A 57139-nucleotide genomic window follows, 5' to 3' on the forward strand; every position below is an offset into this window, starting at 1 on the left:
ACAGCCCTGATGTACAACCCGAAGGAAGTTGCGGATAACCTCAAGCGCTCTGGAGCGTTTATTCCGGGCATTCGTCCTGGTGATCAGACTGCCAAGTATATCGATGGTGTTCTGACCCGTCTGACGCTGTTCGGTGCAATGTACATTGCAGCAGTTTCCCTGTTCCCTCAGTTCCTGATGGTGGCCGGGAATGTACCGTTCTATCTGGGTGGTACCTCTCTGCTGATTGTTGTAGTCGTGGTGATGGATTTCATGGCGCAGGTTCAGTCGCACCTGATGTCCCATCAGTATGAATCACTGATGAAGAAGTCCAATCTCAAGGGCTATGGTCGGAACGGTTAATCCCGTTCCCCTTGAAAACTGGAGTCGACAATGAAAGTACGCGCTTCGGTAAAGAAAATTTGCCGTAACTGCAAAGTAATTCGTCGCAATGGCTCGGTACGAGTCATTTGCTCGGAGCCTCGTCACAAGCAACGCCAGGGTTGATTCCGAGAGGAATCGTTCCTGACATTGTAGGGTTTCGGAATGATGGCGCTTGACTCCATGCGGGGTCAGGCGCTATTATTTCGCGCCCTTTTTGTGGCGGAAAATTCACACAGCAAAGCTTTGAACGCGGAGTAATTTGGATGGCACGTATAGCCGGTGTCAATATACCCGATCACAAACATGCTGTTGTCTCGCTGACCTACATCTTTGGTGTTGGCAAGACCACAGCCCAGAAGCTTTGCGATGCAACCGGCGTCAAGCCGGACGTCAAGGTCAAAGACCTTAGCGACGAGCAGCTTGAAGCACTTCGTACTGAAGTGGGCAAGGTGTCTGTCGAAGGCGATCTGCGTCGTGAAGTACAGATGAACATCAAGCGTTTGAAGGATCTCGGATGCCACCGTGGTCTGCGTCATCGTCATGGCCTTCCGGTCCGTGGCCAGCGCACCAAGACCAACGCACGCACCCGTAAAGGTCCACGCAAACCTATTCGTAAGTAACAGGTAGGCAAACATGGCAAAGCCAGGTACACGTACCCGTAAAAAGGTGAAAAAGACGGTTGTTGATGGCGTCGCGCACATTCACGCGTCCTTCAACAACACTATCGTGACCATTTCTGACCGTCAGGGCAACGTCCTGTCCTGGGCCACTTCTGGTGGTTCCGGTTTCCGTGGGTCACGCAAGAGTACACCTTTTGCTGCGCAGGTAGCAGCTGAAAGAGCCGGTAATGCGGCTGCTGAATACGGCCTTAAAAACCTGGACGTAGAGGTTAAGGGTCCTGGGCCCGGACGTGAGTCTGCAGTTCGCGCGCTGAATGCGTGTGGCTACAAGATCACCAACATCACAGATGTGACGCCGATTCCCCACAACGGCTGTCGTCCGCCCAAGAAGCGCCGCGTCTAACACAGGAGACAGTGAATTATGGCTCGTTATATAGGCCCGAAGTGCAAGCTGTCTCGTCGTGAAGGGACAGATCTTTTTCTGAAGAGCGGTGTTCGCGCGCTCGATTCCAAGTGCAACATCGAGACTCCGCCGGGTATGCACGGCGCGCGTCGCGGTCGTCTGTCCGAGTACGGCGTACAGCTTCGTGAGAAACAGAAAGTTCGTCGTATCTACGGCGTTCTCGAGAAGCAGTTCCGCAACTATTACAAAGAGGCCGCCCGAGGCAAAGGTGCAACTGGTGAAAACCTGCTGCAACTGCTGGAAGGTCGTCTCGATAACGTTGTATACCGCATGGGCTTTGGTTCTACCCGTGCAGAAGCCCGTCAGCTCGTCTCTCACAAGGCGATCCTGGTCAACGACAAGACGGTTAATATTCCGTCCTACCAGGTCCGGCCGGGTGATGTTGTGAGCGTGCGTGAAAAGGCGAAGAACCAGCTGCGTGTTAGAGGCGCACTGGATCTGTCTGCAAGCCGTGCACCGGTGAGCTGGGTAGAGGTCGACGCCAACAAGATGTCCGGCGTTTACAAGTCAGTACCCGAGCGTACTGAACTGCCGGCCGACATCAACGAGAACCTCATCGTCGAGCTTTACTCCAAGTAAAGCCCAGTTAGCAACGATAGCAGATAGGGGCGTCTATGCAGCGTTCAGTACATGAGTTATTGACACCTCGTACCATTGACGTGAAGGAATCAAGCGCCACACGTGCCAAGGTTACGCTTGAGCCTCTGGAAAGGGGCTTTGGCCATACTCTGGGCAGTGCACTGCGCCGGATTCTCTTGTCTTCGATGCCGGGCTGCGCCGTGACTGAAGCGCAGATTGACGGTGTCCTGCACGAGTACAGCGCCATTGAGGGTGTCCAGGAAGACGTCATTGAGATTCTTCTGAATCTCAAAGGCGTAGCCGTAAAAATGAACGGTCGGGACGATGCCGAGCTCACGCTCAGCAAGAAAGGCCCGGGCGTTGTGACAGCCGGTGATATCAAGCTGGATCATGACGTCGAGATTGCCAACCCGGAGCACGTGATCTGTCACCTTAGCGAGAATGGTGAAGTGAACATGCGTCTCCGTGTTGCACGCGGTCGCGGCTATGAGCCGGCGGACCAGCGCGGTCTTGACGAGGACGAAACTCGCGCCATCGGACGCCTGCAGCTGGATGCAACATTCAGCCCGGTTCGTCGTGTGGCTTACGCCGTGGAAAGTGCACGGGTAGAGCAGCGGACCGATCTGGACAAGCTGGTTATCGACCTGGAGACCAATGGCACGATCGACCCGGAAGAAGCAATTCGCCGGGCGGCCACCATCCTCCAGCAGCAACTGGCGGTGTTTGTCGATTTCGATCATGAGAAAGAGCCCGAGCGCGTTGAGGAAGAGGAAGAAATTGATCCGATCCTGTTGCGTCCGGTTGATGATCTGGAATTGACAGTGCGTTCAGCTAACTGCTTGAAGGCTGAGAACATTTACTACATCGGCGATCTTATCCAGCGCACAGAAGTTGAGCTGTTGAAGACGCCTAACCTTGGTAAAAAGTCGCTGACCGAGATCAAGGACGTTCTGGCGTCCCGTGGTCTGTCACTGGGCATGCGTCTTGATAACTGGCCGCCGGCTAGCCTTCGTGGCGACGACCGGGTTCTGGGCGGTTAATCGCCGATTAGTTTAAGGTAAGGAATCAGAGCAATGCGTCATCGTAAGAGTGGTCGTAAGTTCAGCAGGACCAGTGCGCATCGCAAGGCCATGTTCCGTAACATGACTGCGTCACTGGTTGAACACGAGCTGATCAAAACAACGCTGCCGAAAGCCAAAGAGCTTCGTCGGGTAGCTGAGCCTTTGATCACGCTTTCCAAGAATGATTCGGTCGCGAATCGTCGTCTGGCGTTCTCACGCCTGCGTGACGATGCAGCGGTTGCCAAGCTGTTTGACGAGCTTGGTCCTCGCTACAATGAGCGTCCGGGTGGATACCTTCGTATCCTGAAGTGTGGCTTCCGTGCTGGCGACAATGCCCCTATGGCATTCGTTGAGCTGGTCGGTCGTCCGCTGGATATCGAAGCGGAAGAGGTGGACGAAGACGAGGATTAATTCCTTCGGCTTTGGCCAACCACAAAAAACCGGGTTCCGTAAGGTTCCCGGTTTTTTGTGTCTGGGTTTTAGGAAGTTCTTAGTCTTGGAGGTTAGGTGGCTGGCCAGGGGGTGGGGGTTTATTTTCTTTGGAAAAATAACTCGCTTCGCTCAGACATCTTTTTCCGGCAGAAAATAAACCCCCACCCCCTTGCCGACAGAGCTATTTCTTGCCCGCCAATGACTTCGTCAGCATTGGCTTCAGATAGCGGCCTGTATGAGAAGCGGGGTTCTCGGCGACTTCCTCCGGCGTTCCCTCGGCAATGATCTGGCCGCCGCCAGAGCCGCCTTCGGGGCCCAGGTCGACAATCCAGTCGGCTGTCTTGATCACGTCCAGATTGTGTTCGATGACCACGATGGTGTTGCCATGGTCACGGAGCCTTTCCAGGACATTCAGCAGTTGCTGGATGTCGTAGAAGTGCAGGCCGGTGGTTGGCTCGTCGAGAATGTAGAGTGTCTTGCCGGTATCCCGCTTGGAGAGCTCCTTGGCCAGTTTAACCCGCTGGGCTTCGCCGCCCGAGAGCGTCACTGCGCTCTGCCCCAGTCGGATGTAGGAGAGGCCCACATCCATCAGGGTCTGGAGCTTGCGGGCCAGGAAAGGCACGGCATCGAAGAACTCGCGCCCTTCCTCAACGGTCATTTCCAGTACTTCGTTGATGTTTTTGCCCTTGTAGCGCACTTCCAGGGTTTCCCGGTTGTAGCGCTTTCCCTTGCAGACGTCGCAGGGCACGTAGATATCCGGCAGGAAATGCATCTCTACCTTGATCACGCCGTCGCCCTGGCATGCCTCGCATCGTCCACCTTTGACGTTGAAAGAGAATCGGCCAGGTTTGTAACCCCGGGAACGTGCCTCCTGTGTTCCGGCAAAGAGTTCACGGATGGGAGTGAACAGGCCGGTGTAGGTGGCCGGATTCGAGCGGGGGGTACGGCCGATGGGGCTCTGGTCAATGTCGATGACCTTGTCCAGGTGGTCCAGTCCTTTGAGTGACTGGTAGGGGGCATGGTTGAGGCTGGTGGCCTTGTTGAGTTTGGCGGCAGCCACCGGATAAAGGGTGCTGTTGATCAGCGTGGACTTGCCAGACCCGGATACACCGGTGACGCAGGTCATGATGCCCAGGGGCAAATCGAGCGTAACGTCTTTCAGGTTGTTGCCAGTAGCACCTGACAGTGTCAGAGTTTTTCCGCTGCCTTTGTTGCGCTGTTTGGGAATGGCGATTTCCCGGGTGCCGTTGAGGTATTGCCCGGTAAGCGAATCGGGGTTGTCGATGATCTGTTGCGGTGTGCCCTGGCCGATAACCTTGCCGCCATGAACGCCAGCACCCGGTCCGATATCAATGACATGATCTGCAGCGCGGATCGCATCCTCATCGTGTTCGACAACAATCACGGTATTGCCCAGATCCCGGAGATGGGTGAGGGTGGCCAAAAGCCGGTCATTGTCCCGTTGATGCAAGCCGATGGAGGGTTCGTCAAGAATGTACATGACGCCTACCAGCCCGGCGCCGATCTGGCTTGCCAGGCGAATACGCTGCGCCTCACCCCCTGAGAGTGTATCGGCACTTCGTTCAAGCGTGAGGTATTCCAGCCCGACGTTCACCAGGAACTGAAGGCGCTGCCGCACTTCCTTCAGAATTTTTTCGGCTATCTCACCTTTTCGACCCGGTAGCGCGAGGGTTTCGAAGTAATCATGTGCGTCACCCACCGGGAGATGGGTGACATCGGAAATATTGTGCTCTTCGATAAAAACGTGGCGGGCGCTGCGGCGCAGTCGTGAGCCGCCGCATTCTTTGCACGGCTGGGTGCTCAGATTGCGGGCGAGCTCCTCCCGCATGCTCTGTGAATCGGTCTCGCGGTAGCGCCGTTCAAGGTTTGGCAGAATGCCCTCGAATGGATGTGCCTTCTCCATGATATGGCCACGGGAATTCACATAACGGAATGGGATATCCTCATCGCCCGAGCCGAACAGCAGCACGTTGCGAAAATCCTCGGGGAGATCCGCCCAGGGCGTTTCCAGATCGATGCCGTAGTGATCTGCCACGCTGCCCAGCATCTGGAAGTAATAGACGGCCCGGCGATCCCAGCCCTTGATGGCGCCGGATGCCAGAGTGGCTTCCGGGTGCTGGACAATTTTTTCGGGATCAAAGAACTGTTTAACACCCAGTCCGTCGCAGGTAGGGCAGGCACCCGCAGGGTTGTTAAAGGAAAACAGTTTCGGCTCGAGCTCGCTCAGGGCATAGCCGCACTGGGTGCAGGCATAACGGGCGGAGAAGGTCTGTTCTTCCCCCTCACCACTCATGGGCGCCACAAGGGCAATCCCGTCCGCCAGGTCCAGGGCGGTTTCGAAACTCTCGGCAAGCCGCTGCTCCAGGCCTGGCTTGACCTTGAACCGATCGACGACCACATCAATCTGATGTTTGCGTTTTTTGTCCAGGGCCGGCACATCGTCGATGTCATAAACCGTGCCGTCCACCCGAACGCGGATAAAGCCCTGGCTGCGCATGGTTTCGATAACCTGCAGATGTTCGCCTTTCCGATCCCGTATTACCGGTGCCAGAATCATCAGTTTGCTGTCCGCTGGCATGGCCACCACCTGGTCTACCATCTGGCTGATGGTCTGCGCTTCCAGGGGTTGGCCGTGGTCGGGGCACCGGGGCTCCCCGGCGCGGGCGAAGAGCAGGCGCAGGTAATCGTAGATTTCCGTGATGGTGCCAACGGTGGAGCGAGGGTTGTGGGAAGTGGACTTCTGCTCAATGGATATCGCTGGCGACAGCCCTTCGATATGGTCCACATCCGGCTTCTCCATCATCGAGAGAAACTGGCGGGCATAGGTAGACAGCGACTCCACATAACGTCGCTGCCCTTCAGCATAGAGCGTATCGAACGCAAGGGACGATTTACCGGAACCGGAGAGGCCGGTAATCACGATCAGTTTGTCCCTTGGCATATCCAGGTCGATGTTCTTCAGGTTGTGGGTTCGTGCCCCTTTGATCTGGATATGGTCCATAACACCTCGCTCGGATAAAAACGAAAATTATACCGCGTTGGGCCCGCTGCGGCGAAAATGATACCGGGGCCAGCATCACGCGGGTTGTCCCCCGTCAGCGCCCCTTCTGTTACAATGCGCCGCCTGCGATGGGTATCTGCCCTCAATCTGACCGCTTTCAACCCCGGCTGAGGTACGTAATTGCCATGAATGCGCTGGAAAAACGCTCCGTATTCGCCCTGGCGTCTGTTTACGCCATGCGCATGCTCGGGCTGTTCATGGTGCTGCCGGTATTCATGTTGCTGGGCGAAGATCTCAAGGATGCAACGCCCGCACTGCTGGGTCTCGCTATAGGCGCCTATGGACTCAGTCAGGCCCTGTTGCAGATTCCCTTCGGCATGCTGTCTGATCGGGTTGGCCGAAAGCGCATGATCTATATCGGGCTGGTACTTTTTGCCGCAGGCAGTTTGCTGGCCGGAGCCACGGACTCCATATACGTTGTAATTGCCGGTCGGATTCTTCAGGGCGCCGGTGCGATCGCCAGTGTGCTGATGGCGCTGCTCAGTGACCTGACCCGCGAAGAAGAGCGGACCAAGGCCATGGCAACGGTAGGGATTACCATCGGCCTGTCGTTTTCGGTATCGCTGGTTCTTGGGCCCCTTCTCGGAGCCTGGTGGGGACTGTCCGGGATCTTCTACACCACGGCAGCACTGGCCGTGGTGGCGCTGGTGATCGTCAACCGCGTGGTTCCGACGCCCCATCAGCACAAGACCAGCCCCGACACGCATCCTGCCCGGGAGATGCTGGGGCGCGTGCTTTCAGACGGTCGTCTTCTCCGGTTGGATTTCGGTATCTTCGCACTGCATCTAGTGCTGACCGCCCTGTTTCTGGTGTTTCCCTCCATGCTTCAGGAGCAGTTTGGCCTTGCCAGCAGTTCACACTGGTGGTTTTACCTGAGCGTGATGGTCACGTCTTTCTTCGCCATGGTGCCGTTCATCATCATTGGCGAGAAAAAACGCAGGATGAAACCCGTGCTTTGTGGGGCAATTGCCTTGCTGACGTTGGCTACTGCCGGGTTTACCGGTGTTTCGAGCAGCCTGGTTGCGGCCTGGGCTGTGCTGTTTTTCTTCTTCATGGCCTTCAACTTGCTCGAGGCCAGCCTGCCGTCATTGATCAGTAAGGAGGCGCCGGCTGCAAGCAAAGGCACGGCAATGGGGGTTTACTCCACCTCCCAGTTCATGGGTGCGTTTCTGGGGGGCGCATTCGGCGGCTACCTCCTGGAGGTAGCCGGGCTGCAGGGCGTGCTCTGGTTCATGGTGGTAGTGCTGGGCCTCTGGCTGCTGATAGCGCTCACCATGCCCGCGCCCGGTCACACCACAAGTTTCGTGGTACAGTTGCAGCAGGTAATGAACGACCAGTACGACGACATCGATAACAATCTCCGCCGCCTTCCGGGTGTTCAGGATGTGGTGATTGTGGAAGACGCTGCCACCGCCTATCTTAAGGTGGATCGTCAGCAATTTGATGAAGCGTTACTTGCGGACTTTTCCTTTGTCCGGCAGGCTAACCATTCTTGAAATCCGGAGGCTCGCACGGAACGCGGGCGTCCCTGAAAACAGAGTCAGGAGCAGAACATGGCACGAGGCGTAAACAAGGTAATCCTAATCGGTAATCTGGGGCAGGACCCGGATACCCGCTACACCCCCAACGGCAATGCCGTAGTAAACCTGAACCTTGCAACAGACGAAAGCTACAAGGATCGTCAGACCGGTCAGCTGGTGCCGAAAACCGAATGGCACCGGGTTGTCATGTTCGGTAAGATCGCCGAAGTTGCGGGACAGTACCTGCGAAAGGGCTCGAAGGTTTATATTGAGGGCAAGCTTCAGACCCGCAAATGGCAGAACAAGGAAGGGCAGGATGTCTATACCACCGAGGTTGTGGTGGATATCAATGGCCAGATGCAGATGCTGGACAGCCGTGGCGGCGAAGGCGGAATGAGCCAGGGCGCGCCGGCAGGGCGGCCTCAGCAGTCCGGCTACAACGCGCCGGCTGGACAGCAGAACAATCCGCCACCGCAATCCGGTGGCTACAGTAACCAGCCCTCGCAGGGCAGCATGCCCGAACCGGTTGACGACTTTGATGATGACATTCCGTTCTGACTCTCCCCACGAGACAAACGGGATTTGAGCATCCGAACTCTATAAAGCCTCCGCATCGCGGGGGCTTTATTGTTACTGACTTGCAAAAACGGTGTGAAATCAGCCAAAAAAACGTGGAGTTACGTTCGCTTTCTCATCTATTATGTAATCCATTGCGAAAAATGCCGGTTTTTTGGGCAATACAATAGTCACGCGAGGCTGGCGAGTGGCCTTCGGATCCTTTTTGCGGACCCCATGACAAAGACACCGATATTACGAAAATTGACCGGCCTATTCAGGCACTCCGGGGCACGTCTGCGGGTATGTCTTGAGATTCGTCCGGACGGCATTGCCTGGGCGGAATCAGCCGGGTCTGAAGCAGGGCGATCGGGCTTCAGTGATTGTCTGCCTGCGAGGCGTCTGGAAACCCTCGCCGCCTTGGTGGAAAGTGAAGGTTGGTCCGGCGCAGCGACGACGCTTGTGCTCCCTCTGGACCAGTATCAGGTGTTCCAGATGGATCGCCCGGAAGGCATCGAGGAATCGGAACTGGGCGATGCTCTCAAGTGGAAGTTGAAAGATTTTCTGGACTTCAGTCCGTCCGAAGCCGTTTCCGATGTGTTTCCCTTTCCCCGGGACGCATCCCGTGGGCGAGGTGAGCTGGTTAATGTAGTCGCGGCCAGGAAAGTTCTGGTCTCGGAACTGGTTCGGCTGGTTCAGGAGGCGGGCCTGGAGCTTGAGCGCATTGATATCGCCGAGCTGGCATTGCGAAACCTGGTGTGCCGGCTGGATGAGAATCGACGCGGGGCAGCACTGGTTCATCTGAAAGACAATTACGGCCAGATGGTGATCTGCAGAGACAATACCCTGTATCTGTCGCGCAAACTGGATGTGACCTCCGAAGACCTGCGTGATGCGGCCCGTCAGGAATCGGCCGTTCAGTCGTTGGCTCTGGAAATGCAGCGTTCCCTCGACTACTACGAAAGCCAGCTGGGCCAGGTTCCGCCGGCGATGATCCGTCTTGTCGCCCGCGACAGTGTCCTGCCACTTGCCTCCATGTTGTCCTCCTATGTAGCCGCTGGTATCGAAACCCTCGACTGGAACGCCCTGGGCCTTCAGGCCGATCTGGACAGTCGTTGCCTGCCTGCCTGGAGCGCATGCTTGCCAATGCCGGAGGACGGTCGCCCATGATCCAGCAGGTCAATCTGTATACAGACGAGCTTCGCCCGCATAAGGAGAGGCTACAGGCGGGGACGGCGGTTGGTGTTCTGCTAGTGGGGTTGCTGCTGGTGGCGTTCGTGGCCGGTTTCCTGATTTACGAGAACTCCGTGATGGCCAACAAGGCCTCGCGCCTGGACCGGCAGAATCAGCAGCTTGAGCAAGCCGTGGCGGAGCTTTCAGCGGCGGTTCAAGCTCGCCAGCCGGATGCGGAAGTGGAGGAGGCTCTGAACCGTGTAACCCAGACCCTCGCTCGTCGCCAGCGTTTGCTGGAACGGGTAGAGAGTCTCGTGCTCTCGGAAGGCCGCAATTTTTCGCCGCAATTGTCAGCTCTGGCCCGGCAGATCCCGAAAGACGTCTGGCTAACTGACGTTATTCTCGAGTCGGCCCCGGACAAAGTCACCATTGAGGGGCGTAGCCGTGATGGCGCTCTGGTGCCTCGATACCTTGAAAATCTGGGCGACGAGGCGGCTTTTGCCGGAAAAACTTTTGGTGCGTTCCGGTTGTCACGGTCGGACGAGGGCCGGTGGATTGATTTTCATGTGTCCAGTAAACGCGACGGGGAGACCAACTGATGGCGGATGCGTCCAACACCTCCCTGGCACGAGCGGCGCAGTGGTATAACCTGCGCCCGATTCGCGAGCGGGCACTGATTCTGCTGACGGCGCTGGTGCTTGTCCTGGTTGTCGTCTGGGAGCTTGCGGTTACGCCGTTGCAGCAACGGCATCAGAACCTGGAGAATCGCCTCCAGATGCTGTCCAGCAGTCGGGATGACCTGCTTGCGCAGCAACAGACGCTTAACGCACAGCTCGCGACCGATCCCTCCCGGGAGTTGCGCAATCAGCTAAACGCCCGGCAACAGAGACTGGAACGGCTCAATCAGCAGATCGCGGATACCACGGGGCAACTGATCGCGCCCACAGCGATGGTGGCACTGCTCAGGAATATTCTGGCGGCCCAGGAATCGCTGGAGTTGCAGGCACTCGAGTTACAGACTCCAACCCCGGTTTTCGCACCGGATGCACCGGAGCAGTCGTCTCAGGAGTCGCAGGCTGCGCCTGAGCCACTGCTGTATGCCCACGATGTCGAGCTCCGGATCAAAGGGAGCTACCTCGATGTACTGAATTACCTGCAGCGGCTGGAGGCAATGGATGAGCGCCTCGGCTGGATCAGGCTGGAATACAGCGCGGGAGACTGGCCCTCGGGAGAGGCGGTCATCAGGGTGCAAACACTGAGCCTGGATCAGGCCTGGCTGGGGGTATGAGATGAGCAGACGCCTGAATAAGAAAGCAAGTTGGTGGTTTGGCATGGCGCTCGGCTCTGTGTTTTTTTGTGCGGGCCCGGCCCATGCACTGCAGGATCCGACCCGGCCGCCGCCCGGCCCGCAGGCCACAGCTGCCAAGCCGGCGCCAGAGCGGTCACTGGCTCTGGATTCCATTCTTTTCAGCAAGGACAGGCGAGTCGCCGTAATCGAAGGTGAGGCCCTCAGGGAAGGCCAGGGTTTTGACAACGTGCGGGTTATCCGGATCTACGCCAATCGGGTTCTGGTCACGGATAACGGCCGCGAACGGGTGTTGTACCTGGAGAGACTTCCGCAGGTTCGGGGAACTCAATGACAGACAATCGGATACTCATGACAACCATTAAAATCACAGGTGCACTGGCGTTGAGCCTGGTGTTGACGGCGTGCAGCAACAATCCGTTGATGCGGTCGGCAACGGCTACCTCAACCGATGCTGCGGACGCTATTGACCAAAGCCTTGAAGAGGCCACGCAACCAAAACCGGCGGCGCCAGCATCCACCGAGGCTTCAGCACCTTTACCTGCGGACGTAAGCGCAGCATTGCTGCCGTCACTGTCCGGCGGCGCGGATCTGGACGAACGTTTTGACGTCAATGCCCGGGGAGTGCCTGCTGCAAGCTTTTTTGAATCGCTGGTCGAGGGGACCCGTTACAACGTGGTGGTCCATCCCGATGTCACTACCAGCATCGATCTCCGGTTGGGTGATGTCACCGTACCGGAAGTTATGGATATAGCCGGTGACCTGTATGGCCTGGATATCCGCCGCAATGGCCGGCTGTTCCGTGTTCAGGCGGATCAGGTCCAGACGCGGATGTTCCCCATTGATTACCTGCATTTCAAACGCAAGGGCGGCTCCGAGACCCGCGTAAGTTCCGGGCAGGTGACGGGCGCGCGCAGTGGCAGTTCCGGTAACTCCAATAGCAATGGCGACAGCACTGGTTCCGGCGAGACCCGCAACCTGGTGGGAACCACCATTTCCACGGAAACGGCGTCGGATTTCTGGAAAGACATTCAAAGCGCCCTGAGCATGATTGTCGGTGGCGGTGATGGCCAACAGGTGATTGTCAATCCGGGTGCCGGCCTGGTTATGGTCCGGGCCGGTTCCGAAGATTTGCGCATGGTTGAGGAGTACCTTCGCCGCACTGAGCTGATTATGCAGCGTCAGGTGATCCTGGAAGCCAAGATTCTGGAGATCGCGCTTAACGAGGGCTACCAGCAGGGCATCAACTGGTCGGATATCCAGAGCGCGTCCAGCATTACCGCCTCGGATGGTTTGCCGGAGGATTTCACCGCGCAGGCTTTGGCGGGCCAGGTTATTCAGACATCCGATATCGGAGGCCTGTTTTCTGCCAGCGTGCGCGCCGGCGATTTTACCGGCCTGATCGAGCTGCTCGGGAAGCAGGGCAATGTGCAGATTCTCTCCAGCCCACGGATTTCAACGGTGAATAACCAGAAGGCGGTCATCAAAGTCGGTACCGACGAGTTTTTTTGTCACCGATATTGATTTTGATGACAACAACTCCGCCGTTACAGCCACAGATTCAACATCAACCTCCGTGGAGTTGACCCCGTTCTTCTCGGGCATTTCGCTGGATGTCACTCCCCAGATTTCTGAAAGCGGTGTGATCACCCTGCATGTACACCCCTCCGTCAGTGAGGTGACCGATCAGGAAAAGGTGATCACCATTGGCGAGCGGGACGTCACGCTGCCCCTGGCCAGCAGCACCGTTCGTGAAACCGACAGCGTGATCCGCGCCGAGAGTGGCCAGATCGTTGTGATCGGTGGTCTGATCCAGAACTCCAGTGAGGACAACAATTCCGCGGTTCCCTTCTTCAGCGAGATCCCGCTGGTGGGCGAATTGTTCAAGCAGCGGAGATTCCAGTCGCGCAAGAGTGAGCTGGTCATCCTTCTGCGACCGGTTGTGGCCGGAACGCCGGAGATGAACGCGGACGTGTCCGCCAGCCGGGAGCGCATGAATGTGCTGCGCGAGTTGCTGCAGTCATCTGAATCCGTCACACCGGAACCGGAGAAAGCCGTTCGATAGCATGTACGAATCCCATTTCGGACTGCAGGAAGCACCGTTCGCATTGACGCCCAATACCCGCTATTTTCTGCGGGCGCCCAGCCATGGCGATGCGCTGGAACTGTTGTTGGTGGCTCTGAAAGAGCGTGAGGGCTTCATCAAGATCTCCGGAGAAGTCGGTACTGGCAAAACCCTGCTGTGTCGGCTGCTGCTTAGCGAACTGGAGCCTATTGCCGAGACTGCGTATATCCCCAACCCGCAGCTTACCCCGGATACCCTTTACGAGGCGGTAGCCGAAGAACTGGGTGTGGATATGTCCGGATGCGCCAATGCCCACCAGGTCCTCAAGGCCATCAACGAAAAGTTGATCAGCCATGCCATGGCGCAGAAGCCGGTCGTGTTGGTGATTGACGAGGCCCAGGCCATGCCGGAGGAAACCATCGAGGCGTTGCGTCTGTTAACGAACCTGGAAACCGAGAGTGTCCGGCTGCTTCAGGTGGTTCTGTTTGGCCAGCCGGAACTTGATGTACTGCTAAAAAAGCAGAGCCTGCGCCAACTGAATCAACGCATCACCTTTCATTACCGCCTGACGCCCCTGGACCGGAATTCGGTTGCCCAGTATCTGCGGCATCGCCTGGCGCAGGCCGGCTATAACGGCGCTGATCTTTTTGCGCCGGGTGCGCTTCGTCTGATTACCCGGGCTTCCGGTGGTATTCCGAGGCTGGTTAATATTCTTGCCCACAAGTCCATGTTGGCGGCCTGGGGCCGGGGCGACCGCCTCATCGAGCGGGGCCATGCCATGCAGGCCATTCGCGACACCGAAAGCGTACGGGTGCCGGGCCTTATCGGGAGGTGGTTATGAGCCTCCTGAACGATGCCCTGCGTGCTGCAGAACAACGTCAGAACCGACCGGAGGTGGCCGCGGCCTATGCCGGGCAGTCGCAATCGCTGGGCCGCCCGCGTTCCGTATTCTGGCCGGTCGTATTGCTCTTCGCCGCGGGCTTGGTTGGCGCGTCTGTCTTCTGGTTCATGACTCGGACCGGCAGTGAAGAGATGCCTGTTGAGGTGATCGCCTCGCCAGCGCCGAAAACCACCATGGCACCGCCAATTGATCAGGATGCCGGAACCGAAAAGAGTTCAATTGATTCTCAGTCTGTGGGTGGTGGGCAAGATACCATCGAGCAAGTTGTGTCCGGGATCGAGAATGAGCCGGTCAGCCAGCTGCCACCAGCTCCTGAGCCCCCTGCCGTGGTACAGCCTGAACCCAAAGCCAGGGAAGCAGCCGAGACGGTCGTGTCAGAGCCAACGCCCGAACCGGTCAGACGTCAGGCTTCCGAGCCTGAAGGCGCTGTCAGTGAGCCCGTGGTGGCAGAGAGCAAACCTGCCCAGGAGACAGAGGCACCAACGCCGTCGGTGAAGCAGGTCCGTGAGACGCCCGAAGCTATCGATCGCCGGGTTAGCCGCGAACTGGCGTCTTTACTCAGAAGAGGGGATACCCGGGAAGCCGAGCAAAAATTGCAGGAACTGGCCGCGACTCAGGCGGCGATTGCCAGCCGGGAAGTATTCGCGCGTCAGATGTTGGTTCAGGAAATGCCGGACAGGGCACTGGCATGGCTTCCGGAATCGGTGACGAACGGTGATGCCGGTCTGCGGCTTCTCAGGGCCCGGGCGCTGCACGCCAAGGGCAGGTTGCCTGACGCAATCGCTGCCCTTGAGCTCAGTGTGCCCGCTGTGCGCCAGAACGTGGAGTATCGGGTAACCCTGGCAACCTTGCTGCAGCAGGCAGGCCGCAATACCGAGGCCGCCCGACACTGGTCGGCCCTGATTGCCGAGGACGACAGCCGCGCGGCCTGGTGGGTGGGCCTGGCGATTGCCCTGGAGACGGGCGGCGAAGTCAATAGTGCGGTTCGGGCCTACAGCCAGGCCGCCCAGTTACCCGGGCTTTCGCCTTCCCTGGCGGATTATGTTCGTGAACGACTGAAATCTTTGCAGGCGGGATGATGACGACAGAGCCAAAAAAGAAAGTCCGGTTAGGCGACCTGCTGGTTCAGAATGACGTGATCACTGAGCAGCAGCTGATGACGGCCCTGCGCGAGCAGAAGAGTACCGGTCGCAAGCTTGGCAAGACGCTGACGGATCTTGGCTATGTGGACGAAGACAGCCTGCTCAATATCCTGTCCCGTCAGCTCGATGTACCTTTTGTTCAGCTGCGTCACTACCAGTTCAACAACGAGCTGGTAAAGAAACTCCCGGAAGCCATGGCCCGTCGGTTCCGCAGTATCGTGCTGGCGGAGCATAGTGGCGAACTGCTCGTGGGCATGGCGGACCCTCTGGACATCTTTGCCTACGATGAGCTGGTCCGCATTCTGAAGCAGCCCATCAAACAGGCCGTGGTGCGGGAAAGCGAGCTGCTGAACACTCTGGACCTGGTGTACCGGCGTACCGATGAGATTGCGTCGCTGGCGGAAGAGCTGGAAGACGAACTGGGCGACGATGCCTTCGACCTGGCGGACCTTTCCGCCGAATCCGAAAGCGCTGAAGCGCCGGTGGTCAAACTGCTGCAAACGCTATTCGAGGATGCTGTTCAAGCGCGCAGTTCGGACATCCACATCGAGCCGGACGAGACTGTGGTACGCATCCGGCAGCGGGTGGACGGTGTGCTGCAGGAACAGGTGATGAAGGAAAAGCGGGTTAATGCCGCGCTGGTATTGCGCCTGAAACTGATGGCAGGCCTGAACATCTCCGAGAAGCGGATGCCCCAGGACGGGCGCTTCAACGTGCGGGTGAAGGGCCGCAGTATCGACGTGCGGGTCTCCACCATGCCTGTTCAGTACGGCGAATCCGTGGTGATGCGTTTGCTGGACCAGAGCCAGGGCATGTTGAACCTCGACGGAACGGGGATGCCAGCTCAGTTGCTGGAACGGTTCCGCCGGATGATCAAAAAACCCCATGGCATGATCCTGGTGACCGGTCCCACCGGTAGCGGTAAAACGACGACGCTCTATGGCGCTTTGACCGAGCTCAACCGCCCGGAAGTAAAAATCATCACTGCCGAGGATCCGGTGGAATACCGTCTGCCCCGGATTACCCAAGTGCAGGTGAACCCGAAGATCGGCCTGGAATTCGCCAATGTTCTCCGGGCCGCCTTGCGTCAGGATCCCGACGTGATCCTTGTGGGCGAGATGCGGGATCGCGAAACCGTGGAAATCGGCCTGCGGGCGGCCATGACCGGCCACCTGGTGCTCTCCACCCTGCACACCAACGACTCCATCAGCAGTGCCATGCGGCTGATCGATATGGGCGCGGAACCCTTTCTGGTGGCCAGCTCCCTGCTTGGTGTTGTCGCCCAGCGCTTGGTGCGGCGAGTCTGTGACAACTGTGCCGAGGCCTACACGCCCAGCGAACAGGAGCTGGTCTGGCTGCGCAGCTTTGATCTGGAACCTCTGGATCTGGAGGCAGGTTTCGTCCATGGTCGTGGTTGTTACCAGTGCAGCAACACCGGCTATAAGGGCCGGATCGGCGTTTACGAGATGCTGGAAATGAACGAGGCGATGCTGGATGCTCTTCGACGCCAGGATGTCTCGGAGTTCACCAAAGCGGCCCGTCTGAGTCCCCTGTATCGGCCGCTGGGGCAGTGCGCCATGGACTTTGCGCTGCAGGGCACGACGACACTGGAAGAGGTGGCGCGGGTGGCCGCCACATCCGAGGGCGAGTTCTCGCCCGAGGATGACATTCCCCTGCCGGATGAACCGATCGGGGGAGGCGCCTGATGCAGTTCAGCTACCGGGGCAAGGATGATCGTGGCGGTGTCCAGCAGGGTTTGCTGGGCGCTCCGAATGCCGATGCCGCTGCCACCGAACTGATGCGCCGGGGTATTACTCCGCTCGCTATCCGGGAGGTGCAGGAAACGGAATCGGTCATTGATCGATTGAATCGTCTGCCGATCTTCCGGAAGAAGGTCACCCTCGATGAGCTGATTGTGTTCTGCCGCCAGATGCATGCGCTGACCAAGGCTGGCATCCCCCTGATCCGAACCATGCGTGGCCTGGCAGAGACAACGCGCTCGCCGGTGTTGGCGGAAGTGCTTGAGGATGTGACCACACGGCTTGAAGGCGGCACCACCATGGCGACGGCCATGCAGGCGCATCCCAAAGTCTTCTCGGAGCTGTTCATTGCCATGATCCACGTAGGCGAGAACACCGGGATGCTGGACGACGCCTTCCGGCGCCTGTCGGAAATTCTCGAGCTGGAGCGGGATACCAAGCGGCGCCTGAAGCAGGCCATGCGTTATCCGATGTTTGTCATCATTGCCCTGTTATCGGCTCTGATGATCGTGAACTTTCTGGTTATCCCGAAATTCGCGTCAGTGTTCAACAAGCTGGGGGCAGACTTGCCGTTTCTGACCCAGGTATTGGTTGGCACCTCCAATTTCCTCCTGGCCTACTGGTACGTGATGCTGTTTGCGGTCGCCGCTGGCGGGCTGTTGCTGCGGCAGTGGAAACAAACGGAACAGGGGCGGCTGACCTGGGATCGTTACAAACTCAAGTTACCGATTATCGGACCGCTGCTGGAACTGATAACACTCAGCCGATTTTCGAGGAACTTTGCCACCATGCTGTCCGCGGGTATGCCCGTGACAACCGCATTAACTGTGGTGGCAGACACAACCGATAACGCGTGGATCTCGAGCCACATCAAGGATATGCGGGCCGGCATCGAGCGAGGCGAAAGCCTGCTCCGAACCGCCCGGCACAGTGAAATGTTCACGCCGCTGATTCTTCAGATGATTGCCGTGGGTGAGGAAACCGGTTCTGTGGACGACATGCTCAATAACGTGGCGGATTTTTACGATGAGGATGTCGACTACGGCCTCAAGCGGCTGGCGGAGTCGATTGAGCCAATATTGATTGTGGCCATGGGCATTCTGGTTTTGATTCTGGCACTGGGTGTGTTTCTCCCGATCTGGGACCTGGGGGCCGCCGCCATGGGGCGGGGCTGAGTGCCAGCGGCAAAGCAGGCGGACGCCAGCGGGTACGCGCTTTCCCGCAAGTTTCGTCTGGCAGTCGTGGTCATCGTGCTGGGCGTTCTGTGGTGGTTTCTGCTCGGTGTGCTCGAACGGGAAGCACGAAACGCCGAGGAACGGGCCGCCAATATGGTGATCAGCCAGCTGAGATCGGCGCTGGTCATCAAGGGTGCAGAAGTGATGCTGAGCCGCGGCGGGCGGCTTGCGGAGCACCGGGGCATCAACCCGTTTGAGCTGGTGGAACACCAGTGGGGCAATTACAAAGGGCAGTGCCAGGCCGAACAACTGGCGCCGGCCACCTGGTGCTTCCGGGCCAGAGAACAAAAAGAAACAGAAAACGCGCCCAAAGGCTGGTTAATTTATAAACCAGGGCAGCCAATAACCATAGATGGTCGGCAAGCCAATGAAGAACAGCCTCTGGCCTGGGCAGTGACAACGGAATTTGCAGACCGCAACGGGAATGGTGCGCGGGAGCAGGAAGAACGGCTGACGGGGTTAAAACTGGCCCCGGTGTCGTTGACAGAAGAAGCAGCGCAAACGCAGGATGCGCAACGCTGACCAGACGCACAGACACAATCTGAAAGAGGTCGACGAATGATGCAGTACGACAGGAAGCGAAAACAGAAAGGTTTTACTTTGATTGAGCTGGTGGTAGTGATTGCCATCTTGGGGATTTTGGCAGCGTTTGCATTGCCACGATTTGCTCAGCTTTCGGAGCAGGCGCATCAGTCAAGTATTAAGGGAACCGCCGGAGCGCTGAGTGCGGGAGTTGCACTCGTTAAAGCTCAGTGGGTGTCGAATGGCCAAACCGCAGCCGCGGCAACAGTTGATGGTTTTGGCGATGACGACGTGGCGGTCAACGACGAAGGTTGGGCGACCTCGACCAACGGAAATACCGGTGCCCCGAATGAAAACCGTTGTATACAGGTGTGGCAGGGATTGCTGCAGGCTAACGCCCCGACGATCTCAACCGCTACCGCCGCCAATGCGGACGCCGACTATTGGGCGGCTGTGGTTGGCACTGCTTGCGAATACGAATACCAATTGGATGGTCAGGGCAGCACCATTACCTATGACACCGCAGATGGCTCTGTGGTCACCAATATTAATTAAGACGAACACGGCAGTTTCACTTAGAACTTCACGACAAACGTAAGAGGTAACGACAATGAAGAATATGATTCCTGCGAGAAATCAGAAGGGTTTCACCCTGATTGAACTGGTTATGGTAATTGTCATCTTAGGCATTTTAGCGGCGTTTGCTCTGCCGCGGTTTGCGGATTTTGGAACCGAGGCCAAGACCGCAACCATTAACGGTGCTGCTGGGAGTGTGCGCTCTGCGGCGTCCATTGCGCACGCCCGCTGGGTCGCCGATGGTGACGCTAGTTCAACTCAAGTAACACTGGATGGCGTCGACATTACGATGGATGCAACTAATGGGTACCCAGCTGCAAGTGCCGCAGGGATTGGAGCTGCGGCCCAGCTTAGCGATGAGTTCAATTTAGCGACATCTGGCTTGATTTCCCTCACAAACCCTGAGGGTACGTTGTATACCGATTGCGACTTTCAGTATTCCGAGACAAATGGAACGGTTACTTCCGTGGAAGATGATTGCGAAACACTGGCGACGCCCTAAGCGGGCTCGTCACTATCTGGGAGATTGGCTGATTGGGTAGGAGTCGGCAGTGAAGGTGCCTTTGTCTAGGCGCCCATCCAATTCGGGCTTTACTCTAGTTGAGCTGGTAACGGTCCTCATCCTGATCGGAGTCCTCTCCGCTCTGGGCATTGGCCTGTTTGCCAGCCGCTCGGCCTTCTCACCCCTGCTGGCCACCCAGCAACTTGCCTCCGCCACGCTGCTTGCCCAGCAGGCAGCGTTGGCGGGGAATCCCGCCAACACCCTGACCATCGAGCAGGGTGGGGATACTTTTCGATTCATTGTGGGGGCTGGTTCCGGCAATGCGCGTACCTTCGAAATAGCCCGGGAGGGCACCAGCCTCTCAGCTCCGGGCGGGTTGCCATTGACTCTGACCTTCGACAACAAAGGGGCGCCTTCAGCCGGCACCAACCTGCAATTTACCTTTTCAGGTGACAGTACCTTCCAGACCTGCCTCAGCTCTCTGGGTGCAGTATATGCCGGGAGTTGCCAGTCATGAGGTCTAGTCAAACTGGCGCAACCCTGGTGGAGCTGGTGATTACGATCGTGATTATCAGTGTGGCCATTGCCGGCGTTGTCGGTGCGTTTTCGCTGATCGCAGGTCGAAGTGCGGACCCGTTGAATCAGACCCGCGCTGTAAAGCTTGCTCAGCTCTACATGGATGAGATTCTTACCCAGAAATACGATGATCAAACGCCCCAGGGCGGGTTCCCCAAGTTTTCGGGGCCCTGTTCAATTGGCCCAGACGGTGAAGGACGAACGACGTTTGACGATGTCGATGACTATGACGGTCTCAGCGGGGCACCGTCGACAGCCACCGGATCCGCGTTGACTGGCTATTCCGGCTTCGCCATTTCGATCGCTGTTACCTGCGCCGGAACGGAAGTTGGCTTGCCCGCGGAAGAAGCCAAACGGATTGATCTCGATATTACCGCCCCCGGCAACCAGACCTTTTCATTCACCGCATACCGGGCCAACTTCTGATGCATCGGTATCGCGGTTTTACCCTCGTTGAACTTGTCATTGTGATCGTCTTGTTGGCCATCGTCGCCACGATTTCGGTCCGCTTTGTCAGTCTGTCCACGCAGGGTGCACTGGATGTCAGCTCCCGGCAACAGCGTTCCCTGGCGGGTGTGGTGATCAGCGAGCAGATAAGTCGCGAGGTTCGGGAGGCACTGCCAACATCAATCAGAACCAATGCAAGTGGCAACTGCCTTGAGTGGATGCCAATCCTGGCCGCCTCCAACTATCTCGATCTTCCCCGGGGTGCAAATCCGGATTCATTTCAGGCTGTGCCACTGCCAGGCGGCGCATCCGCCTCTGGACGAGTGGTGGTGTATGGCTATGGCTCAGACGTTTACAGCCCGGGCAGTCCCGGTCCGATCTCGCCACCGGCGACGATGCCCTCCGGTGCTTCGCCAGTGACCGTTACCTTCGATTCAGGGGCAACACACCGTTTTTCGGCGCAGTCGCCGGAGCGCCGATTTTATATTGTGGGCGAGCCGGTTTCTGTGTGTCAGGTAGGGGTGTATCTATATCGGTACCGGAACTACGGCATCAACGCCTCACCCGCATCGGGCCTGCCGTCGAGCTATCCGGATCGGGAAGTCATGGCCGCGACACTGGCCAACAACTCGCTGAATTTCCAGGTAACACCTCCAAGCCTGCAGCGAGGCGCGGTGGTTTCGTTCGGCTTTGTGCTGGCGGATCCGGATTCCGGTGAGACTACCGATATCAGCCAGGAGGTTCAGATTCGCAATGTACCCTGAACCTCGTAATCTGGTTAATCAGGGCGGCGCAGGTCTGCCCGTTGCGTTATTCATTATCACCGTCCTGGCTCTCCTGGTGACTGGCATGGCTCAACTGCAGCAGGCCAGCGGTGACTCTGTCAGCCTGCAGATTCAGTCCCAGAGGGCGTTCTATGCAGCTGAGAGTGGCGCGCAGGTGGCCGTGAGGGATGTGCTTGAGGCGGGTAATTGCAGCGCTTTGACAACGCCTTTGTCCTTCTCCGCATCAGCGCTCAGCGGTTGCAGCGCTGCGCTGACCTGTGAATCCGTTACAGAAAACATCAGTGGCCCCGGTGGTAACACGGTTTTTTCGATCGCCAGTACGGGGCAGTGTGGCAGCGGACCTGATCGGGCTGTCCGGACAATCGAGGTGCGTGTCAGATGAAGTGGACCAAAACCAACCGCCCGATATCCGGTTTGCTATCTGTACTGGTTTTAATGGCCTGGGCCGGGTTTTCTGAGGCCGCATGGTTTGATCCTGACTGGAATTACCGCAAGGCGATCCAGATCCAGGCCAGCCAGGTGGTGGGTGATCAGTCAGATTTCACTGTTATGTTCAGGGCAATAGACTCAGATCTGGCCAGCTCCGCACAAGCAGACGGCGATGACATTGTTTTCGCCCTTGAGGATGGAACCCAGCTTGACCATGAGCTGGAGCGCTATGATGGAAATACCGGTGAGCTGGTGGCGTGGATCCGGATTCCAACCCTGCCAGCATCCGCCAATTCCAGTCTCTACCTTTATTACGGCAACCCATCGGCGGGAAACCAGGAGAGTCCGGCAGGCACCTGGGACAACGACTTTCAGATGGTTCACCACCTGGAAGAGTCAGGGGACCGGCAAACCACGTTGGAAGATTCGACCGCCAACCTGAACAATGGCGACCTTGTAGGGCAGAACAACAATTACCCGACGTATCTCAACAATGGCATTGTCGCCGGTGCAAGAGCGCATCCGGGGCAGTTCGCTAACGGACAATCTGAAGATCCGGCGGTGCGATTTTTCGATTTCGGTGACCCGGGGCTGTCAACGAGCTTCACTGCCGAAGCCTGGGCAAGGGTATCCGGCAACCAGTCAGGAAGCGATCATCACCCGATTCTCTGGAAAGGCAATGTTATTGGCTGGGGAGCCAACTACTTTTTTCGAATTGCCGTCAGGCAGAACAACGGCATCACCTGGGGGGTAACCTGCGGCAACACGGAGGCATGGTTCGATGGCGGCAGTGCCAGTTCCGGGTGGGCCCACTACGCCATCAGTTTCGACGGCACCACTACCCGCGCTTACATTAACGGGCAACAGGTTGCATCCGATAATGACTGTGCAGGTAGAACGCTCAACTTAACCTCACAACCCTTCAGATCAGGCTATGGCATCGTGCAGGGCAATGGTGAAACCATCTTGAATGGTGACGTTGATGAAGTCCGAATCTCTTCCCTTGCCCGCTCTGGTGGCTGGCTGAGAACCCACTACAACAACCTCTCTGATCCCGCGGCCTTCTTCGTAATTGGTAATGAGGAAACCGGCGGGTTCTGCAGCACATTGACGGCGCTTTTCTGCGACGATTTCGAACGCAATTCGCTTGGGCCGGATTGGTCTGTTGTGACAGCGTCCGGCGGCGATGCCGGTATCAGTTCGCAAACCAGCAAGAGCCCCACGCGTTCTCTTTATACCTCAAGCGGCTTCGCCGGGGTCACACTTGCGCCTCTTGATCTTTCAGGGCTGACATCGGGCACCGTTGCCTACTGGTGGAGGCGAGGCGATGATGCGTTCAGTGAAGACCCTGATGGCGGGGAAGACCTTCGAGTCGAGTACCTTGATGACGCAGGCAACTGGGATCTGATTGATCGATACCCCGGTAACGGGACCAACGGTGAATCCGGCGACGTCGTCTTCACACTGCCGCCCGATGCATTTCACGGTGATTTCCAGATGCGGTTCGTTCAGGAATCGGGCAATAGTGGTAACTTCGATTTCTGGCACATCGATGATGTTGTGATTGACGGCAACTCCTCTCCACTGACTTGCGCAGGCGACACCTTTGGTACGGCCACCCTGTCACCGGATGACTGGATCACCAATGTTTCAAGCGGCAGCTTTACACCAGGTATTGTAAACGGCCGCCTCCGTATGACAGAGGCCTCAGGGAACCAGGCGACAGCGGCAACGTTCCAGAACCTGATTCCGGGAGCGGACAACTATGTGAGACTTGAGTTCGACTATTTTGCATACGGTGGCAATGGTGCTGATGGTCTGACAGTTGTGCTTTCGGATGCCTCGGTTACCCCTCAGCCTGGCAGTTTCGGGGGCTCCCTTGGATACGCACAGCGCAACAACGGCGATCCCGGTTTCGCGGGCGGTTGGCTCGGGATTGGTCTGGACGAATTCGGCAACTTTTCCAACGCTACTGAAGGGCGCGTTGGCGGTACCGGATTTGTTCGGGACGCCGTCGCCATCCGTGGTGCCGCCCAGAGCAACTACCAATACCTCGGGGGAACCGGCTCACTGAACCCGGGGATCGACCAGCCTGGAAACAATCCGACGCCCCACCGGTACCGAATTATTGTGGACTCAAGAGGGGGGATCGGTCCGATCGTCTCCGTCGAGAGGGATGTGTCCGGAGCAGGCAACAACTTCCAACAACTTGTTCAACTGGACCTGAGCAGTTTTCCGAATCAACCGGCGACTCCTCAGAATTTCTATCTCTCGTTGACTGGCTCAACGGGTGGTTCGACCAACATCCACGAGCTCGACAATTTACAGCTTTGCGCAGAAAAGCTGAATCCAGTCGGGAAGTTGGTTGATCACTTCGAGTTTGTGCATGATGGCACAGCACTGACCTGTCAGCCGGAAACAGTAACGGTCAGGGCCTGTGAAAATGCCGATTGCAGTGTGCTTTTCACGGACCCGGTGGACGTGACATTGAGCCCTTCGGGATGGGTTGGTGGTGACAGTTTTGCATTCAGTGGCGGCCAGGCTAGCCGCCAACTGCAGATCACGACGGCGGGAACGGCGAGGCTGGCCATTGCATCCTCAAGTCCTTCAACGAAGGCCTTTACCCAGACGCTCTGTGATAATGGAGTCGGCAGCGTTTCCGCCGCCGCTTGCGATCTCCCTTTCCTCGATGCGGGGCTGGCCTTCGATATACCAGACCTGATTTCTCACCAACCAGCGACCTCAATCCAGATAAGCGCCGTGCGCCGGGATAACCAGACTGGCGCCTGCGTTCCGGCTTTTGAAAATGTGCAGCGGGAGGTGAATTTCTGGTCGACCTATGTTGATCCGGGACCGACCGGTCGCCCCGAGAGCCGCCCGGTGTTCGTTGACAATACGGCGGTTGGCTCCGGCCAGTCGAACGCCACGCCGATCAGCCTTCAGTTCGGTGCTGGCGGTATTGCAGAGGTGGATATTCTCTACCCCGATGCAGGCCTGATAAATCTCGACGCCCTCTATCTCGGTTCAGCAGCAACCAACGATGACGGTTTGCAAATGCCGGGAGCTGACAGTTTTGTCAGTGTTCCAGCTGGCTTCTGTGTGACATCGGCGGGTGATTGTCCGGCCGGAGACTCGACCTGTCCTGCATTCAGGAAAGCCGGACAGTCGTTTGATCTCTCGATTACCGCTGTAGGCTGGGAGCAGAATGGTGATGGTGACCTGTGCCAGGGTAATCCGATCACGCCGAACTTCCGATTACTCGATATTCCGTTGTCCACTACGCTGGTTCAACCAGCTGGCGGAGCATCCGGCTCCGTTTCGCCGGTCAGCTATTCCCATACAAGGTCTTCATCGGCGGAAGAAATTGTGGGAGCTGAGGTCTCGGAGGTCGGTGTTTTCCGTTTTGAGGCTTCTCCCCTGCCAGGAAGCTATCTGGGGCGAGATGTCCCCAGTGGGAGTAGTCTGCCGATCGGACGCTTTTATCCTGATCGTTTTCAGGTATCCGTCGACCCCGGCGAGTTTGAAGCGCAGTGCTCGACCGGCTCTCCTCTTGCTTACACCGGAGAAGCCTTTGACTGGCTGGTCACGCCGTCGTTGACCATTGAGCCGCTATCTGTGCAGGGAACTCGCACCCTGAACTACACATTCACTGGCTTTCAGAAGCTTGTGGCATCTGATATCAACCGCTTGTATCCAAGCTCCGACTCTGCAGCCGTCGACAGGGTTGGCGCTTTTATGGCGCTCTCTCCAACCGAGTTTGGCGGCAGCCTCACAGCTCCGGTGTCATCTTTGGGCTCGGGGTTGATGCGTTATGATTTCTCTGCGTCTGACAGCTTCGCGTATAACAAAACTACCGATGCCCAGATTGCGCCATTCGCTCCCCAGCTTGAATTTTCTGTGACCAGCCTGGTTGACTCCGATGGTGTCGCGGCCGCCGCTGCTCCCTACCCGTTCACGCCGGTGGCCGCGTTCGATATCCGTTATGGCCGGTTCTCCCTGGACAATGTCTACGGTCCTGAAAACATTGGATCACTCCCAATGCCGTTCAGACTTGAATACTGGGACGGATCCCGTTTCATGACCCACATGAATGATAGCTGCACAACCTGGAATACGGCTGATTTGACCAATTCGGCAAACCATCATTCGCTCAGTGCCGGTGCGCCTCCGAGTGACACCTTCTCAATGGGCGAGGCTCCGCCGCTGGAACTCGTGCCGAACGGAACCCGTGGAACCGATTCGTTGGTCTGGAATGTCGATGCCTGGTTGGAGTTTGATTGGAATGATGATGGCACTCTCGAAGATCCGGTTGGGCTGGCAACCTTCGGCGTCTATCGGGGCCACGACAGAGTGATCTACTGGCAGGAACGATAAAAAAAGGGCAGGACCTGAGTCCTGCCCCAAAACATCAACGAACCCCGGCGGTTCGCCAATCGTCAGTCGTCTTCGTGTTCCGGATGATCCATCCCCAGTTCGTTGATCTTCCGGGTCAAAGTATTCCGTCCCCAGCCCAGCAGTATTGACGCATCACGGCGTCTGCCGCCGGTGTGTTTCAGGGCAGTCTCGATCATGATTTTCTCGAACTCGGGCACGGCCGTATCGAGAATGCCCTTCTTGCCCCGCTTGAGTTCCTGTTCGGCCCAGTTTTTAAGGCCTTCCTGCCAGGTTGTCCCGGTGGTCGGTGTTTCTGCCTGGTGCAGCAATTCCGGGGGCAGGTCATCAATGTGGATCTCGCGACCGCTGGCCATGACGGTCAGCCAGCGGCAGGTGTTCTCCAGCTGGCGGACGTTGCCCGGCCAGGGCAGGGTGGTCAGGTATTCTTCCGCTTCTTCGCGCAGGATCTTCGGCTCAACGGCCAGCTCTTTTGCGGCCCGTTTCAGAAAGTGCTGCATCAGGCGGGGGATGTCTTCCCGACGCTCGGCCAGCTTAGGCAGGTGCACGCGAATAACGTTCAGGCGGTGGAAGAGGTCTTCACGGAAGGTGCCCGCCTGGACCAGCTTCTCCAGATCCTGGTGCGTTGCCGCGATGATGCGCACATCCACCTTTATCGGGGTGGTGCCACCTACGCGGTAGAACTCGCCATCGGCCAGAACCCGCAATAGTCGGGTCTGGGTGTCCGCGGGCATGTCGCCGATTTCATCGAGGAAAAGGGTGCCGCCGTTCGCCTGTTCAAAACGACCCTGGCGGGCGGCGCCGGCACCGGTAAAGGCACCTTTTTCGTGGCCAAACAGTTCGGATTCAATCAGATCTTTGGGGATGGCGGCCATGTTCAGGGCAATGAACGGGTGGTTGGCCCTGGGGCTGTGGTTATGCAGTGCCTGAGCCACCAGCTCCTTGCCTGTGCCGCTCTCGCCGTTGATCAGCACGGTAATATTGGAGTGGGACAGCCTGCCAATGGCGCGGAAAACTTCCTGCATGGCCGGTGCTTCACCAATAATTTCGGCGTTTCGCTGGGCCATCTCGGCCTGAGGCTCACCACTGGCCCGCTTCTCGTGGCTATGGGCCACAGCGCGTTTGACCAGCGCCACGGCGTCATCCACATCGAAGGGCTTGGGAAGGTATTCAAACGCGCCGGTCTGGTAGCTGGTTACCGCACTCTCGAGGTCCGAGTGGGCGGTCATTATGATCACGGGCACGTCCGGGTGAACGTCCACAATCTGGGAAAGCAGGGTGATGCCGTCAACGCCGGGCATGCGGATATCGCTGACGATGGCATCCGGCTGTTCGTGCTCCAGCCGCATCATGATGCTTTCACCACTGTCAAAAACTCGGGGCTGCATACCGGCCTGGTTAAGGGCGCGCTCCAGCACCCAGCGAATACTGCGGTCGTCGTCTATGATCCAGACGTTCGCCGGTTGGCTCATGGGGTGTCCTCCAGAGGCAGGAAGATGATGAAGTCGGTTCGGCCTGGTTCGCTTTCGCATTCAACCAGTCCGCGGTGTTGACCGATGATGCTCTGGGTGATGGAGAGCCCCAGACCGGTGCCACTGGCACGGCCACTGATCATCGGATAGAAAATGTTCTGCACCAGCTCCGGCGGAATTCCGGGTCCGTTGTCGATCACGTCGACCCGACACACCAGTTTGTGGCGGCGGTTGCCAATGGTGAACTGACGCAGGGTGCGGGTGCGGAAGGTAATGGTCGGAGGCTCTTCAGAGCTGTGACCGCCCTGGTTTTCAAAAGCCGCCTCCATGGCGTTCCGGGCAATATTCAGGAACGCCTGAATGAGTTGTTCCTTGTCGCCCTTGAACTCGGGAATGCTGGGGTCGTAATCCCGTTCGAAATTCAGTCGCCCTTTGCTTTCCGCCTCGAGCAGGGTGCCCACTCTTTCCAGGATTTCATGGATGTTGGTCGGCGCCAGCTTCAGTGCCTTGTTGGGGCCCAGCATCCGGTCAACAAGGCTTCTGAGGCGGTCCGCCTCGTCAATGATGACCCGCGTGTATTCCCGCTGGTCTTCACTGCTGAGTTCCCGGTCAAGCAGCTGGGCTGCGCCCCGGATGCCGCCCAGCGGATTCTTGATCTCGTGGGCCATGCCCCGCACCAGGATACGGGTGGTCTCCTGCTGGGAGATGATGTCTTCCTCACGGCTGATCCGCATCAGCCTGTCCCTGGGCTGGATTTCGATCAGCAGTTCCGTCGGCTCCAGGCTGATAGGCGTTACGGAATAATCCACCGTAAGTCGTGAACCGCTCGTAAGCAGAAACTCAGCCTCTCTGCGAGTGTAGGATTGCCCGTTCCGAACGGCGGCGAAAAGGGTTTTCAGGGCGTCTTCGGATTCGACCAGAATATCCTGGAAAGGTTGGCCCTGGCTGCGGGTCATGCTGGTTTCGAACAGGCTTTCTGCGGCCGGGTTGAGGTACTGGATAGCCAGGCTATCCTCGAGCACGAGAACAGCCGTGGTGAGGCTGTCGAGAATGCTCTTGTATCCCGTTGGATGGGCCGAGGGCAGTGCCATGCGTGAATCCCGTTGGTTCGACATAAAGTGACTTCCGGAGTTTTGCAAAAAGCGAACCACTTTGAGCCAGGTTCACAAATGAGTGGGCAAAGTGCGGGCAGAGGGGCCTATTGGCGCTGAAAAGTGCCGTAAGCTGGTGCAAATCGGGAACATGCCTCTGAACAGCCCGGTATATTCGCCCCGTTGCTGATCAGAGTATGGCTTTTTTCTGGTGCGCGCGCACCATGATAGTGCGCGCAGCCGGATTGGCAGGGTCAGTTCAAAGCGGAAGGGCGGTGAACAGTAAATGTGATCGGAGAGCCGGTTTTCACCTGAACCCCGTTTTCATCCACGATATGTGCGCGAGCTTCATGGGTTCCACGGAACACGTTTTTGACGGTAATCGAGCCGGAGGAGCTCTGACCCACAGGCTGGCCGTCGAGGGTCACCTCGTATTTGTGCCCAGGTTGCAGGCCAGGGGTGCTGCGAACCTCAAACTGAACATCGCCGCTGCCACTGTGGAACGCCTGGTTGTTATCCGGATAGGCGAAAGAAACGCTTTCGTAGGCAGCGCCTTCTCGCTGAACTTCTTCTCTGAGTTTGTCGGTTTCCTGGACCACCTCTGGCTTGGGCAGGGTGATTGTGGTGACCGGCTTGACCTCTACCGTTTCAGAGCCTTCGCTGGGCTCGTCAGAGTAGGTCACGTTGCCGTAGGAATCGACATTGCGGTAAACCTCGGCAAAGACCGGAGTTACCAGAAAAAACAGAAGGCCGGCACACAATCCAGACTTTGGATTCATAAGCTCACCTGTTATTGGGTTTCCCCGATTATCGGCGGGGCCCGGGGTGTTTTCAACGCCTGTCGCCAGGATGTTGGTTACATATCGTTAAGGGCTGCAGGCACTGTGCTTTCGCTCACAAAAAAGCCCCGCACGGGGCGGGGCTTGTCTGCTGAACCTCTGGGAAGAGGTTATTAGCAGGAGTAGTACAGATCGAACTCGATCGGGTGGGTCGTCATGTTCAGCTTCTCGACTTCACCACGCTTCAGGCCAACGTAGCCTGCGATCATGTCTTCGGTGAATACGCCGCCGCGAGTCAGGAACTCGTGGTCTGCTTCCAGGCAGTCCAGAGCTTCGGACAGAGTCTCGGCAACCGTCGGGATGCTCAGGGCCTCTTCCTTCGGCAGGTCGTACAGATCCTTGTCCATGGCATCGCCAGGGTGGATCTTGTTCTGGATGCCGTCCAGGCCGGCCATCATCAGTGCTGCGAAGGCCAGGTACGGGTTGGCAGACGGGTCTGGGAAGCGAACTTCGATACGACGCGCCTTCGGGCTGTTCACGTACGGGATCCGGATAGACGCTGAGCGGTTACGGGCAGAGTAGGCCAGCATAACCGGCGCTTCGAAGCCCGGAACCAGACGCTTGTATGAGTTGGTGGAGCTGTTGGTGAAGGCGTTGATGGCCTTGGCGTGCTTGATAACACCACCAATGTAGTACAGAGCGGCTTCGCTCAGGCCAGCGTAGCTGTCACCGGCGAACAGGTTCTTGCCGTCTTTGCTCAGGGACATGTGAACATGCATGCCGGAACCGTTGTCACCGACAACCGGCTTGGGCATGAAGGTGGCAGTCTTGCCATAGGCATGGGCAACGTTGTGCACGCAGTACTTGAGGATCTGAACTTCGTCGGCCTTCTTGGTCAGCGTGTTGGCGCCAACACCGATTTCACACTGGCCGGCGGTGCCGACTTCGTGGTGATGTACTTCGATGTCCAGGCCCATGGATTCCATGGCGGCACACATGGCGCCACGCAGGTCGTGCAGGCTATCAACCGGGGGAACCGGGAAGTAGCCGCCTTTTACGCCAGGGCGGTGACCGATGTTGTTGCGGTCGAAATCTTCGCCGGAAACCCAGGCAGCTTCTTCAGAGTGGATGTGGTACATCGCGCCCTGCATGTCTACGTTCCACTTTACGGAGTCAAACACGAAGAATTCCGGCTCCGGGCCGAACAGGGCGCCGTCGGCGATGCCGGTGGACTTGAGGTATTCTTCTGCACGACGGGCAACAGAGCGCGGATCACGCTCGTAACCCTGCATGGTAGAAGGCTCTACGATGTTGCAGGTGATGTTCACGGTGGTTTCTTCGGTGAACGGATCGAGTACAGAGGTCTCGTCGTCCGGCATCAGGATCATGTCGGATTCGTTGATGCCTTTCCAGCCCGCGATGGAGGAGCCGTCAAACATTTTGCCGTCTGCGAAAAAGTCTTCATCTACTTCGGTGGCAGGCAGTGTTACGTGCTGCTCTTTACCGCGGCTGTCAGTGAAGCGCAGGTCAACCCATTTGACTTCGTGTTCTTTGATCAAATCAACTGTCTTGGACATTGTGCATGCTCCGTAAGTTATACCGCACAGGCGGCTGTATTCATGTTCGTGGCGCCGGATCGCCCGGGCTAACGGGTTCCGATCTGTTTCTCAGGTTCGCGCAGCTTAGCAAATGCTGTTGCGTCTTACCTGTAAATTTCGGCTGATTTCGATAAAGCAAGGCGCTTGCCAATTTTTAGGGCATGCTCCAGAACAGCGCAACTGCAAGGGTTTGGGGCATATTGGGAGGAAAATGCTCGCCCTATGGCGAAAACCTGCACTCAAATGGTGCACCTTGTTGGTGCGTTTATCGGGTTTTTGCCCTGATCAGGTGCATCCGTTCCGAATATAGAATAGGCGTTTTTCTTCATATTAACGACACCGACTTTTCGCTATACTGCGCGCCGCTTCATTTTTTACCCTGTCATTTCCTGATCATGGATCGGAAAGCACCATGCAGGGTGCCGGGCAGCCAGCTCCGGTGAATGAGTTCATTTTACGGATTTGAGACGGCATGTGCTGGGATTCCCCCTGCGATCGACCTTCTCAGGTCATTGAGTGCATGCCGCAGGAATATTTTTGTGATTGAAAAACTTCGTAATATCGCCATCATCGCCCACGTTGACCATGGTAAGACTACCCTTGTAGACCAGCTCTTGCGCCAATCCGGCACCCTGGATCGGAAGGAGCTCGATAGCGAGCGGGTCATGGATTCCAACGATCAGGAAAAGGAACGGGGCATTACCATTCTGGCGAAAAACACCGCCCTGAAATGGAATGGCTACGACATTAACATTGTCGACACCCCGGGCCACGCTGATTTTGGTGGTGAGGTTGAGCGTGTCATGAGCATGGTGGACTGTGTGCTGCTGGTGGTCGACTCCATCGACGGCCCCATGCCTCAGACCCGTTTCGTTACCCAGAAAGCATTTGCCGCAGGGCTTCGCCCGATTGTGGTGGTAAACAAGATTGACCGCCCGGGTGCGCGCCCTGATTGGGTGGTGGATCAGGTGTTCGACCTGTTCGACAACCTCGGTGCCACCGATGAGCAGCTGGACTTCCCGATTGTGTTTGCCAGTGCGTTGAACGGCATTGCCGGAATGGATCACGAGAATCTGGATGACAACATGGATGCCGTGTTCCAGGCGATCGTTGATCACGTACCAGCTCCGAATGTTGATCCGGACGGCCCGTTCCAGATGCAGATCTCCCAGTTGGACTACAACAGCTTTCTGGGTGTCATCGGCATTGGCCGCATCATGCGCGGCAAGGTGAAGACCAATTCGCCGGTGACCGCCATCGGCGCCAACGGCAAGAAGCGTAACGGTCGTATTCTGAAGATTATGGGCCACTCCGGTCTTCAGCGTGTTGAAGTCGACGAAGCCCAGGCTGGCGATATTGTCTGTGTCAGCGGCATGGACGAGCTGTTCATCTCCGACACCCTCTGTGACCAGGCCAACGTTGAAGCGCTTCCGCCGCTGACCGTGGATCAGCCGACGGTATCCATGACGTTCCAGGTGAACGATTCGCCCTTCGCCGGAAAGGAAGGCAAATACGTTACCAGCCGGAACATCAAGGAACGTCTGGAAAAGGAGTTGCTGCACAACGTTGCGCTGCGCGTTGAAGAAGGCGATTCGGCTGACAAGTTCAAGGTGTCCGGTCGTGGGGAGCTGCACCTGTCAGTGCTGATCGAAAACATGCGCCGCGAGAATTTCGAGCTGGCCGTAGGGCGGCCTGAAGTTGTGATCCGCGAGGTTGACGGTGTCAAGCAGGAGCCGTACGAGAGCGTTATCGTTGATATTGAGGAGCAGCACCAGGGGCCGATCATGGAGCAGATGGGCCTGCGCCGGGGCGATCTGACCAATATGGTGCCGGATGGAAAGGGGCGTATGCGCCTTGAGTACACCATTCCCGCCCGAGGCCTCATCGGTTTCCGGAACACTTTCCTGACCATGACCTCGGGTACTGGCATCCTGACCTCTACCTTCAGCCATTACGGCCCGATCAAGGTGGGCGATGTCACCAGCCGCCAGAACGGTGTCATCGTGTCTATGGCCACAGGTACCGCACTGACCTACTCGCTGGAAACCCTGCAGAGCCGGGGCAAGCTCTTCCTCGATCCGGGGCAGGAAATCTATGAGGGACAGTTGTGTGGCATCCACAGCCGTGACAACGACCTGGTGGTTAACCCCACCAAGGGCAAAAAGCTGGATAACATGCGTGCCTCTGGCAAGGATGAAGTGATCGGGCTCGTGCCGCCGATCAAATTTACCCTCGAGCAGGCGCTTGAGTTTATCGATGACGACGAGCTGGTTGAGGTAACCCCGAAGTCCATCCGGCTGCGCAAGAAGCTTCTGACCGAAAACGAGCGCAAGCGCGCCAACAAGAAGTAATCCCCCGGCTCTTATCGAGCATGGGTAACAAGGGCTGGATGAATGTTTCATCTGGCCCTTTTTTTGTGGTGTTAAGCTAAACTCCGGTTAAATCCTTCACGCGGAGCGTTTCATGCTCACCCTCTACCCGGAAATCAAGCCCAATGCCCAGCATCGCATAGCCGTTGATCCTCCCCATGAACTCTACGTTGAGGAAAGCGGGAACCCGGACGGGATACCTGTTCTGGTGGTCCACGGCGGCCCCGGTGGCGGCTGTGAAGACTACCATCGGCGCTTTTTCGACGCCGAGAGATTCCGGATCATTCTGATGGATCAGCGCGGTGCCGGGCGGTCCAGCCCCCTGGCAGAGCTCGAAGGCAACAGCACGGACAAGCTGGTTGAAGACATGGAAGTGGTGCGTTCGTTTCTCGGTATCGACAAGTGGCTTCTGTTTGGTGGCAGTTGGGGATCGACTCTCAGCCTGGTATACGCCCAGGCCCATCCGGAAAGGGTGTCGGGACTGGTTCTTCGTGGGATTTTTCTCTGTCGGCCGCGGGATATTCACTGGTTTTATCAGGAGGGGGCGAGCCGGGTGTTTCCGGATTACTGGTCTGACTTCGAGGCGCAGATTCCGGAAGCCGAACGGGCTAACATGGTTTCGGCCTACTATCGCAAGCTCACCAGTTCCAACGAGCTGGAGCAGATCCAGGCGGCGAAGGCCTGGTCGGTCTGGGAGGGCAGGTGTGCGACGCTGCACCCGAACCCCAGGGTGGTTGAGCACTTTGGCCATCCCCACGTGGCCATCGCCCTGGCCCGCATTGAATGCCACTATTTCATGAATTCCGCTTTTCTCGAGCCGGACCAGATCATCCGCGATGCAGGCCGCCTGGTGGACATCCCGGGGATTATTATTCACGGACGGTACGATATGGTCTGCCCGTTGGATAATGCCCTGGCGCTCAGTGAAGCCTGGCCCGAGGCAGAGTTCCAGATTATTCGGGATGCGGGTCACTCCGCTTCCGAGCCCGCCATTGTCGATGCTCTGATTCGGGGTGTTGAGTCGGTTGTGGCGAAAACTGATAAAAGTGCCGGTTGAATCCCGTTTTCAGGGTTGCGGCCCGTAACCGCCATGGATACACTCTTGCTCGATCTTAATGTTTGCCTGTTCAATCGTCCCCAAGGCAGTTGATGAAAGGATTGATCCAGCGAGTGTCGCAAGCCAGTGTTGCCGTGGACGGTGAGCAGATAGCCTCGATTGGCCCTGGCGTTCTGTTGTTGCTGGGCGTTGAAAAGGAAGATGGAGAGCGCGAGGCAAGGGAACTCTGCCGAAAAATCCTCACTTACCGTGTGTTTCCCGATGACGCAGGCCGGATGAATCGCAGCCTGTCGGATATCGGTGGTTCCCTCCTTGTTGTTCCACAGTTTACTTTGGCGGCAGATACGTCATCCGGGACCAGGCCGGGCTTTTCTCTCGCTGCTGAACCGGATCTTGCCATCAAGCTGTACCAATCGTTTCTGACGGATGCGCGATCACAGTTAGGGCCGGACAAGGTGAGTGAGGGCAAGTTTGGCGCGGACATGAAGGTTGGTCTGATCAATGACGGCCCTGTCACGTTCCTGCTTGAGAGCAGAAAAAAGCGTGCGTAAGTACTTGCACTAGTATTGTGCGAAGGCCGTCATGCGGGCCTTTTATGGTGCAGAATTAGAGTGCGAGTCCTTTTCAGGTTTGGGCGCGGATATTCTAACGTTTTGTTTATAAAGCGTTAATGTGAATCTGGCCTCGGATTTGAAACGCAACTGTAACGCAGCTCATGAGTGTGAATTAGCATAAATACTTGCTTTTCTGCTGCCAAAAGAGCTAAAAATGCACCGCAGTTAATTTGCAAAATGAGAATTATTGTATTAAAACAGTTTCATCATTCAGAGCTTTAAGAAAGTTCTGTAAGTGTTTGAGCTGTATAGATCTGGAATTCTCCGGATTTATTCGAAAAAGAAGAAAAGTTACTTCTCTGTCATCAAACTGACATGGGGGTAATGCAGAATCGGCCTCATCCAGCCTGACTGGTGAAGCCTTACAAAATCGGGATAAGAACCCGTCGCTAAAACCTGAGTTAACTCAAAAAGGAAGACGCAACATGAAAAAAACGCTCATCGCATCTGCTATTGCAGCCGCCACCTTCTCTGGCAGTGTTTTCGCACAGTCTGAAATGTCAGCTTCCGAACTGGCCGCCAAGATGGATTCCATGCCGTCTGTATACGGTAACATCCAGTACGTTCTGACCCACACAAACGTTGATGGCGCCGGCTCTACTGTTGAGCACGCTGATAACGGCTCTACCCTGGGCGTGAAGCACGACCATGAAATTGCACCGGGCATCACCGGTTTCTTCAAGCTTGAGCTCGAAGGCATCAACGCCGATGATAAATCAAGCAGCAACGGCATCGACGCCCTGGACGAAGCGTACATCGGTGTTAAGGGCGACAGCTTTGGTCAGGTTTGGGTTGGTTCTGACGACTCCGTATACGAGAGCGCCATCGTTAAGATCGGTAACTTCCACGAAGTTGGCTCCGACATCTTTGGTAACTACTCCACTGGTGAAGGCGATCTGGTCCAGTACATGTCCCCGTCTTTCGGCGGTCTGACTGTTGCTGCCGCTGTTCAGGTTAACGGCGACAACGACACCAAGGGTGGTGCAGACAAGTCCTATCCTTACCAGTTGGTTGCGACTTACGCTGTAGACGCTCTTGAAGTGTCTTTTGGTATGGACTCTAACGACGGCGGCGCTGCAGCCGACAACAACGAAAACAGCTACGGTCTGACTGCAACCTACAGCGCTGGCGACTTCAGCGTTATCGGTGAATACCAGACTCGTAAAGATGTGAACGACATCGTTGGCGTGATGGGTGTTTACACCATGGGCGCTAACCAGTTCGCTCTGTCTTATCAGATGCTGGACGACGATGCCTCTGGCGACAAGAAAGACACCGTTATCCTGCAGGCTCTGCACAACGTGTCTGACCACATGTATGTTTACTTCGAAGGCTACCTGTCTGGTGCCGACGCAGCTAACGAGTACAGCCTGGAAGGCGCGTCTGGCGACGAGCAGTCCATCGCAGCTCTCGGTGCTGTTTACTACTTCTGATCAGCCAATCGGCTAATCCTGTAGTATGAAAACCGGCGACCCCTGGGTCGCCGGTTTTTGCGTTTATGAATCCCGAAAAACAGGTCCGTTGAAATGGCTACCGAACTGGAAATCAAGCTCAGTGTTTCGGACGAGGCACAGTCGCGAGCAGTGGAATGGTTATCAGCTCGCCCCGAAGTGCAGCCCGGCAAGACCAAATCCCTGGTCAATCGCTATTTTGATACGCCCAATGCCGACCTGAATCAGGCCAGAGCTGCCCTCAGGGTCCGCAAAGCCGGCAATGATTACATCCAGACCCTGAAAACCCGTGGCGAGTTCGTTGATGGCGCTCACCGTCGTGAAGAATGGGAGTGGCCGGTTTCCGGTCCGGGGCTGGATTTGTCATTATTGAAAGAGACCCCGCTGAAGTCCGAGCTGGACCTGAGCATTCTTCAGGTGGCATTCGAGACCAATTTTCAGCGCCAGGAACTGTGGCTGGAAGATGGCGAGACTTTGATTGAAGTAGCCGTGGATTCCGGCACTGTTGCCGGCAATGAAGCGAGCTGGCCGCTGCACGAAGTGGAGTTTGAGTTAAAAAAAGGGGACGGCTCAAGGCTGGTGGCGTGGGCACTTGAGCTGGCGCGGGAGGTGCCCGTTTTCCTGAACCTCGTGAGCAAGGCCGAGCAGGGCTATTTTCTTGCTGGTCTATATCGCCCTGAGCTGCCCAGTGGCAATGATCCTCTAACAGTTACAGCCTTTCTAAAGGCGTTGGGAGCCTGCTGGCTGCTGGATAGGCCGTTTCCTGTAGACCAGTATGACTTTTCGCCTGTAGCGAAAGCAGTCGGTAGCGCGGGGTGCGATGCGATCTGGGAGTATGTGATTGGACAGTTGGCAGAGGGGTGCTCTGTCCGTCAGCTCGCCGCGGACTCGACGGAGCTCGGCGTTCTCCAATTGCGGCTGGCCACTGCCGAGCACTAACGATTGGGTCGCAAAGTCAGGCGGCCTTTAACGGGTTGAGTTGTTCTTTGCCGGCTCCTCCGCTTCGCCGGTTTCCCGGGCAGCGGCATGAGCGCGCCACTGCTTCAGGAATACCCGGTATCGCTCCAGCGCTTCCTCCACCACAGAGACCTCTGGCGTTTCGGCGGATTTGACCAGCACGATCAATCCCTTGCCTTCAATTTCCTCGTTGGTCGGCGGGTGGCAGATGACTTCATTGTCGTTGTCAATGTAGGCGAGCGCCGTCCCGATGCCATGCCTGACCAGGGCGCTCACTATGTCGGCCCAGTTGAGATCGTCCAGCGTCAGGTCATAGCGATGGGGATGGTCATGTTCGTAGTTGAACAGGTCTTCCAGCACTTTCTCTGAGCCGGGCGCTACAACCGAGCGCACCATTATTTCGGGGTAAGTCCGGACCGGACGGATGGTTGTGCGCACGCCGAGCGCCTTGAAGCGGCCCCTGTTTTCGTCGTTGACGCACTCCACGATTGTGTGGTTCCCGAGATTCAGCTCGGTAAGCCGATGCGCAATATCGAAGGTGAGGCTGTCGGAAGAGGCATCGGCTTCATCGGCTGCAAGCACGATGATATGACGCGCACTGCCGGCGTGAACGGCTTTCAGTGCTTCCGGATCAAAGCCTGCACCGTGGTAGTGCACAACTCCGATGTCCGAAAGTTCGGTGGGCAGTCCCATCGGGAACTGGCGAGTCAGGATCATGATGGGAATGGTTTGGTAGCCCGGAATAGCACGAATCTGGGAGGCGAACCTCATGAAGTACTGGTCGCCGCCATGTTGGGGGGTGTTAATAATGATGATGTGGTCATTCATTTTATAGGTCCACCTTCCTGACAAAATGCGTTCCCGGCGGTAGAACCGGTATTCGATATAGTCGCTGACGATCAGTGTCAGCAAGGTAATTGAAGTGATAAACATCAGCACAATGGTGCTGAAACGCCCGATCATGGTCTGGGGCGCATAGTCGCCGTAGCCAACGGTCACCAGCGTGGTCATGGTCAGCCAGGCGGCCTCGAATAGTTCCAGGTCCTCGACCGCCCAGATGATCAGGACCTGCACCAATAGCAGCCCGCCCAGAATCGCAAAGAGGCGCTTCATCCGTCTCCGAATCATCCCGCCCATGGGCAAGTGAGTTTCCTGGTGCTCCGGATTCAGTGGGCGGCGGTTTCGTTGCATCCGTGTCTGCGGCCTGTTCAGTTGCGGGTAAGTTCGTTATACAGTACCCGAAATATAACAGAGAGACAGGGGTTTGCATTATGTCCGAGCCATGGCACAGCCTTCCGAAACCGCTGGCGGATGATGTCGCCGGGTGCTGGGAATCAGTGTTCCCGGAAGGAGTTCCGGCCTGGTTGACCTCACCGGAGGGTATGGATGACACCGTGGTGGCTACTGCGATCTCCCGCAGCCTGTTCCTCCGTCAGACCCTGGAACGCCATGCCGATCAGGTAGAGGCATTGATGGCCTCTCGTTCGCTGACTGAGCCAACCACTCCGGACTATCTGGAAAGTCGATGGCAGGAGTACCTCTCTGAAGTTGACGGTGAGCCTGGCCTGCATTCGGCCCTCAGACAATTCCGCATGGAGACCCAGTTCCGGATTATATGGCGGGATCTGATGCGATGGGCGGACCTGGCTGAGACCATGGCGGCGACGAGTGTATTTGCCGATATCTGTATTGATGGAGCGCTCAGCTGGCTATACCAGGACGCCTGCGAGCAATACGGTACGCCTCGAGGGGCCGACCCGGTAACCGGACAGGAAACCGACCAGAAAATGGTGGTGCTGGGTATGGGTAAGCTGGGTGGTCGGGAGCTGAACGTCTCCTCGGACATTGATCTTATCTTTGCCTTTCCGAGCAAGGGGGAAACCGTTGGCGGGCGGCGCTCACTGGATAATCAGCAGTTCTTCGTTCGCCTTGGCCAGCGGCTGATTCAGGCTCTGGACCAGATTACGGCAGACGGTTTTGTGTTCCGGGTGGACATGCGTCTCCGGCCTTATGGTCAGAGTGGCGCGCTGGCGCTGAGTTTTGCTGCTCTGGAAACCTACTATCAGGACCAGGGGCGGGATTGGGAGCGGTACGCCATGGTCAAGGCCCGGGTGGTGGCGGGCGATCAAAGGGCGGGTCAGGTGCTCATGGAGACGCTGCGCCCCTTCGTTTACCGCAAGTACATCGATTTCAGCGCGTTCGAGTCCCTGCGCAGCATGAAGGCCATGATTGGCCGGGAGGTGCGCAGAAAGGGGCTCGAAAACAATATCAAGCTGGGTAGCGGCGGTATCCGAGAGATCGAGTTTGTGGTTCAGGCATTCCAGCTCATTCGCGGTGGCCGGGACAGGGAGCTTCAGCAGCGGGAGCTGCTGGTCATCCTGAAAGAGCTGGAAGAGCTCGAGCTGTTGCCGTCGCCGGTGGTTGGTGAGCTTCGCGACGCCTATGTGTTTCTGAGAAACCTGGAGCATGCGCTCCAGGGTATGGAAGACAAGCAAACCCAGTTGCTGCCGGAAGATGAGCTGTCCCGGACACGGGTCGCCACAATTATGGATTTCGAGAACTGGCAGGCCTGCGAACAGTGCCTCAGAGAACACCGGGAGCGGGTCGCCACGCATTTTTCCAACATTATCACCACGGAAGATGACGAAGATGAGGGGCAGGGGGCCCTCGAAGAGGGGTGGTTCGAGCTCTGGCTTTCCGAAATGGAAGAGGCGGCCGCAGCCGACTGGCTCAAATCGCGGGGCTATGAAGACCCCGGTGCTACGTTGGCGGAGCTGGCTGAACTTCGTGAAAACAGGACTGTTCAGAATCTACAGACCCAGGGGCGCCGGCGACTCAATCAGTTCATGCCCATGCTGCTTGAGGCGCTCACCCAGGTGGATAACCCGTCCGAGACCCTGTCCAGGGTGTTGCAGCTCGTGGAAGCCATACTGCGTCGCACGGCCTACATGGTGTTGCTGCTGGAAAATCCGGGCGCCTGTACCCAACTGGTGCGGTTGTGCAGTGAGAGCCCCTGGATTGCCAGGCAGCTGGCGGAAACACCGCTCCTGCTGGATGAGTTGTTGAACGCCGAGAGCCTGTACAGCCCACCCGCGAAAGCAGAATTGCAGGATGATTTGCGCCAGCAGATGCTTCGGATTCCGTTTGAGGATCTGGAAGAGCAGATGGAGTCACTGCGGCATTTCAAGAAAGCCCATATCCTGCGGGTTGCGGCGTCCGAACTGAAAGGCACATTGCCGTTGATGAAGGTCAGTGACTACCTCACCTGGATCGCCGAGGTTGTTCTGGATCATGTGGTGGACGTAGCCTTCGCCAACTTGGTCAGCCGCCACGGCTATCCGCGCCGGGAAGATGGCTCCGCCTGTGAAACCGATTTTGCCATCATTGGCTATGGCAAGCTGGGCGGGATCGAACTGGGCTATACCTCCGATCTTGACCTGGTGTTTGTGCACAAAGCTGATCCGGAGCTGGCCACCGACGGTGAAAAGCCCATCGACAATGCGGTTTTTTACACGCGGCTTGGCCAAAGGATCGTCCACATCCTCAACACCCAGACGCCCTCGGGGCAGCTTTATGAGGTCGATATGCGCTTGAGGCCGTCCGGTAACTCCGGGCTGCTGGTCAGTACTTTGCAGGCCTTCGAAAAATATCAGCGCGAGGACGCCTGGACCTGGGAGCATCAGGCGCTTGCCCGTGCCAGGGGCGTCGCCGGATGCACGGAGACCCTTGAAGCTTTTGAATCCATACGCCACGAGATCCTTTGTCAGCCCCGTGACCGTGAAAAACTCCGGAACGAGGTGGTCGAAATGCGGGAGAAGATGCGGGCCAGTCTGGCCACGCCGGAAAGCCGGCAGGACGAGGTGTTTCATATCAAGCATGATACCGGCGGCATCGTTGATATCGAGTTTATCGTCCAGTACCTGATGCTGGCGTGGTCCGCTGAGCACCCGGAGCTGACCCAGTGGTCCGATAACATTCGCCAGATGGAGGAGCTGGGGCGCGCCGGGGTGATGGCTGTGGAAGATGCCGAAAAACTCAGGGAAACCTTCATCGCCCTTCGCTCCACCATCCACCGACGGGCGCTCCAGAACCTCAATAGTCAGGTGGAGGGTGATGCCTTCTCACAAGAGCGTGACTACATCCGCGCCATGTGGAAAAAAGTGATGATTGAGGCCTGAGGCAAATTCAATTCCGGCAGATTTTCCTGCTAGAATGCCGGTTCCCCCGAAAAACGCTTTTTTAGGAGCAATGAAGAATGTCGATGGCTGATCGCGATGGCGTTATCTGGATGGATGGTGAAATGGTTCCCTGGCGGGATGCCAAGACCCACGTCCTGACTCACACCCTGCATTACGGCCTGGGCTGTTTTGAAGGTGTGCGGGCCTACAACACCGCGAATGGCCCGGCCATTTTCCGCCTGAAAGAGCACACGGATCGTCTTTTCCGTTCCGCCCACATCCTGAACATGAAGATGCCGTTCAGCAAGGACGAGATCAACGAGGCCCAGCGTGCAGCGGTACGGGAAAACAATCTTGACGAAGCCTACCTGCGCCCAATGGCGTTTCTCGGTTCCGAGGGTATGGGGCTCAGGGCTGATAACCTAAAGGTGCACGTAATGGTTGCGGCCTGGAGCTGGCCTTCCTACATGTCACCGGAAGCGAAGGAAATGGGGATCAAGGTGCGCACGTCCTCCTACACGCGCCACCACGTCAATATCACCATGTGCAAGGCCAAGGCGAACGGCAACTACATTAACTCGATGCTGGCCCTGAACGAGGCCATTTCCGGTGGTGCCGAGGAAGCCCTGCTGCTGGACAACGAAGGGTACGTTGCCGAAGGCTCCGGAGAAAACATTTTCATCATGCGTGATGGTGTGCTGCATACGCCTGAACTCACCTCCTGCCTGGAGGGTATTACCCGTGCCACGATCATGGATTTTGCGCGCGAGCTCAACATTCCGATCAAGGAGCGCCGGATTACCCGCGATGAGGTCTACATCGCCGACGAAGCCTTCTTCACAGGCACAGCGGCCGAGGTGCTGCCGATCCGCGAACTGGATGGCCGTGTGATCGGTGCCGGCAAGCGTGGCCCGGTGACCGAGAAGCTTCAGGCTATGTACTTTGATGCAGTCAAGGGCAAGCTGGCTGAGCACAGCGGTTGGCTGACGCACGTCAAAGGCTGATTCCAGAATAATTGCAGGCCGCCGTTTGCTGTTTCAGCCCGGCGGCTTTGTTGTTTAACACACCCTGTTTACTGGCGGGACGAGCAAATGGCAGACGTTATCAAGGTACCGGTATCTTTTGGCGAGGTGCTGGACAAAATCACCATTCTCGAAATCAAGTCCGAGCGCATCAAGGATGAAACGAAGGTCAAGAATGTCCGGCTTGAGCTTGATGAGCTGAGCGCTACCTGGGACGAGGCGGTAAAGGATAAGGCTGCTGAAATCGCCGATCTCCGCAAGCAGCTGAAAGCGGTCAACGAAGAGCTGTGGGTGATTGAAGACGATATTCGGGATCAGGAAGCCGCCCAAGACTTTGGCGCGAGATTTATTGAGCTGGCACGCGCTGTATACGTCACCAATGACAAGCGCGCTGCGATCAAAAAAGAGGTCAACCTGGCCCTGGGGTCTCGTTTCGTGGAAGAGAAGTCCTACCAGGACTACACCGCACGGAAGTGAAATTTTGGGTCAGATGAACGCTTTCATCTGACCCAGCTTTCAGCTTTGGCCACCGGGTTAACTTCAACCCACCGATCCAGCATATTCGTGGCATCTGCAACCGTGATCAGCTCCATCGCCCCCTCGAACTCTGCTTTCGCCCCCCACCGGGCCTGTTCCACCGTTTTGCCGGTAAACTTCTCCAGTGCTTCAGGATACCGGTTCACACACCAGTCCAGAGAATTATAGGGCCCGGAGCGGTAAGGATTGCTTGCGGCAAACAGCCCAAGGACATCGGTGCCCACCGCACTGGCGATATGAGCCGGCCCAGTATCGGGCGCTACCACGAGGTCGGCATGGGTCATTAACGCTGTCAGTTGCTTCAGGGTGTCCTTGCCGCAGATGTTGTGCGCTTTTTCCTTCATTGCGGCTTCGATGGCGGCGCAGTACTCGGCCTCGGACGGGGCGGGGCTGCCCACCAGAATCACCTTCATACCGTGCTTCTGAATCGCGTGATCAGCCAGCTGTGCGTAACGCTCAGCGGGCCAGTTACGCAGTGTGTGGCTGGCACACGGACTTATTACAAGGTTCTTGCGGTCATTAGCCAGTTGCTCGCGCGCAAACTCATGGTCTGAATCGTTCAACGGAATCTGCCAGCGCGGCGGCGCGGCCTTGAGGTCCAAAGGTTCGAGGAAGCTGGCAAGGCAGTCTCGCACGTGCTGCTTCGGTGCCGGTTTGATCCGGTGGTTTATAAACAGGCTGTGAAGATCCTTGCTGCGGGCCTTGTCATAGCCAATCCTGACCCTGGCCGGAATGCAGACAGCGGCGAGGTTGGCTCGGAAAGCCACCTGCATGTGAAGCAGCGCGTCAAACTTGCGCCCCGACATTTGTCTGCGAAGCTCAGCGTAGCCTTTGCGACCGGCCTTTTTGTCGAAAATAATGAATTCAACGCCGGGCAGATCGCCAACCAGCTTGGCTTCGATCTTGCCGATAACCCAGGTGATCTTCACGCCGGGAAGCTGCTCCTGGAGGCTCAGCACGACAGGTATTACGTGAGTCACGTCGCCGATGGCGGACAGGCGAAGAATGCAGATGGAGTTCATCAGATATTGATCCGGTTCAGGTTGTGGCCTGGTGCTGTGGAGCTTTGTCGGCAATCATTGGTAAACTGGCCGCCATTCTAACTTACTCGCGCGTTTCCGTCCCGGCGTGAGTGGGTAGTACGTGCCTTCTTTCAATTTCGGTGACCGGGGACCCAGCATGGTGGAGTCTGAAATCTGTATCCGGGAAAGGGCTTCGGCAATGCTGATTCACCCGGATTACGAGGGCAGGGTTACCGAGGACTGGTTCAATTCCGCCTCTTGGGGCAATCAAGCCCGCCCGGTAAGCAGCGGGGGCCGCGGCGGCGCCTGGTTTTTGCAGGCCGGCGAGGACAGATTGGTGCTTCGAGAATATCGCCGGGGCGGGTTGATGGCGAAATTTGCGCGATACGCCTACGCCTTCACCGGCGAGGAGCATGTGCGGTCTTTTGCAGAGTTCCGGTTGCTCAACAAATTGGTTAGTCAGGGGCTTCCCGTACCCTGTCCTGTTGCGGCCTGGTATCGGAAACTGTCGCCAATTCAGTATCGGGCCGCCATCATCATTGAACGGTTGGAGAACACCACGCCCCTGGCTGACCTTATCTCGGAGCTGGACAATGGGGCGTGGACGTCCATTGGAGAAACCATTCGTCGATTTCACGACGCCGGCGTCATGCATGCGGACCTGAACTGCTTCAATGTACTGGTCCGGGGCAACGAGTACTTTCTGATTGATTTCGACAAGAGCAGGTTGATGACTGGCAGTGCCCCGGCGCGCTGGAAAGAGGCCAATCTTGATCGCTTCTCGCGGTCGCTGGTAAAGGTGGCCGGAGAAGACGCACGGGCAAAAGCCTGGAGTTATTTCATGAACGGATACAACAGGGGAATGGCCACTTGACCAATCCACAACAGGGCGGATCGCTTCCGTCGATACTTTGTCTTACGGATGCCTGTGATCGTCCGGAGACTGAACTCTTTATCGGGCTCAGAAAGGCCGGGTTCGACGTCGACGTCATGTGTAACCCCAAGGGCCGGAACTATCAGCGTCTTGTCGACGAGGGCATGGTTGCCTGTCCCATGGCCTTGAAGAACCGCTTTGACAAAGAGGGCACCGAGTCCATCCGCCAACAACTGGCCAAGAAAAACTACGAGGTCATTCATGCCTATAATCCCCGGGCCCTGGCCTGCGGATTACGGGCTTCCCGGGGCACGGATATCAAGATCGTCGCTTATCGTGGTGTGATCGGAAACATCAGTTTTCTCAATCCGGAATCCTGGATTACCTTCCTGCATCCTCGCGTCAGCAAGATTGTCTGTGTCGCTGATGCCATCAAGGATTACCTGGCCAGCCTCCGGTTTCTGTGGATGCACATTCCTGAACGGAAGCTTCAGAGAATCTACAAAGGGCACGACCTGGACTGGTATCAATCGCCCAAGGCCGACCTGACACAGTTTGGTGTTCCGGAAGATGCCTTCGTGGTGTGCTGCACCGGGAGAAATACCCCGAGAAAAGGCTTCGATGACCTGATTGAAGCGATCGATAAGCTGCCTGAGGATGTAGATATACATTTGCTGCTGGTGGGAGACGTTCTTGATAACGAAGAGATTCAGGCGCAGGCCGCTGCCACTTCTCACCCCGAGCGGATTCACTTTACAGGTTACCGCAACGATGCGCCGGCCATAGCGGCGGCCAGTGATGTGTTTGTGCTTCCCTCGAAGGAAAGGGAAGGACTGCCCCGTGCCGTCATCGAGGCGATGGTCTACGGAGTGACGCCGGTAGTGACCAGTGTTGGCGGTATGCCGGAGCTGGTGGAAGATGGCGTCAGCGGTATTGTGGTTGAACCGAAAAATGCTCCCGGGCTTTCAGCGGCTATTGAGCGGCTTTACCGAGATCGTGAATTGGCGGCCTCTCTTGGGCAGGCTGCGAGGCAACGGATAGCCCGGCATTTTCACACCTCACAGACCGTCACTGAGACGGGTGAGCTATACAAATCGCTGACGGGCAGGGCTTGAATGCGCCGGTACCTGTTTTTTGTAAACCAACCCTATTCCTATTCAATACTGCGACCGCTGCAGGAAGAGATACGGCGCCGGGGCGATGAGGCTGCCTGGTTCGTCGCCGGGTGCTCAACAGCTCCACTTCAGGCCGATGAGCGCCGTCTCGTTTCCGTAAAAGAGGTCATGGACTACAACGCGGATGCGACCTTCGTTCCCGGTGATTGGGTGCCTTACTTTTTTCCCGGAATCAAGGTTGAGGTATTCCATGGCATGGCGCGCAACAAAAGGGGCCATAGCAGCGAAGATGAAAGTGACCATTACCGAATTCGGGGATGGTTTGATCTTTACTGTACGCATGCCCTTAAAGACACGGAAAAGTTCCGTGAACTGGCCGAGCGGTACCAGCATTTCGGGGTTGCTCACACAGGCTGGCCAAAGCTCGATCCATTGCTGTCGCGGAATGAAATCGGGAAGCGAAACCGCCTGGAAAATGAGTTGCCGGTTGTTTTTTACGCTTCAACGTTCAGCCGGTCCGTTACGTCAGCTCCGGATCTGGTGGAGAAGATCGGCGAGCTCTCCAGAAGTGGTCGCTGGAAGTTCATTGTAACGCTTCATCCGAAGATGGATCCGGCGGTTGTGGATCAGTATCGCAATCTGAGCGGCGAGAACCTTCGCTTTGTCGAAAGCGATGAGGATTTGCTGCCCCTGCTTCCTGAGGCGGATGTGATGCTCTGCGATACCTCGTCCATCATGTTCGAGTTCATGTTCCTGGATCGCCCGGTGGTCACGTTCAGAACCAAAATGCCGGGGCCCTATCTGATCGATGTCCAGGAAGTGACGAACGTTGAGAAAGCTCTCGAAGAGGCGGTGCAGTATCCCGATCCGCTGATGAAAGAAACGCGAGCTCTTTGCGACCAGTTGCACAGTTTCCGGGATGGTCGTTCCAGCAAGCGGGTTCTTGATGCGGTCGAGGACTTCCTGATCAACAAGCGTAGCCAACTCAAGCCAAAGCCGATAAACCTGTTACGCAAACTGAAAGTCCGGCGCCGGTTGCGGAAGGAACTTGCACGCATGGCACCTGAAAGCTCAGGATAGACCAAGCAAAGATCCCGACCAGGAAACGAACGATTTGATCAGCGCCGCAAGCCCAATCAATGTCTTTGTTGCGAGTACGCCCCTGCAACTGATCAGTTGCTCCGAGGCTCGTTACCACTATGGCTGCAGCTCCGAAAAAACACTGCTCATCATTGCTAGACCTGATAATCGCGAGACCGAGGGACAAATGGCTTTCCTGGCCGAGGCGTTGGGCTGGCAGGGCATCGAAACCATCTATCTTAAAAAGAGTTCCTTTTACCTTCGTCTGAGGTCAGTTGCCAGGAGTCTCTCAAAGCGAACTATTGAGAGGTTGTTTATCGGAAACAAATCCAGCTGGATTCACGAAGTGTTTTATCGGGGATTCGACAGCGAACAGCTGATTTTCGTGGATGACGGCCTGGCAACAGTAACCTATTACCATGCAATTCACGACGAGGGCATCGCCTCCCGGATTTCACCGGCCAAGAAGCGACTTTTGCGAACCATGGGGATCAGGATCCATCGTGTTGTTCCGGAGGTGATCGCATTCTTCACCTTCTTTCCGTTACCGAACTCCGAGCTTGTCCAGGTGCGTGTTCACGATTTCCCGGTGTTTCGTAAAACTTTCAAAAAAACGCCCTGTGACAATAGCCAGACGCCCATGGTCGGGTTCCTTGGCCAACCCTTTGGTGGTGAAGATCGGCTTCAGCAATTGAAACTGCAAATCCAGCACGTGGTGGAGCGTCATCCTGATAGTCGTGTGGTGTACTTCATGCACCGAAAGGAAAGCAGGGGAGAGTTGGAGGCTTTGCTGGCAGAATTTCCGCTCGAGATACGGCAGGCCGGTCGTCCGATCGAGGTCGAAGTGGCTCTGTCCGGGGAAATCTATCTCGCTTTCTACAGCTTTGCTTCAACCGCTCTGTTTACCCTGAAAAAGATATTCCCGGAAATCCGGGTGTTCCAGATCGATGATGCCGCTCTGGGCGCCCGGCTCCCTTACTATGACGAAATAAGGCGTATGTTCGGGAGCGTCGGCGTGGAAACGACGCTCCTTCGGGGGTCACGACTTTTCGAAGCGGGCCGGCCGGTCCAGAGTCCATAACCCTGCATATTTGTTGAACGTTACCTGTGCGTACGTCACAGCGGTAAGATAGCCCACAGCACCGTCCAGAAACCCGAACCGAATAAAGTACACCTGCACGAATGTCATCAGGCCCCGCAGGGTGGGGTAGATCATGGTGCGGGTCTTCTTGCCTTTGCGATGTTTCTCCAGTGAGCCAAGCCAGGCGTACTTGGCGCTTTTTTCCAGCGAGTGGCCGAAATCCCTGTGTGTATAGTGTGTCAGGCGGCCCCTTAGGGTTTTGATCTTGCGTCCGGACGGAATCAGTATCCGCTCGTGTACGAGGGCGTCCGAAAAGCTTACTCCCTCGCGACGGAACAGCCGGAGGGGGGCTCGGCCGCTGCGCCCGAAATCCAGGCGGCTGCCGTAAATCGTTACGGCCCAGGGAAGCTTGTACGCGTCCGCGTCAGGATCTGCCAGGTGATCGTTGATCTCCCTTGCCAGCTCGGGTGTGACACGCTCATCGGCATCCAGTGACAGCACCCACTCTCCTGTCGCTTTCTCGAGAGCTCGCTGTTTCTGGATGCCAAAGCCAGGCCAGTCTGTGACTTCGACAACATCTGCAAGCTCTCTGGCCAGTTCCACCGTTCTGTCAGTACTGCCGCTATCCAGAACGATAATTTCGTCGGCAACCAGCCTTGCGGACTTCAAGCAGTCGGTGATGTGGTCTTCTTCGTTTTTCGTGATGATAGTGGCAGACACCTTGCGGGCCCTGTTTCGAACATAGGACGCACTCAACTCTGTAAACATGGCCGAGGCGATGGAGCTAACAGCCAGCAGGTAGAAGGTGAGGAACAAAGTCCGATTGAAGGTGGCTTCGGTCAGGCCAAAGAAAAAGTATCCAAGGGATACCATGCAGCCAGCCGCCGCAAGGTGCGCGGTGGCTGCGTGGCGGCTGGACAGGTTTCTGCCAAAGATGGCCAGCGGAATGAAAATAAGCAGGGCCCAGCTGAGAATGCCGGGAATACCGCTGGTTGCGGCATTGTTCAGCAGATCGTTATGCGCATGCCCCGTGCAACAGTCCAGGAAATGCTCTGGCAGATTGCCCGCGGCAACTTCCGATTCTATGCGGTGGGTATAGCCACCAAGGCCAGCGCCCGACCAGGGGCTTTCTCTGAGCATGTTCAGCGCCTGCCCCCAGACCTCCAGGCGAATTTCCATGCCGGAGTCCAGTTGGCCATCATGTAGCAGTCCATTGAGCGAGCTGGACATGCGGTCGCTGGTGATAATCGCGCCGGCGACGAGCATTGGCACAACAATCAACCCGGCAATTCGAAGTCTTTTACCGACTAGTGGTACCAGCGCAATCAGAAGGAAGGGTAGAGCTACCAGATTGCTGCGGGTTTCCGACAACATGGAAATGAGAACGGCCGCCGTTCCACCGATAAAAAACAGTACCACCAGGCCCCCCCGTGTTTCCCGGACAAAAAACATGGCAGCGACGATCGTCAACATGCCCCCCAGGAGGGCGAGATTGCCAAAACTGATAGGGTTGATTCCACCGCCAAAACGGGAATTCAAGACCTGACCAAGCGCGCCCTGGCGGGCAGCAATGGTCACCAGAAAAATCCCGATGACAGACACTGCCACCAGTCCGATGGCGGCGAAAGTCGTGCGGGCGCCAATCCGTGCATAGCTGATGGCAACAATCAGGGGCCAGAACAGGATGAACCGGGCGTGCGTGCCAAGGGTTTTTCCACCCTCGTAATCAAACCCTTCAAGGGCCCAGGACAGAAAACTCACCAGCACGAAGAACCAGAAGGAAAAGTGAAGCAGCCTGAGCTCTTTGGGTTTGTCCCAGCCGTCTTTATACAAAGATTTGCGGGCACTGAGCACCATCCCGGCAATCGCAAGCAAGAGAGTCGCGCCGGCCAGGATGCTTGAGGACAGGAGTGCGCCGCCGAGCCCGATGATCAGCAGCGCATGAAAGGCGAGTCTGGGGTTCAACATACTCGGTCCGGATTATAGGGGTTGATTTCGCCGGGCGGCCGATGGCGCATACGCTTGTATTCCCATTGATACTGCTCGGGGATCTCTCGCACGCATTGCTCAATCGCGTGATTCATGGCACTGGTCGCGGCAACAGGATCCTTGTCACCGAGGCCCGGGCCGGTCTCACGTACAACGATCCGGAACCCGGAAGCGTCGGGCAGGCGCTCGGCATAAGTAATCAGCACGTTGGCACCGGTGCGCTGAATCAGCTTGGATACGAGAGTCATGGTTTTCACTTCCATGCCGAAGAAAGGCGCAAAGGCGTTGCCCTTGCCTCGGGGTGACTGGTCCGGCAGGATTCCGGCAACGCCGCCTTCCCGAAGAATCGAGGCGAGCCGGGCCAGGCCGCGGCGGTCGCCCCGGACCAGCTCCGAGCCAAGTCGCCCGCGTACCTTGATCATGTAGTCCTCGAACTCGGGCATATTCGGCGGACTGTAGAGCGCTGCCATTTTGTAGCGTGAGGAAAAGAACAACCCGGCGAGCTCCCAGTTACCGAGGTGCGGCGCCAGGAGAATCAGGCCTTTGTCGCCGGCCATGGCCTCGTCGATAAGATCCAGGCCTTCGGTTTCCCGGATCAGGCCAAGGCATTTCTCCACCGGCCACTCCCACATCAAGGGCACCTCGAGCATGGTCATGCCGGTCTGGGCCAGGGATCTCTTTGACATAACCGCGCGTTCGGTGTCTGAAAGTTCGGGGAGGCAAATGGACAGGTTAATGTCGGTTACCTGGCGAGACTTGGTGGGCAATCGCCATACCAGATAACCGACGAAACGACCTACCCTCTGGGCACCGGCAAGGGATAGCCAGCCGGCAATCCTGAGCAGCCCGGCGATGATGAAATACTTGAGCTTGCTCATTTCCTGCCGTACCGATCCTCGTAACGAACAATGTCGTCTTCACCCAGGTAAGAGCCGGACTGAACTTCGATCAATTCCAGATCGATGACGCCCGGATTCTCCAACGAGTGCACCTGACCAACCGGAATGTAGGTGGACTGGTTCTCGGTGACCAGGTAGGTTTTCTCGCCGTTGGTGACCCGGGCCGTGCCGCTTACCACGATCCAGTGCTCGGCGCGATGGTGATGCATCTGCACGGAGAGCTTGGCGCCGGGTTTCACAGTGATGCGTTTGACCTGATAGCGGGCACCGTTGTCGATGGAATCGTAGACGCCCCAGGGCCGGTAGACTTCCCGATGGTTCATGTGCTCGTGGCGGCCATCGGTTTTGATCCGTTCCACCACGGTTTTGACGTCCTGAACACTGTCTTTATGGGCGACCAGCAGGGCATCCTTGGTTTCGATAACCACCAGGTTGTCCACACCAACGGTGGCCACCAGCCGGCTATCGGCACGGATCAGCGTGTTGGCGGTGTTATGGGTAATCACGTCGCCGGTCAGGCTGTTGCCGTCCGCGTCCTTGTCACTGACTTCCCATAGCGCGGACCAGGAGCCAATATCGCTCCAGCCGGCATCGAGGGAAACCACGGCGGCCTTGTCGGTCTTCTCCATGACGGCGTAGTCCACCGAGTCTGACGGGCATTCGGCGAAGCGCTCGGCGTTGATTCGCGTGAAGTGCAGGTCATCGGCGGTGTCTGCGATGGCGGCACGGCACGCGGCCAGGATATCAGGGCGATGGGCTTCCAGCTCCTCGAGGTACTGACGGGCACCAAACAGGAACATTCCGCTGTTCCAGAGGTACTCTCCGGAATCGAGGTAACCATTGGCGGTCGCCTGGTCCGGCTTTTCGACAAACTTGTCCACCAGGTAGCTGTCAGGGCCCAGCTCGGTGCCACGATGAATGTAGCCGTAGCCAGTTTCAGGATGGTTCGGGACAATGCCGAAGGTGACCAGCTTCCCTTCCCGCGCCAGCGGAATGGCTTTCTTCACCCCTTCCTGAAAGGCGGTGACGTCCTTGATCAGGTGGTCGGCTGCCAGCACCAACATCAGGGGATCATCGGCACCGTTTTCTGCAGCCTCGGTCAGCTGCAGCGCTGCCAAGGCAATCGCCGGCGCCGTATTCCGGCCGCAGGGCTCCAGAATGATCCGCGTATCCTCGTGGCCGGATTGCCGCATTTGTTCCGCAGCCAGGAACCGGTGTTCCTCGTTGCAGATCAGAAGAGGGTTTGCTGCGTCCATGCCCTCAAGCCGCGCAACGGTGGCCTGCAACATCGACAGGGGGCCGTTGGTCAGTTTCAGGAACTGCTTCGGATTCAGCTGGCGCGACATCGGCCAAAGGCGTGAGCCGGTACCGCCAGCCATAATGACGGGGTGAATCATCTGTACACTCCGGGCTTGAGTTAAAGAATGCCAAGAAAAACATCAAAATCAGGCGCGCCATCTTATCATAAGGCAACCATGATATTGTTTTGACCAGTCCGTAAACTGATTGCCCGATACCAGGAATTTTGATGAAGCTACCGTTATCCGTTTATTACATCACCCAGGACGAAGAACTGCGATTGCCGGAATCCCTTGCAAAGGTTTCCGGCTGGGTTGATGAGATTATCGTAGTCGATTCCGGAAGTATTGACCGAACCCGTGACATTGTTGAAGCGGCGGGTGCCCGTTTTGTTCATAACGACTGGCAGGGGTTTGCCTGCCAGAAAGCCTTTGCAGCAAGCCTTTGTCGTAATGACTGGGTGCTTGACCTGGATGCGGATGAGGTGCTGTCGGACGAGCTTGTGGCCAACATCCAGGACCTGTTTTCAAAGCCGATTGACCCGGCCATTGCGGGATTCCGGATGCGCTGGGTGCTGTCCCAGCCGGATCCCCGGCATCCGTTCCGCCATGATAAATCGAAGAAGATCCTCAGGCTCTACAATCGTAACAAGGCAGTGATTGAGCCCGAAAAAGACAGCAACAATGACCGGCCGCAGGTGAAGGCTGGCCGGGTTGTGGATTTAAAGGGCGATGTGTTGCACCGCACGCTGATTTCTCTGGAGCAGATGGAGCGCAAGTACTGCCAGTTGTCGACGGAGCAGGCCCGCTTTATCGCCGCAAAGGGACGGCGAATTTCCAGCCCCCGCCTGTTTGCCGAGTTTCCCCTGAAGTTCCTGAAATATTACCTGCTGCACCGCCAGATCCTGAACGGTTGGTTTGGTCTGAGCGTTGCCATTACCGCAGCCAACAGGAACTTCATGCGCCTGGCCAAGGCTCGGGAGATGCAGATGCTATCCGAATTTGAGAGGGAAAATACACGGTAGCTCTCTGCCGAATACAGCGGAAATCAGGTGCCTCGTTGCTCGCCCATTGCCCTCAGGTATAGCGCTTCCGTTTGCTCCGCCATGGCGTTGATCGTGAGAGTTTTACGGGCAAATGCCATGGCGGGCTGCTCACTCTGTTTCAGTGTCTCCAGATCAGCGAGCGCTCGCGCTATCAGTTCGGCGAGGTCCTGATCCCGGTGGCCTGCACTGAGAGACGTTGCTGGAAGAATATCCCGCGGTCCGGACACCGGAGTGGAGACCACGGGGCAACCACTGAGAAGGGACTCCGCCAGTACATAGGGAAAACCTTCCCGTTCGGAGCTGATCACCGTCAATTCGGCCCTGTCGTAGATGGGCGCCAGATTCTCCCGGAACCCTGCGAGGGTTACCGAGGTTTCCAGTTTCAACTGGCGAATCAAGTGCTCAAGCCGTGATCGCTGGCTGCCCTCGCCAAAAATGGTCAGATGGCAGCGATGTGCCGAATCGCCGAGCATGGCCCAGGCCCTGATCAGCGCATCAAAGCCCTTGACGGATTCGAGTCGTCCGACGGCGATTACATTGGTGACTACTGACGGTAGCTCCGGGCCGTCGTCTGTTGTTGTTCGTTCGCTCCCGGACTCCACGCCGTTGTAGATGAGGTGTTTCCGGTGGTGTCGCAGAGTAGCCAGAATCCTGGGGCTTACGGCAATGATCTCGTCGAGGCGATCAAAGGCCTTATGGCTGGACTTGGTGCCGTGCACCGTACCGATTCGCACTCGGGCAAGGCTTCCGGTTTTCGCCGCGAGCTGCGCAGCCTTGTTGCCCTGGGCGTGCAGAATATCAGGTGCTATTTCTCGAAGTCGCCGGCGGAGGGCCAGTTGGAGCCAGAGATTCCGTCGCCCGAGTTGAACTGGCAGTGGATGAAACTGGACGCCTGCAGGGAACCTGTCCCGGTAGGTTTTATGGCCGATCACATGGACGATATGACCGCGGTCTGCCAGTGCACCTGCCAGATCAGCGGTATGTTTTTCCATGCCGCCCCAGGTTGTGCCGGGCGTGGCAATCAGCAGGGCGATCGTTAATCGGGGCGGTGAGGTCATGATCGGCCTGCGGCATTTTGTAGCACCGTCTCGTAAACGGCCAGGCTCGCTTCTGTTTGTGCCTCCAGGCGGAACCGATAAGGGATCTCAATGGCCGGAGGCCCGGCATCCAACATCCGGGAAACGGCCTGTGCGAACTCCTCAACGTTATCCGGCGCCACCAGGCCTTCCCGGAAGCACGCCTGCAGTGTTTCCGCCGCCCCGCCACGATTATAGGCCACGACCGGTGTTCCCGAAGCCAGGGCTTCGGTCACTGTCCGGCCAAAGGGCTCGGGTTTGGTGCTCATGTGACAGACCACGTCGGAGAGCAGGTACAGGTTGGTCATGTCATTGCGCTGGCCCAGGAAGCTGACCTTTTCGGTCAGGTCCAGGCGAGACCGCTCCTTCTCCAGTTCATCCAGGAAATGCTCTTTGCCGGGCTCCGCACCACCCACAATAATACCGTGGCAATCGGGCCGCTCCCGCACCAGTTTCGCCATCATGGCCAGGAAATCCAACTGGCCTTTCCAGCGGGAAATCCGCCCCGGCATCATAATGATTTTCTTGCCGGCAAGCTGTGGATACTGACGGAACCAGCGGTCCAGCCATTGCTGTGGAAGCTCCCGCTGATGAAAGGCATCCACATCCACGCCCCGCTGGATGACGGTCAGCTTCTCTTCGGGTACCTGGTAGTTGCTCATCACGTAATCCCGCACACACTGCGACACGGCAATGATATGATCGGCGCGAGTCATGATGGCGCTGTAGGGAGTCACGGAATACATGCCGTGGAAGGTGGACACAACCGCCGGGCGTTCCCGTTTCGGGATGCTTTTCAGGGCCAGGAAGATAATCCAGGCGGGCATGCGTGAGCGGACATGAACGATGTCCGGCTTCAGCTCAAGAAGCAGTTTTCGCATCGGCAGGATTTGCCCGAAGGACGCTGGATTCTTCCGGTGAATCGGCATGAAAATATGCCTCGAACCCTGTCCCCGCAGTTGTTCCGCCATGGGGCCGCCCTTGGAGACGACAAAGGATTCGTGGCCGCGTTGAACGAGGTCCGCAGCGAACTCTACGGTCCCCCTTTCCACGCCGCCACTGTATAGCGCCGGAAGTGCCTGAAGAATTCTCAAGGTTTAGTCCCCTTGTGCAGGCGTTGATTGGTTTTCTCGCTCTTTGGCAGGAGTCCTCGCTCCAGCACCCAGCGGGCCGCACGATTGGCCTCCCAGAGAGTCTTTTCATGGTCGGTTCTGCCAGCCATGACGCTGGCATGGTCTGTCCACTTGGCAACATAGCCGTCCCGGACCAGCCGTTCCACACCATCCACGACCCGGCTGCCGGTTCTGGCCGGCAGTTCGAACAGGCCGGTTGGCACCCCGGAGGTTGCGGCCTCACAGACCATGGACATGCTGTCCGGCGTCACCCAGACGGCTCTTGAGGCCGAGAGTTGGTGGCTTAGCCAGTCTTCGTGGGTCTGCCCGGGGTGGACGACGGTAATTCTCAGCCCGGCCATCTCTTCGAGGCGTTCCTGAAGGGGTTCAGGTGTTCGCCTGGAGGTGCTGATGGTCCAGCGCCAGTCGGGGTAATGGCCGATCAGATGCGATACCTGGCCCAGGACGACATCATCGTCCCAGTCGTAGTGCGGGGAAGGCCCGCCGATGAGCAACAGCGCCTCCCGTTTTTCAGTGATTCTGGCCAGGGGTGTAATGGTATTCAGAACCCCTTCCGTCAACAGCACTCGCTGGCTGGCCTGTACACGATCATGGGCCGGGATCAGCGCGCCGCTGACCAGAGACAGCGGGAACGCGGGCTTCATGATGACAAGCGTTCGGGCTCCACGAATCTTGCGCAGGGCAAGCAGCAACCGGTGCGTGCCAGACCCGGCCGCAATGACCAGATCAGGGCGAGGCAGTGACGCCTCCATTCGTGGCGGTGCGCCCAGCAGTGCTCGCCACAGCGGAATTTTCATGGTGGAGGCGTCGACCCAGTAGGTGCTTGCGCCGGTCAGGACGCGAAGGCGGTTACCGAGCCCCTTCAGTTGGTTCCTGTGGCCAGGCTTGCTGTCTGTCAGAAGCCACACCACCGGT

Annotated in this window: 53 protein-coding genes (2 of these 53 only partly in view); 40 read left to right on the top strand and 13 right to left on the bottom strand. The window is 57.2% G+C overall.

The window, feature by feature from the left end:
- The 7 genes from secY to rplQ all read left to right on the top strand — a co-directional run.
- A protein-coding gene (secY, locus tag HP15_RS02000; protein ID WP_008174899.1) for a preprotein translocase subunit SecY crosses the window boundary here: on the top strand, nt 1–342 show its 3' portion. Its footprint begins 981 nt before the window's first position; 342 of the gene's 1323 nt are visible here — the last part of the coding sequence; the start codon falls outside the window, past its left edge; it ends in the stop codon at nt 340–342.
- 30 nt (nt 343–372) lie between these two features.
- Nucleotides 373–486 (top strand): 50S ribosomal protein L36, encoded by a 114-nt coding sequence (gene rpmJ, locus HP15_RS21825; protein ID WP_008174902.1) that lies wholly within the window; start codon nt 373–375, stop codon nt 484–486.
- A 140-nt stretch (nt 487–626) separates the two neighbouring features.
- On the top strand, nt 627–983 hold the full coding sequence (gene rpsM, locus HP15_RS02005) for a 30S ribosomal protein S13 (RefSeq protein WP_014575963.1): 357 nt from the start codon (nt 627–629) through the stop codon (nt 981–983).
- Nucleotides 984–996: 13 nt separating this feature from the next.
- A complete protein-coding gene (gene rpsK / locus HP15_RS02010) occupies nt 997–1386 on the top strand; it encodes a 30S ribosomal protein S11 (RefSeq protein WP_007153992.1) in 390 nt (129 codons plus the stop codon).
- 18 nt (nt 1387–1404) lie between these two features.
- Nucleotides 1405–2025, top strand: a complete 621-nt coding sequence (rpsD, locus tag HP15_RS02015) for a 30S ribosomal protein S4 (RefSeq protein ID WP_041644928.1) — start codon at nt 1405–1407, stop codon at nt 2023–2025.
- Between the two features lie 35 nt (nt 2026–2060).
- Complete coding sequence (locus HP15_RS02020) at nt 2061–3065, top strand: DNA-directed RNA polymerase subunit alpha (RefSeq protein WP_008174911.1); 1005 nt, start codon at nt 2061–2063, stop codon at nt 3063–3065.
- Between the two features lie 33 nt (nt 3066–3098).
- Nucleotides 3099–3497, top strand: coding sequence for a 50S ribosomal protein L17 (gene rplQ, locus HP15_RS02025; protein ID WP_008174913.1), 399 nt, complete (start codon nt 3099–3101; stop codon nt 3495–3497).
- A gap of 202 nt (nt 3498–3699) precedes the next feature.
- On the opposite strand, the gene uvrA is transcribed toward rplQ, so the two are convergent.
- Nucleotides 3700–6540 carry an excinuclease ABC subunit UvrA gene (uvrA, locus tag HP15_RS02030; protein ID WP_014575968.1) on the bottom strand — a complete coding sequence of 947 codons (2841 nt, stop codon included), beginning with the start codon at nt 6538–6540 and terminating at the stop codon, nt 3700–3702.
- 185 nt (nt 6541–6725) lie between these two features.
- Here uvrA and HP15_RS02035 point away from each other — a divergent pair, with 185 nt between their 5' ends.
- From HP15_RS02035 to HP15_RS21625, 20 genes are all read left to right on the top strand, one after another.
- Entirely contained in the window at nt 6726–8096 is a 1371-nt protein-coding gene (locus HP15_RS02035; protein ID WP_014575969.1) for an MFS transporter, read from the top strand.
- Nucleotides 8097–8153: 57 nt separating this feature from the next.
- Entirely contained in the window at nt 8154–8678 is a 525-nt protein-coding gene (ssb, locus tag HP15_RS02040) for a single-stranded DNA-binding protein (protein WP_008174919.1), read from the top strand.
- Nucleotides 8679–8912: 234 nt separating this feature from the next.
- The gene (locus HP15_RS02045) at nt 8913–9845 is read left to right on the top strand and encodes a type IV pilus biogenesis protein PilM (RefSeq protein ID WP_227499687.1); all 933 of its coding nucleotides are present in this window, start codon (nt 8913–8915) and stop codon (nt 9843–9845) included.
- On the top strand, nt 9842–10447 hold the full coding sequence (locus HP15_RS02050; RefSeq protein WP_041644930.1) for a PilN domain-containing protein: 606 nt from the start codon (nt 9842–9844) through the stop codon (nt 10445–10447). The genes HP15_RS02045 and HP15_RS02050 overlap by 4 nt, the downstream gene beginning before the upstream one ends.
- On the top strand, nt 10447–11136 hold the full coding sequence (gspM, locus tag HP15_RS02055; protein WP_014575972.1) for a type II secretion system protein GspM: 690 nt from the start codon (nt 10447–10449) through the stop codon (nt 11134–11136). The genes HP15_RS02050 and gspM overlap by 1 nt, the downstream gene beginning before the upstream one ends.
- A gap of 1 nt (nt 11137) precedes the next feature.
- Nucleotides 11138–11488: a hypothetical protein gene (locus HP15_RS02060; protein ID WP_014575973.1), complete on the top strand. Its 351-nt coding sequence runs from the start codon at nt 11138–11140 to the stop codon at nt 11486–11488.
- Nucleotides 11489–11505: 17 nt separating this feature from the next.
- Nucleotides 11506–12678: a pilus (MSHA type) biogenesis protein MshL gene (locus HP15_RS02065; protein WP_227499688.1), complete on the top strand. Its 1173-nt coding sequence runs from the start codon at nt 11506–11508 to the stop codon at nt 12676–12678.
- Nucleotides 12679–12730: 52 nt separating this feature from the next.
- Entirely contained in the window at nt 12731–13219 is a 489-nt protein-coding gene (locus tag HP15_RS22515; protein ID WP_264641931.1) for a type II secretion system protein GspD, read from the top strand.
- A 1-nt stretch (nt 13220) separates the two neighbouring features.
- Nucleotides 13221–14060, top strand: a complete 840-nt coding sequence (locus tag HP15_RS02070; RefSeq protein ID WP_014575975.1) for an ExeA family protein — start codon at nt 13221–13223, stop codon at nt 14058–14060.
- Nucleotides 14057–15199: a tetratricopeptide repeat protein gene (locus tag HP15_RS02075; RefSeq protein ID WP_014575976.1), complete on the top strand. Its 1143-nt coding sequence runs from the start codon at nt 14057–14059 to the stop codon at nt 15197–15199. Before HP15_RS02070 ends, HP15_RS02075 begins: the two co-directional genes overlap by 4 nt.
- Complete coding sequence (locus tag HP15_RS02080; protein WP_041644932.1) at nt 15199–16968, top strand: GspE/PulE family protein; 1770 nt, start codon at nt 15199–15201, stop codon at nt 16966–16968. The genes HP15_RS02075 and HP15_RS02080 overlap by 1 nt, the downstream gene beginning before the upstream one ends.
- Complete coding sequence (locus HP15_RS02085) at nt 16968–18197, top strand: type II secretion system F family protein (RefSeq protein ID WP_014575978.1); 1230 nt, start codon at nt 16968–16970, stop codon at nt 18195–18197. Before HP15_RS02080 ends, HP15_RS02085 begins: the two co-directional genes overlap by 1 nt.
- On the top strand, nt 18198–18779 hold the full coding sequence (locus HP15_RS02090) for a hypothetical protein (protein WP_014575979.1): 582 nt from the start codon (nt 18198–18200) through the stop codon (nt 18777–18779). It abuts the gene before it with no gap.
- Between the two features lie 36 nt (nt 18780–18815).
- Entirely contained in the window at nt 18816–19334 is a 519-nt protein-coding gene (locus HP15_RS22795; RefSeq protein WP_014575980.1) for a type II secretion system protein, read from the top strand.
- Nucleotides 19335–19389: 55 nt separating this feature from the next.
- Entirely contained in the window at nt 19390–19857 is a 468-nt protein-coding gene (locus HP15_RS22975; RefSeq protein ID WP_049784450.1) for a type II secretion system protein, read from the top strand.
- Nucleotides 19858–19906: 49 nt separating this feature from the next.
- Complete coding sequence (locus HP15_RS02105; protein ID WP_014575981.1) at nt 19907–20374, top strand: type II secretion system protein; 468 nt, start codon at nt 19907–19909, stop codon at nt 20372–20374.
- Entirely contained in the window at nt 20371–20859 is a 489-nt protein-coding gene (locus HP15_RS02110; RefSeq protein WP_041644934.1) for a type IV pilus modification PilV family protein, read from the top strand. The genes HP15_RS02105 and HP15_RS02110 overlap by 4 nt, the downstream gene beginning before the upstream one ends.
- Complete coding sequence (locus tag HP15_RS02115; RefSeq protein WP_014575983.1) at nt 20859–21644, top strand: PulJ/GspJ family protein; 786 nt, start codon at nt 20859–20861, stop codon at nt 21642–21644. The genes HP15_RS02110 and HP15_RS02115 overlap by 1 nt, the downstream gene beginning before the upstream one ends.
- Complete coding sequence (locus HP15_RS02120) at nt 21634–22047, top strand: hypothetical protein (protein WP_014575984.1); 414 nt, start codon at nt 21634–21636, stop codon at nt 22045–22047. The genes HP15_RS02115 and HP15_RS02120 overlap by 11 nt, the downstream gene beginning before the upstream one ends.
- On the top strand, nt 22044–26468 hold the full coding sequence (locus HP15_RS21625) for a DUF2341 domain-containing protein (RefSeq protein WP_014575985.1): 4425 nt from the start codon (nt 22044–22046) through the stop codon (nt 26466–26468). Before HP15_RS02120 ends, HP15_RS21625 begins: the two co-directional genes overlap by 4 nt.
- 62 nt (nt 26469–26530) lie before the next feature.
- Here HP15_RS21625 and ntrC read toward each other — a convergent pair whose 3' ends face one another.
- The 4 genes from ntrC to glnA all read right to left on the bottom strand — a co-directional run bounded on the left by ntrC (nt 26531) and on the right by glnA (nt 31405).
- Nucleotides 26531–27958 (bottom strand): nitrogen regulation protein NR(I), encoded by a 1428-nt coding sequence (ntrC, locus tag HP15_RS02130; RefSeq protein ID WP_014575986.1) that lies wholly within the window; start codon nt 27956–27958, stop codon nt 26531–26533.
- Nucleotides 27955–29049: a nitrogen regulation protein NR(II) gene (glnL, locus tag HP15_RS02135; RefSeq protein ID WP_014575987.1), complete on the bottom strand. Its 1095-nt coding sequence runs from the start codon at nt 29047–29049 to the stop codon at nt 27955–27957. The genes ntrC and glnL overlap by 4 nt, the downstream gene beginning before the upstream one ends.
- A 254-nt stretch (nt 29050–29303) precedes the next feature.
- Entirely contained in the window at nt 29304–29828 is a 525-nt protein-coding gene (locus HP15_RS02140) for a DUF4124 domain-containing protein (RefSeq protein ID WP_014575988.1), read from the bottom strand.
- A 173-nt stretch (nt 29829–30001) separates the two neighbouring features.
- A complete protein-coding gene (glnA, locus tag HP15_RS02145) occupies nt 30002–31405 on the bottom strand; it encodes a glutamate--ammonia ligase (RefSeq protein ID WP_014575989.1) in 1404 nt (467 codons plus the stop codon).
- A gap of 560 nt (nt 31406–31965) precedes the next feature.
- Between glnA and typA the strand changes: the two genes are divergently transcribed.
- The 5 genes from typA to HP15_RS02170 all read left to right on the top strand — a co-directional run bounded on the left by typA (nt 31966) and on the right by HP15_RS02170 (nt 37856).
- The gene (gene typA / locus HP15_RS02150) at nt 31966–33777 is read left to right on the top strand and encodes a translational GTPase TypA (RefSeq protein WP_014575990.1); all 1812 of its coding nucleotides are present in this window, start codon (nt 31966–31968) and stop codon (nt 33775–33777) included.
- Between the two features lie 112 nt (nt 33778–33889).
- Complete coding sequence (pip, locus tag HP15_RS02155) at nt 33890–34852, top strand: prolyl aminopeptidase (RefSeq protein WP_014575991.1); 963 nt, start codon at nt 33890–33892, stop codon at nt 34850–34852.
- Nucleotides 34853–34944: 92 nt separating this feature from the next.
- Complete coding sequence (gene dtd / locus HP15_RS02160) at nt 34945–35403, top strand: D-aminoacyl-tRNA deacylase (RefSeq protein WP_014575992.1); 459 nt, start codon at nt 34945–34947, stop codon at nt 35401–35403.
- A gap of 488 nt (nt 35404–35891) precedes the next feature.
- Nucleotides 35892–36899, top strand: a complete 1008-nt coding sequence (locus HP15_RS02165) for a porin (protein ID WP_014575993.1) — start codon at nt 35892–35894, stop codon at nt 36897–36899.
- A 93-nt stretch (nt 36900–36992) separates the two neighbouring features.
- Nucleotides 36993–37856 (top strand): CYTH domain-containing protein, encoded by an 864-nt coding sequence (locus tag HP15_RS02170; RefSeq protein WP_014575994.1) that lies wholly within the window; start codon nt 36993–36995, stop codon nt 37854–37856.
- A gap of 27 nt (nt 37857–37883) precedes the next feature.
- On the opposite strand, the gene HP15_RS02175 is transcribed toward HP15_RS02170, so the two are convergent.
- Nucleotides 37884–39065: a potassium channel family protein gene (locus HP15_RS02175; protein ID WP_014575995.1), complete on the bottom strand. Its 1182-nt coding sequence runs from the start codon at nt 39063–39065 to the stop codon at nt 37884–37886.
- 80 nt (nt 39066–39145) lie between these two features.
- Here HP15_RS02175 and glnE point away from each other — a divergent pair, with 80 nt between their 5' ends.
- The 3 genes from glnE to HP15_RS02190 all read left to right on the top strand — a co-directional run bounded on the left by glnE (nt 39146) and on the right by HP15_RS02190 (nt 43551).
- Nucleotides 39146–42052 (top strand): bifunctional [glutamate--ammonia ligase]-adenylyl-L-tyrosine phosphorylase/[glutamate--ammonia-ligase] adenylyltransferase, encoded by a 2907-nt coding sequence (glnE, locus tag HP15_RS02180; protein ID WP_014575996.1) that lies wholly within the window; start codon nt 39146–39148, stop codon nt 42050–42052.
- 77 nt (nt 42053–42129) lie between these two features.
- On the top strand, nt 42130–43056 hold the full coding sequence (locus tag HP15_RS02185) for a branched-chain amino acid transaminase (protein WP_008170880.1): 927 nt from the start codon (nt 42130–42132) through the stop codon (nt 43054–43056).
- Nucleotides 43057–43143: 87 nt separating this feature from the next.
- On the top strand, nt 43144–43551 hold the full coding sequence (locus HP15_RS02190) for a DUF6165 family protein (protein ID WP_008170872.1): 408 nt from the start codon (nt 43144–43146) through the stop codon (nt 43549–43551).
- Between the two features lie 23 nt (nt 43552–43574).
- On the opposite strand, the gene HP15_RS02195 is transcribed toward HP15_RS02190, so the two are convergent.
- Nucleotides 43575–44633 (bottom strand): glycosyltransferase family 9 protein, encoded by a 1059-nt coding sequence (locus HP15_RS02195; protein WP_014575997.1) that lies wholly within the window; start codon nt 44631–44633, stop codon nt 43575–43577.
- A 157-nt stretch (nt 44634–44790) separates the two neighbouring features.
- Here HP15_RS02195 and HP15_RS02200 point away from each other — a divergent pair, with 157 nt between their 5' ends.
- From HP15_RS02200 to HP15_RS02215, 4 genes are read left to right on the top strand one after another with little or no spacing between them, the layout of a single operon-like run.
- Nucleotides 44791–45507, top strand: coding sequence for a 3-deoxy-D-manno-octulosonic acid kinase (locus HP15_RS02200; protein ID WP_041644936.1), 717 nt, complete (start codon nt 44791–44793; stop codon nt 45505–45507).
- Nucleotides 45504–46622 carry a glycosyltransferase family 4 protein gene (locus HP15_RS02205; RefSeq protein WP_014575999.1) on the top strand — a complete coding sequence of 373 codons (1119 nt, stop codon included), beginning with the start codon at nt 45504–45506 and terminating at the stop codon, nt 46620–46622. Before HP15_RS02200 ends, HP15_RS02205 begins: the two co-directional genes overlap by 4 nt.
- Nucleotides 46623–47702, top strand: coding sequence for a CDP-glycerol--glycerophosphate glycerophosphotransferase (locus tag HP15_RS02210; protein WP_014576000.1), 1080 nt, complete (start codon nt 46623–46625; stop codon nt 47700–47702). It abuts the gene before it with no gap.
- Nucleotides 47703–47736: 34 nt separating this feature from the next.
- On the top strand, nt 47737–48783 hold the full coding sequence (locus HP15_RS02215; protein WP_041644937.1) for a polysialyltransferase family glycosyltransferase: 1047 nt from the start codon (nt 47737–47739) through the stop codon (nt 48781–48783).
- Here HP15_RS02215 and HP15_RS02220 read toward each other — a convergent pair.
- Genes HP15_RS02220 through HP15_RS02230 form a run of 3 tightly spaced genes read right to left on the bottom strand, consistent with a single transcriptional unit; the run spans nt 48742 to nt 53068 of the window.
- Entirely contained in the window at nt 48742–50751 is a 2010-nt protein-coding gene (locus tag HP15_RS02220; protein WP_014576001.1) for a glycosyltransferase, read from the bottom strand. The two genes, HP15_RS02215 and HP15_RS02220, sit on opposite strands and share 42 nt — an antisense overlap.
- Complete coding sequence (locus tag HP15_RS02225) at nt 50745–51650, bottom strand: lysophospholipid acyltransferase family protein (protein WP_014576002.1); 906 nt, start codon at nt 51648–51650, stop codon at nt 50745–50747. Before HP15_RS02225 ends, HP15_RS02220 begins: the two co-directional genes overlap by 7 nt.
- The gene (locus tag HP15_RS02230; protein ID WP_014576003.1) at nt 51647–53068 is read right to left on the bottom strand and encodes a mannose-1-phosphate guanylyltransferase/mannose-6-phosphate isomerase; all 1422 of its coding nucleotides are present in this window, start codon (nt 53066–53068) and stop codon (nt 51647–51649) included. The genes HP15_RS02225 and HP15_RS02230 overlap by 4 nt, the downstream gene beginning before the upstream one ends.
- A gap of 131 nt (nt 53069–53199) precedes the next feature.
- On the opposite strand from HP15_RS02230, the gene HP15_RS02235 reads away from it, so the two are divergent.
- Nucleotides 53200–53994: a glycosyltransferase family 2 protein gene (locus tag HP15_RS02235; RefSeq protein WP_008170849.1), complete on the top strand. Its 795-nt coding sequence runs from the start codon at nt 53200–53202 to the stop codon at nt 53992–53994.
- A gap of 23 nt (nt 53995–54017) precedes the next feature.
- Here the strand turns inward: HP15_RS02235 and HP15_RS02240 are convergent, their stop codons facing one another.
- The 3 genes in view from HP15_RS02240 to HP15_RS02250 are tightly spaced (each overlapping or abutting the next) and all read right to left on the bottom strand, a layout consistent with a single transcriptional unit that may run on beyond the window.
- Nucleotides 54018–55073: a glycosyltransferase gene (locus HP15_RS02240; protein ID WP_014576004.1), complete on the bottom strand. Its 1056-nt coding sequence runs from the start codon at nt 55071–55073 to the stop codon at nt 54018–54020.
- Entirely contained in the window at nt 55070–56185 is a 1116-nt protein-coding gene (locus HP15_RS02245; protein ID WP_014576005.1) for a glycosyltransferase family 4 protein, read from the bottom strand. Before HP15_RS02245 ends, HP15_RS02240 begins: the two co-directional genes overlap by 4 nt.
- Nucleotides 56182–57139, bottom strand: partial view of a mitochondrial fission ELM1 family protein gene (locus HP15_RS02250; protein ID WP_014576006.1) — the 3' portion only. The gene runs 38 nt beyond the window's last position; the window shows 958 of its 996 coding nt (coding positions 39–996); its start codon lies beyond the right edge, outside the window — the gene reads right to left on this strand; its stop codon occupies nt 56182–56184. The genes HP15_RS02245 and HP15_RS02250 overlap by 4 nt, the downstream gene beginning before the upstream one ends.

Source organism: Marinobacter adhaerens HP15, from assembly GCF_000166295.1.
GTDB lineage: Bacteria > Pseudomonadota > Gammaproteobacteria > Pseudomonadales > Oleiphilaceae > Marinobacter > Marinobacter adhaerens.

Excerpts from the sequence above, each read along its gene's own strand:
- HP15_RS02170 (WP_014575994.1), top strand. The coding sequence starts at position 36,993 with ATGGCTACCGAACTGGAAATCAAGCTCAGTGTTTCGGACGAGGCACAG.
- HP15_RS02240 (WP_014576004.1), bottom strand. The coding sequence starts at position 55,073 with ATGACCTCACCGCCCCGATTAACGATCGCCCTGCTGATTGCCACGCCC.
- glnE (WP_014575996.1), top strand. The coding sequence starts at position 39,146 with ATGTCCGAGCCATGGCACAGCCTTCCGAAACCGCTGGCGGATGATGTC.
- ssb (WP_008174919.1), top strand. The coding sequence starts at position 8,154 with ATGGCACGAGGCGTAAACAAGGTAATCCTAATCGGTAATCTGGGGCAG.
- HP15_RS02165 (WP_014575993.1), top strand. The coding sequence starts at position 35,892 with ATGAAAAAAACGCTCATCGCATCTGCTATTGCAGCCGCCACCTTCTCT.
- HP15_RS21625 (WP_014575985.1), top strand. The coding sequence starts at position 22,044 with ATGAAGTGGACCAAAACCAACCGCCCGATATCCGGTTTGCTATCTGTA.
- HP15_RS02190 (WP_008170872.1), top strand. The coding sequence starts at position 43,144 with ATGGCAGACGTTATCAAGGTACCGGTATCTTTTGGCGAGGTGCTGGAC.
- HP15_RS02235 (WP_008170849.1), top strand. The coding sequence starts at position 53,200 with ATGAAGCTACCGTTATCCGTTTATTACATCACCCAGGACGAAGAACTG.
- HP15_RS02045 (WP_227499687.1), top strand. The coding sequence starts at position 8,913 with ATGACAAAGACACCGATATTACGAAAATTGACCGGCCTATTCAGGCAC.
- ntrC (WP_014575986.1), bottom strand. The coding sequence starts at position 27,958 with ATGAGCCAACCGGCGAACGTCTGGATCATAGACGACGACCGCAGTATT.
- HP15_RS02020 (WP_008174911.1), top strand. The coding sequence starts at position 2,061 with ATGCAGCGTTCAGTACATGAGTTATTGACACCTCGTACCATTGACGTG.
- HP15_RS02200 (WP_041644936.1), top strand. The coding sequence starts at position 44,791 with ATGGTGGAGTCTGAAATCTGTATCCGGGAAAGGGCTTCGGCAATGCTG.
- HP15_RS02230 (WP_014576003.1), bottom strand. The coding sequence starts at position 53,068 with ATGATTCACCCCGTCATTATGGCTGGCGGTACCGGCTCACGCCTTTGG.
- HP15_RS02195 (WP_014575997.1), bottom strand. The coding sequence starts at position 44,633 with ATGAACTCCATCTGCATTCTTCGCCTGTCCGCCATCGGCGACGTGACT.
- HP15_RS02140 (WP_014575988.1), bottom strand. The coding sequence starts at position 29,828 with ATGAATCCAAAGTCTGGATTGTGTGCCGGCCTTCTGTTTTTTCTGGTA.
- glnA (WP_014575989.1), bottom strand. The coding sequence starts at position 31,405 with ATGTCCAAGACAGTTGATTTGATCAAAGAACACGAAGTCAAATGGGTT.
- HP15_RS02065 (WP_227499688.1), top strand. The coding sequence starts at position 11,506 with ATGACAACCATTAAAATCACAGGTGCACTGGCGTTGAGCCTGGTGTTG.
- HP15_RS02210 (WP_014576000.1), top strand. The coding sequence starts at position 46,623 with ATGCGCCGGTACCTGTTTTTTGTAAACCAACCCTATTCCTATTCAATA.
- HP15_RS02085 (WP_014575978.1), top strand. The coding sequence starts at position 16,968 with ATGCAGTTCAGCTACCGGGGCAAGGATGATCGTGGCGGTGTCCAGCAG.
- glnL (WP_014575987.1), bottom strand. The coding sequence starts at position 29,049 with ATGGCACTGCCCTCGGCCCATCCAACGGGATACAAGAGCATTCTCGAC.
- rpmJ (WP_008174902.1), top strand. The coding sequence starts at position 373 with ATGAAAGTACGCGCTTCGGTAAAGAAAATTTGCCGTAACTGCAAAGTA.
- rpsD (WP_041644928.1), top strand. The coding sequence starts at position 1,405 with ATGGCTCGTTATATAGGCCCGAAGTGCAAGCTGTCTCGTCGTGAAGGG.
- gspM (WP_014575972.1), top strand. The coding sequence starts at position 10,447 with ATGGCGGATGCGTCCAACACCTCCCTGGCACGAGCGGCGCAGTGGTAT.
- HP15_RS22975 (WP_049784450.1), top strand. The coding sequence starts at position 19,390 with ATGAAGAATATGATTCCTGCGAGAAATCAGAAGGGTTTCACCCTGATT.
- HP15_RS02220 (WP_014576001.1), bottom strand. The coding sequence starts at position 50,751 with ATGTTGAACCCCAGACTCGCCTTTCATGCGCTGCTGATCATCGGGCTC.
- HP15_RS02075 (WP_014575976.1), top strand. The coding sequence starts at position 14,057 with ATGAGCCTCCTGAACGATGCCCTGCGTGCTGCAGAACAACGTCAGAAC.
- HP15_RS22795 (WP_014575980.1), top strand. The coding sequence starts at position 18,816 with ATGATGCAGTACGACAGGAAGCGAAAACAGAAAGGTTTTACTTTGATT.
- HP15_RS02050 (WP_041644930.1), top strand. The coding sequence starts at position 9,842 with ATGATCCAGCAGGTCAATCTGTATACAGACGAGCTTCGCCCGCATAAG.
- dtd (WP_014575992.1), top strand. The coding sequence starts at position 34,945 with ATGAAAGGATTGATCCAGCGAGTGTCGCAAGCCAGTGTTGCCGTGGAC.
- rplQ (WP_008174913.1), top strand. The coding sequence starts at position 3,099 with ATGCGTCATCGTAAGAGTGGTCGTAAGTTCAGCAGGACCAGTGCGCAT.
- HP15_RS02225 (WP_014576002.1), bottom strand. The coding sequence starts at position 51,650 with ATGAGCAAGCTCAAGTATTTCATCATCGCCGGGCTGCTCAGGATTGCC.
- HP15_RS02175 (WP_014575995.1), bottom strand. The coding sequence starts at position 39,065 with ATGCAACGAAACCGCCGCCCACTGAATCCGGAGCACCAGGAAACTCAC.
- HP15_RS02080 (WP_041644932.1), top strand. The coding sequence starts at position 15,199 with ATGACGACAGAGCCAAAAAAGAAAGTCCGGTTAGGCGACCTGCTGGTT.
- rpsK (WP_007153992.1), top strand. The coding sequence starts at position 997 with ATGGCAAAGCCAGGTACACGTACCCGTAAAAAGGTGAAAAAGACGGTT.
- HP15_RS02120 (WP_014575984.1), top strand. The coding sequence starts at position 21,634 with ATGTACCCTGAACCTCGTAATCTGGTTAATCAGGGCGGCGCAGGTCTG.
- HP15_RS02110 (WP_041644934.1), top strand. The coding sequence starts at position 20,371 with ATGAGGTCTAGTCAAACTGGCGCAACCCTGGTGGAGCTGGTGATTACG.
- HP15_RS02115 (WP_014575983.1), top strand. The coding sequence starts at position 20,859 with ATGCATCGGTATCGCGGTTTTACCCTCGTTGAACTTGTCATTGTGATC.
- rpsM (WP_014575963.1), top strand. The coding sequence starts at position 627 with ATGGCACGTATAGCCGGTGTCAATATACCCGATCACAAACATGCTGTT.
- HP15_RS02185 (WP_008170880.1), top strand. The coding sequence starts at position 42,130 with ATGTCGATGGCTGATCGCGATGGCGTTATCTGGATGGATGGTGAAATG.
- HP15_RS02060 (WP_014575973.1), top strand. The coding sequence starts at position 11,138 with ATGAGCAGACGCCTGAATAAGAAAGCAAGTTGGTGGTTTGGCATGGCG.
- HP15_RS02035 (WP_014575969.1), top strand. The coding sequence starts at position 6,726 with ATGAATGCGCTGGAAAAACGCTCCGTATTCGCCCTGGCGTCTGTTTAC.
- pip (WP_014575991.1), top strand. The coding sequence starts at position 33,890 with ATGCTCACCCTCTACCCGGAAATCAAGCCCAATGCCCAGCATCGCATA.
- uvrA (WP_014575968.1), bottom strand. The coding sequence starts at position 6,540 with ATGGACCATATCCAGATCAAAGGGGCACGAACCCACAACCTGAAGAAC.
- HP15_RS02070 (WP_014575975.1), top strand. The coding sequence starts at position 13,221 with ATGTACGAATCCCATTTCGGACTGCAGGAAGCACCGTTCGCATTGACG.